Source organism: Paracoccus lutimaris (genome assembly GCF_003337565.1).
GTDB lineage: Bacteria > Pseudomonadota > Alphaproteobacteria > Rhodobacterales > Rhodobacteraceae > Paracoccus > Paracoccus lutimaris.
Genome location: NZ_QPJL01000024.1, coordinates 1 through 55006, shown reverse-complemented (window position 1 = coordinate 55006; position 55006 = coordinate 1). Strand labels below are relative to the sequence as shown.

Annotated in this window: 46 protein-coding genes; 24 read left to right on the top strand and 22 right to left on the bottom strand. The window is 66.0% G+C overall.

The features are described from left to right. Window positions 1–112 precede the first annotated feature (112 nt). A complete protein-coding gene (locus tag DFP89_RS16550; RefSeq protein WP_114350495.1) occupies window positions 113–604 on the top strand; it encodes a YcxB family protein in 492 nt (163 codons plus the stop codon). A gap of 68 nt (window positions 605–672) precedes the next feature. Here DFP89_RS16550 and DFP89_RS16545 read toward each other — a convergent pair whose 3' ends face one another. The 5 genes from DFP89_RS16545 to DFP89_RS16525 form a co-directional block, all read right to left on the bottom strand. Continuing rightward, the gene (locus DFP89_RS16545; RefSeq protein WP_425452671.1) at window positions 673–2616 is read right to left on the bottom strand and encodes a vWA domain-containing protein; all 1944 of its coding nucleotides are present in this window, start codon (window positions 2614–2616) and stop codon (window positions 673–675) included. A gap of 101 nt (window positions 2617–2717) precedes the next feature. Continuing rightward, complete coding sequence (locus DFP89_RS16540) at window positions 2718–3260, bottom strand: RNA polymerase sigma factor (RefSeq protein WP_114350498.1); 543 nt, start codon at window positions 3258–3260, stop codon at window positions 2718–2720. A 123-nt stretch (window positions 3261–3383) separates the two neighbouring features. Then, on the bottom strand, window positions 3384–5585 hold the full coding sequence (locus DFP89_RS16535) for a GumC family protein (RefSeq protein ID WP_114350493.1): 2202 nt from the start codon (window positions 5583–5585) through the stop codon (window positions 3384–3386). A gap of 151 nt (window positions 5586–5736) precedes the next feature. Beyond that, on the bottom strand, window positions 5737–7032 hold the full coding sequence (locus DFP89_RS16530) for an O-antigen ligase family protein (RefSeq protein ID WP_114350492.1): 1296 nt from the start codon (window positions 7030–7032) through the stop codon (window positions 5737–5739). Between the two features lie 143 nt (window positions 7033–7175). Next, a complete protein-coding gene (locus DFP89_RS16525; protein WP_181870371.1) occupies window positions 7176–7847 on the bottom strand; it encodes a PIG-L deacetylase family protein in 672 nt (223 codons plus the stop codon). Between the two features lie 550 nt (window positions 7848–8397). On the opposite strand from DFP89_RS16525, the gene DFP89_RS16520 reads away from it, so the two are divergent. Beyond that, window positions 8398–9117, top strand: coding sequence for a sugar transferase (locus DFP89_RS16520; protein ID WP_114350490.1), 720 nt, complete (start codon window positions 8398–8400; stop codon window positions 9115–9117). A 7-nt stretch (window positions 9118–9124) separates the two neighbouring features. On the opposite strand, the gene DFP89_RS20385 is transcribed toward DFP89_RS16520, so the two are convergent. Continuing rightward, entirely contained in the window at window positions 9125–9289 is a 165-nt protein-coding gene (locus DFP89_RS20385) for a hypothetical protein (protein ID WP_181870370.1), read from the bottom strand. A gap of 74 nt (window positions 9290–9363) precedes the next feature. Here DFP89_RS20385 and DFP89_RS16515 point away from each other — a divergent pair, with 74 nt between their 5' ends. The 9 genes from DFP89_RS16515 (at window position 9364) to DFP89_RS16475 (ending at window position 19647) form a co-directional block, all read left to right on the top strand. Beyond that, window positions 9364–10761: a lipopolysaccharide biosynthesis protein gene (locus DFP89_RS16515; RefSeq protein ID WP_147273334.1), complete on the top strand. Its 1398-nt coding sequence runs from the start codon at window positions 9364–9366 to the stop codon at window positions 10759–10761. Beyond that, window positions 10758–11804: a glycosyltransferase family 2 protein gene (locus DFP89_RS16510; RefSeq protein ID WP_114350488.1), complete on the top strand. Its 1047-nt coding sequence runs from the start codon at window positions 10758–10760 to the stop codon at window positions 11802–11804. Before DFP89_RS16515 ends, DFP89_RS16510 begins: the two co-directional genes overlap by 4 nt. Then, window positions 11801–12715, top strand: a complete 915-nt coding sequence (locus tag DFP89_RS16505; protein WP_114350487.1) for a glycosyltransferase family 2 protein — start codon at window positions 11801–11803, stop codon at window positions 12713–12715. The genes DFP89_RS16510 and DFP89_RS16505 overlap by 4 nt, the downstream gene beginning before the upstream one ends. Beyond that, window positions 12712–13947, top strand: a complete 1236-nt coding sequence (locus DFP89_RS16500) for a glycosyltransferase family protein (RefSeq protein ID WP_181870369.1) — start codon at window positions 12712–12714, stop codon at window positions 13945–13947. Before DFP89_RS16505 ends, DFP89_RS16500 begins: the two co-directional genes overlap by 4 nt. 207 nt (window positions 13948–14154) lie before the next feature. Next, entirely contained in the window at window positions 14155–15906 is a 1752-nt protein-coding gene (locus tag DFP89_RS16495; RefSeq protein WP_114350486.1) for a PHA/PHB synthase family protein, read from the top strand. Between the two features lie 153 nt (window positions 15907–16059). Beyond that, window positions 16060–16695 (top strand): CerR family C-terminal domain-containing protein, encoded by a 636-nt coding sequence (locus DFP89_RS16490; protein ID WP_114350485.1) that lies wholly within the window; start codon window positions 16060–16062, stop codon window positions 16693–16695. Continuing rightward, window positions 16692–17636, top strand: a complete 945-nt coding sequence (locus tag DFP89_RS16485; RefSeq protein WP_114350484.1) for an HlyD family secretion protein — start codon at window positions 16692–16694, stop codon at window positions 17634–17636. Before DFP89_RS16490 ends, DFP89_RS16485 begins: the two co-directional genes overlap by 4 nt. Continuing rightward, on the top strand, window positions 17633–18532 hold the full coding sequence (locus tag DFP89_RS16480; protein WP_114350483.1) for an ABC transporter ATP-binding protein: 900 nt from the start codon (window positions 17633–17635) through the stop codon (window positions 18530–18532). Before DFP89_RS16485 ends, DFP89_RS16480 begins: the two co-directional genes overlap by 4 nt. Continuing rightward, entirely contained in the window at window positions 18529–19647 is a 1119-nt protein-coding gene (locus DFP89_RS16475; RefSeq protein ID WP_114350482.1) for an ABC transporter permease, read from the top strand. Before DFP89_RS16480 ends, DFP89_RS16475 begins: the two co-directional genes overlap by 4 nt. Here DFP89_RS16475 and DFP89_RS16470 read toward each other — a convergent pair. The 12 genes from DFP89_RS16470 to DFP89_RS16415 all read right to left on the bottom strand — a co-directional run bounded on the left by DFP89_RS16470 (window position 19644) and on the right by DFP89_RS16415 (window position 34874). Further along, window positions 19644–20567 (bottom strand): FAD:protein FMN transferase, encoded by a 924-nt coding sequence (locus tag DFP89_RS16470; RefSeq protein ID WP_114350481.1) that lies wholly within the window; start codon window positions 20565–20567, stop codon window positions 19644–19646. The two genes, DFP89_RS16475 and DFP89_RS16470, sit on opposite strands and share 4 nt — an antisense overlap. 2 nt (window positions 20568–20569) lie before the next feature. Beyond that, complete coding sequence (locus tag DFP89_RS16465; RefSeq protein WP_114350480.1) at window positions 20570–21136, bottom strand: nitrous oxide reductase accessory protein NosL; 567 nt, start codon at window positions 21134–21136, stop codon at window positions 20570–20572. Continuing rightward, window positions 21133–21954: an ABC transporter permease gene (locus DFP89_RS16460; protein ID WP_181870372.1), complete on the bottom strand. Its 822-nt coding sequence runs from the start codon at window positions 21952–21954 to the stop codon at window positions 21133–21135. Before DFP89_RS16460 ends, DFP89_RS16465 begins: the two co-directional genes overlap by 4 nt. Beyond that, window positions 21954–22850 carry an ABC transporter ATP-binding protein gene (locus tag DFP89_RS16455; protein ID WP_114350478.1) on the bottom strand — a complete coding sequence of 299 codons (897 nt, stop codon included), beginning with the start codon at window positions 22848–22850 and terminating at the stop codon, window positions 21954–21956. The genes DFP89_RS16460 and DFP89_RS16455 overlap by 1 nt, the downstream gene beginning before the upstream one ends. Next, window positions 22816–24138: a nitrous oxide reductase family maturation protein NosD gene (locus DFP89_RS16450; RefSeq protein ID WP_114350477.1), complete on the bottom strand. Its 1323-nt coding sequence runs from the start codon at window positions 24136–24138 to the stop codon at window positions 22816–22818. The genes DFP89_RS16455 and DFP89_RS16450 overlap by 35 nt, the downstream gene beginning before the upstream one ends. Next, window positions 24138–26087: a TAT-dependent nitrous-oxide reductase gene (nosZ, locus tag DFP89_RS16445; protein WP_114350476.1), complete on the bottom strand. Its 1950-nt coding sequence runs from the start codon at window positions 26085–26087 to the stop codon at window positions 24138–24140. The genes DFP89_RS16450 and nosZ overlap by 1 nt, the downstream gene beginning before the upstream one ends. A gap of 2 nt (window positions 26088–26089) precedes the next feature. Next, window positions 26090–28333, bottom strand: a complete 2244-nt coding sequence (locus DFP89_RS16440; protein WP_114350475.1) for a NosR/NirI family protein — start codon at window positions 28331–28333, stop codon at window positions 26090–26092. Next, window positions 28326–28673, bottom strand: coding sequence for a hypothetical protein (locus DFP89_RS16435; RefSeq protein ID WP_114350474.1), 348 nt, complete (start codon window positions 28671–28673; stop codon window positions 28326–28328). Before DFP89_RS16435 ends, DFP89_RS16440 begins: the two co-directional genes overlap by 8 nt. 221 nt (window positions 28674–28894) lie before the next feature. Beyond that, window positions 28895–29845 (bottom strand): diguanylate cyclase, encoded by a 951-nt coding sequence (locus tag DFP89_RS16430; RefSeq protein WP_114350473.1) that lies wholly within the window; start codon window positions 29843–29845, stop codon window positions 28895–28897. After that, a complete protein-coding gene (locus DFP89_RS16425) occupies window positions 29842–32709 on the bottom strand; it encodes a hybrid sensor histidine kinase/response regulator (protein ID WP_114350472.1) in 2868 nt (955 codons plus the stop codon). Before DFP89_RS16425 ends, DFP89_RS16430 begins: the two co-directional genes overlap by 4 nt. Continuing rightward, on the bottom strand, window positions 32706–33104 hold the full coding sequence (locus tag DFP89_RS16420) for a hypothetical protein (RefSeq protein WP_114350471.1): 399 nt from the start codon (window positions 33102–33104) through the stop codon (window positions 32706–32708). The genes DFP89_RS16425 and DFP89_RS16420 overlap by 4 nt, the downstream gene beginning before the upstream one ends. Window positions 33105–33260: 156 nt before the next feature. After that, a complete protein-coding gene (locus DFP89_RS16415) occupies window positions 33261–34874 on the bottom strand; it encodes a hypothetical protein (protein ID WP_114350470.1) in 1614 nt (537 codons plus the stop codon). A gap of 204 nt (window positions 34875–35078) precedes the next feature. Between DFP89_RS16415 and DFP89_RS16410 the strand changes: the two genes are divergently transcribed. The 7 genes from DFP89_RS16410 (at window position 35079) to DFP89_RS16380 (ending at window position 42218) form a co-directional block, all read left to right on the top strand. After that, window positions 35079–36134, top strand: a complete 1056-nt coding sequence (locus DFP89_RS16410) for an Ldh family oxidoreductase (RefSeq protein ID WP_114350469.1) — start codon at window positions 35079–35081, stop codon at window positions 36132–36134. 170 nt (window positions 36135–36304) lie between these two features. Continuing rightward, window positions 36305–37024, top strand: coding sequence for a FadR/GntR family transcriptional regulator (locus tag DFP89_RS16405; RefSeq protein ID WP_114350468.1), 720 nt, complete (start codon window positions 36305–36307; stop codon window positions 37022–37024). A gap of 25 nt (window positions 37025–37049) precedes the next feature. Next, window positions 37050–38024 carry a sialic acid TRAP transporter substrate-binding protein SiaP gene (locus tag DFP89_RS16400; RefSeq protein WP_114350467.1) on the top strand — a complete coding sequence of 325 codons (975 nt, stop codon included), beginning with the start codon at window positions 37050–37052 and terminating at the stop codon, window positions 38022–38024. Window positions 38025–38107: 83 nt separating this feature from the next. After that, window positions 38108–38680, top strand: a complete 573-nt coding sequence (locus tag DFP89_RS16395) for a TRAP transporter small permease (RefSeq protein ID WP_114350466.1) — start codon at window positions 38108–38110, stop codon at window positions 38678–38680. A 4-nt stretch (window positions 38681–38684) separates the two neighbouring features. Then, window positions 38685–40091 carry a TRAP transporter large permease gene (locus DFP89_RS16390; protein WP_114350465.1) on the top strand — a complete coding sequence of 469 codons (1407 nt, stop codon included), beginning with the start codon at window positions 38685–38687 and terminating at the stop codon, window positions 40089–40091. A 55-nt stretch (window positions 40092–40146) separates the two neighbouring features. Continuing rightward, complete coding sequence (locus DFP89_RS16385) at window positions 40147–41211, top strand: L-idonate 5-dehydrogenase (protein WP_114350464.1); 1065 nt, start codon at window positions 40147–40149, stop codon at window positions 41209–41211. After that, complete coding sequence (locus tag DFP89_RS16380; protein ID WP_114350463.1) at window positions 41208–42218, top strand: zinc-binding alcohol dehydrogenase family protein; 1011 nt, start codon at window positions 41208–41210, stop codon at window positions 42216–42218. Before DFP89_RS16385 ends, DFP89_RS16380 begins: the two co-directional genes overlap by 4 nt. Before the next feature lie 286 nt (window positions 42219–42504). Here the strand turns inward: DFP89_RS16380 and DFP89_RS16375 are convergent, their stop codons facing one another. Next, a complete protein-coding gene (locus DFP89_RS16375; protein ID WP_114350462.1) occupies window positions 42505–44127 on the bottom strand; it encodes a GMC family oxidoreductase in 1623 nt (540 codons plus the stop codon). 52 nt (window positions 44128–44179) lie between these two features. Continuing rightward, window positions 44180–44902 carry an FCD domain-containing protein gene (locus tag DFP89_RS16370; protein ID WP_114350461.1) on the bottom strand — a complete coding sequence of 241 codons (723 nt, stop codon included), beginning with the start codon at window positions 44900–44902 and terminating at the stop codon, window positions 44180–44182. Window positions 44903–45134: 232 nt separating this feature from the next. Between DFP89_RS16370 and DFP89_RS16365 the strand changes: the two genes are divergently transcribed. The 6 genes from DFP89_RS16365 (at window position 45135) to DFP89_RS16340 (ending at window position 52216) form a co-directional block, all read left to right on the top strand. Further along, window positions 45135–46583 carry an aldehyde dehydrogenase family protein gene (locus tag DFP89_RS16365; protein ID WP_220269857.1) on the top strand — a complete coding sequence of 483 codons (1449 nt, stop codon included), beginning with the start codon at window positions 45135–45137 and terminating at the stop codon, window positions 46581–46583. Window positions 46584–46636: 53 nt separating this feature from the next. Next, complete coding sequence (locus tag DFP89_RS16360; RefSeq protein ID WP_114350460.1) at window positions 46637–47611, top strand: ABC transporter substrate-binding protein; 975 nt, start codon at window positions 46637–46639, stop codon at window positions 47609–47611. Window positions 47612–47686: 75 nt separating this feature from the next. Further along, a complete protein-coding gene (locus DFP89_RS16355; protein WP_245948822.1) occupies window positions 47687–49207 on the top strand; it encodes a sugar ABC transporter ATP-binding protein in 1521 nt (506 codons plus the stop codon). Continuing rightward, window positions 49204–50154 (top strand): ABC transporter permease, encoded by a 951-nt coding sequence (locus tag DFP89_RS16350; protein ID WP_114350459.1) that lies wholly within the window; start codon window positions 49204–49206, stop codon window positions 50152–50154. Before DFP89_RS16355 ends, DFP89_RS16350 begins: the two co-directional genes overlap by 4 nt. Continuing rightward, window positions 50154–51113, top strand: a complete 960-nt coding sequence (locus tag DFP89_RS16345; protein WP_114350458.1) for an ABC transporter permease — start codon at window positions 50154–50156, stop codon at window positions 51111–51113. The genes DFP89_RS16350 and DFP89_RS16345 overlap by 1 nt, the downstream gene beginning before the upstream one ends. 8 nt (window positions 51114–51121) lie before the next feature. Then, on the top strand, window positions 51122–52216 hold the full coding sequence (locus DFP89_RS16340) for a mandelate racemase/muconate lactonizing enzyme family protein (protein WP_114350457.1): 1095 nt from the start codon (window positions 51122–51124) through the stop codon (window positions 52214–52216). A 181-nt stretch (window positions 52217–52397) separates the two neighbouring features. Here DFP89_RS16340 and DFP89_RS16335 read toward each other — a convergent pair whose 3' ends face one another. Next, on the bottom strand, window positions 52398–54023 hold the full coding sequence (locus tag DFP89_RS16335) for a Na/Pi cotransporter family protein (protein ID WP_114350456.1): 1626 nt from the start codon (window positions 54021–54023) through the stop codon (window positions 52398–52400). A 41-nt stretch (window positions 54024–54064) separates the two neighbouring features. Then, window positions 54065–54907, bottom strand: a complete 843-nt coding sequence (locus DFP89_RS16330; RefSeq protein ID WP_181870368.1) for an inositol monophosphatase family protein — start codon at window positions 54905–54907, stop codon at window positions 54065–54067. Window positions 54908–55006 lie beyond the last annotated feature (99 nt).

The window sequence follows — 55006 nt, the reverse complement described above, 5'->3', positions numbered from 1 at the left end:
TCATCAAGTAAGCCAAGGCTTGCGAAGCGATCACATCGGATGATCCGGCAACGGATATCACGATGGAAAGGGCCGCCCCAAGGGGCGGCCTTTTTTACACTGAGGGGTGCAGATGGCCGTTGAGTTTCAATTGACCCGCGCGGAGTATTTCGCCGCCCAGAGCCTGCATTCCCGGCGCCGCTTCCGCCGATTCCTGTGGGTGTGGCTGCTGCTTTTTCTGTCTGCTTCCAACTGGTTGCAGCGCGACCGCTTTGGCGATCCGGGTGCCTATTGGGTTCTTGCGGTGCTGATCGGGGTCGGGCTGCTGCTGCTGGCGGTGCTGGACTGGGCCATGCCCCGGATACTCGCCACGATCATGGTCCTGACCGCCTGGAGACAGCAGCCGATGCTGCGCGAGCCGGTCTCGTTCGAAGTCGATGATGCCGGCCTGCGCTATCACAGTGATCGCGGCAACTGGCAGTATCGCTGGGCCGACCTGATCGGCCGGGCCGAAAACAGCCGCATCTGCCTGCTGTATCTGGCGCCCAACCTGATGCTGCCGCTGCCCCGCCGAGTCCTGACCGAAACCGATCTGGCCACGATCCGGCGCCATCTGGGCCGCTGATCGATGCGGCTGATCGACGCCGGCGGACATGGCTGCGGCACCGGGGTGGGCGCCGCAGCCGGCCGGGATTATTGCCCTGCCAGTGCCTTGGCCAGCCGCATCAGGCCGACCGCCTCGCTGCGATAGCCAAAGGCATCCTCGCCCCGGCTGTCGCTGGCCAGCGCGATGGCCTGATCCCAGCCCCAGTCGCCCAGATATTTGTCGCCTGACAGCAGCTGGCCGAAGCCGGCAATGGCGGCGGCAAAGCGGGCGTCGGCATCATTGCCGCCCTGTCCGGCAAGGATCGGGGTCTCGATCAGGGCCGAAGTCGCCTCGCCCGGCAGCTTGTAGCGCAGGCGCAGGTGGCCAAGCTCGTTGCCCGTCCCTGTGACCGCGGCAGGGGCGGCATAGCGCAGCGGCTGATTGCGCAGCGCCGGGCTGCCGGGCGCGGTGATCTCGTAAAGCGCGGTCGCGCTATGGCCAGCGCCGATTTCGCCCGCATCGATCTTGTCATTGCTGAAATCCTCGCGCGCCAGCGCCCGGGTCTCATAACCGATCAGCCGGTATTCGGCGACCTCGGCCGGGTTCCATTCGACCTGGATCTTGACGTCGCCGGCAATCGGGAACAGCGCGCCCGAAAGCTGGTCGACCAGCACCTTGCGGGCCTCTTGCAGGGTGTCGATATAGGCGGCCTGCCCATTGCCGTTCTGGGCCAGCGCCTGCATGGTCGCGTCATCCAGATTGCCGCGCCCGAAGCCCAGCACCGACAGATAGGTGCCCTGGTCGCGCTTGCGGGCGATGTAATCCGTCAGCTCCGCCGGATCGGCGATGCCGACATTGAAATCGCCATCCGTGGCCAGAAGGATGCGCGAGACCTCGCCCTGACCGGCCATGGCGGCGGCGGTGCGATAGGCCAGCTCCAGCCCCTCGGCCCCGGCGGTCGCGCCACCGGCCGCAAGCCGGTCCAGCGCCGCCGAAATCTTGTCCTTGTCGCTGGCCGGGGTGGGGGCCAGCACCTCGCCGGCGGAACCGGCATAGGTGACGATGGCGACCTGATCCTCGGGGCGAAGCTGGTCCAGCGTCAGCCGCAGCGATTGCTTGAGCAGCGGCAGTTTGTCCTGTTCCTCCATCGAGCCGGAAGTGTCGATCAGAAAGACAAGGTTCAGCGGCGGGCGGTCCGCGATCGCGGGCATCCGGCCCTGCAGGCCGATGCGCACCAGCCGCGTGTCCTTGTTCCAGGGCGTCGGCATCACATCGACCGCGGCGCGGAACGGGACCTCATCCGCATCGGGCGCGGGATAGGCATAGGGGAAATAGTTCACCATTTCCTCGATGCGGACGGCCTCGGCCGGGGGCAGGGTGCCGGCCATCAGCGACGAGCGGATGACCGCATATGATGCCGTGTCCACATCGGCCGAGAAGGTCGAGACCGGTGTTTCCGTCGTCACCTTTACCGGGTTCTGATCGGCATTCGCAAAGGCTTCGGTGTCGGGTTGGCGCAGGGGCATCGCCTTGGGCGCGAACTCGGCCCGCAGCTTGGCCTTGCCGGCCTGCGCGGGGGATGCAGCTGCCGATTCCTGTGTCCTGGCGACCCGGGTCTGTGCCGGCGCCACGGCATTGCTGGCCGCATCCGCCGTAATGAACTGCGCCTCGGCCGGCTCGGTCGCCGCGATCTGAGGCGCGGGGGCGGGTTCGGGCGTGGCGGGGACCGGAGTGATTGCTGGCTCCCCCGGATCCAGTTCGACCGATGCCGCGGGGGCTGGGCCGGGGGCGGGGGTCGCAATCGGATCGGGGGCGGGGGTCGCAATCGGATCAAGGGTCGGGCCGGGACGGTTCTGTTCAACCGGCAGGATGACAAACAGGCCAAGGCACAGCGCCGCGACCGAGGTGGTGGCGGCAAGGGCGGGGCGGCTGGTCAGATGGGCAAGCATGGTACGAACTCCACTCAGGAAATCCGCCCGCTGTTTCGGGCGGTCCTGATTGGGACGCGCGGTGGCGGGATTTTCTTGGTGCAGCGCGTCGAAATTTTCCATCGCCCGCGCCAGGGCACGCTCGCGCGCGACCGGATCGGGGGCGGGTGTGCCGTCGCGCAGCGCTTGTGCCAGGCGCTCAAGCGGGTCTTGCGGGTCGCGGGTCATGGCGTGCTCTCCTCCTCTTGCGCCAGCGCGCGGAGGCGTTTGCGGGTCTCGGACATGCGCCATGCCACGGTGCCCTCGGGAATGCCGAGGATGGCGGCGGTCTCGGCCTGGGTCAGGCCCTCGTCCAATGTCAGGGCCAGCGTGTCGCGCAAATCTTCCGGCAGGCGGGACATGGCGGCGGACAGCCAGTCCTGAAGGGCGGCGCCCTCGGCCAGTTCGGCCTGACGGTTGATTTCCCATGCCCCCCAGCCCGAGGCCGCGCGGGCATGGGTGGCGGCGCGGCGGCGGCGGTCATGGGCGGCATTCACGGCGACGCGGTAAAGCCAGGTGGTGAAGCGCGCCTCGGCCCGCCAGCCTTTCAGGCGGGTGGGCAGGCTTGCGCAGATGTCCTGTGTCAGGTCCTCGGCCTCGGCCCGGTCGCCGGTCAGCCGCCAGCACAGCCCGTGCAGGCGGTCGTAATGACGCGCAAGCAGCGCCGCAAAGGCGTTGCGGCTGCCATGCGCGGCCTCATGGGCAAGCGTGTCGTCGGGCGTATCCATCAGCATCACAAGACTGGGACGCATCCGCACGCCCGATCCTTGGCCAGCAGTCCGAATTTTTTCATCCCCCGCAAGAGGGGATGGAAAAAGGGGGGCGACGCGCGCCCCCCTTCGTGTCTCATCTCAGGCGTTGTAGCGGGAAAAGCCGCGGCTGGTCTCGGCGGTGAAGACCGCGCCGAAAAGTCGCGGCGCCAGCGTCGAGGAACTGCCCAGAAGCTCCGTCACCTCGTTGACCGAAGCCTCGCCCCAGCGCAGCACCAGCAGCGAGCAATCGGCGAAGCCTGCGGCGATCTCGACCTCGGGGCGTTCGGCGAGTTCGGGCAGGATCAGCAGGATCAGGTCCAGCTGCGGGCGCAGCGCGCCAAGGCAGGCCTCCAGATTGCGCTGCTGGGTCGCGGCCAGGATATCGGTGCCCTTGGGCAGACCAGCAACAAGCGGCTGGCCGGGGCGGGCCGTGGCTTGCAGGCGCGCAAGTTCATCCAGCGGCGGGGCGCCGATATCCAGATATTGCGGCGCGGTGCCCGCCGGCGTCAGCGCGGCCAGCGCGGCGGCGTCGCCCGTCAGGTCCAGCACCAGCACCCGTTCGCCAGAGCCGGCCACGCTGCTGGCAAGCCAGCCCGACAGCTGCGCCACGCCCGAGCTGCGCGAGGCGGCCGCCAGCCCGCTGATCAGGGCGCCGTTCTCGGGGTGGATGCGCTGCATCTGGGCGATGATGCTGCGCAGGCTGCCCCGGGCGGCGCTGTTGGTCGCAGGCGGCGGCATCAGGAAGCTGCCCGGCTTGGACACGGGCTTGCGCGCCGCCGAAACGCCGGGCACCAAGCCAAAGGCGCGCAGGCCCAGCCCGTCGCGCAGCTCGGTCACGCGACGCAGCCGGTCGTCGGTCATCTCGCGCAGGAAGGCGATGCCAGTGCCCAGAACCAGCCCGGCAAAGACCGTCAGCACCAGCAGGCGCTTGGTCTTGGGCGAGGCGACCTGATCGGGGGGCACGGCGCGGGCAATGACGCGGGCCGGCGCGCGCTGGAAGCTTTCGCGCTGCGCGGCCGAGATCATCTGCTGCAGCATCGAGCCGTATTGGCTGCGCTTGGCCTCGGCGTCGCGCTCAAGCTCGCGCAGGCGGATGGATTTCTCGGCATCCGCGCTGGCGCGGGCGCGCAGCTCCTCGACCTGGGCCTCGGTGGCGGTGATCTCGCGGCGGACGGCCTCGATCTGGGTGTTCATGCGCCCGGCGATCTGACGGGCCTCGTCCAGGATCACCTCGCGCAATTGCTGCTGGTCCTGCTGGTTGCGCGCCACCAGATCGCTGGAGGAGCCCCAGCGCCGCACCAGCTCATGCTGTTCCGAGATCAGCCTCGCATAGCGGGTCTGGAAGTCACGCAGCGCGGGGCTGGCGACCTCGCCGCCCAGCGTGCCGTCCATCAGCGCCCCGGCCGAGCCGGAATCGACGATGCCCTCGATCTTGTCCTGGCGGTTCTCGATCTCGATCAGCTGCGAGCGCAGGCTGATCAGCCGGTCCGTCGCGCTGGAGAGTTCCGCCTCGGAGGGCAGGACCGAATCGCGCATGGTGAACAGGTTGTTCTCGCGCCGGTAATCGGCCACGGCGCGGTCGGCGGCCTGCACCTCGTCGGCCAGTTTCTCGACGCTTTGGTCCAGCCAGCTGGCGATACGCCGGGTGTCCGACAGCGCCGCATCCGACGAGACGTCGAAATAGGCGTCGATCAGCGTGTTCACCGCCTTCATCGCAAAGACCGGGTCGGGCGAGGTAAAGGCGATCGAGATGACATAGGTGCCGCCGTCGCGGGAAATGTCGAAATCTTCCATCATCTTGCGGCGGATGATCTCGCGCCGGCTGGCCTCGGCATCCTCGGCGTCAAGCACCGGCTTTTCGCTGCGTGGCGACAGTGCCGCGCGCAGCATGTCGAGCAGCGCGCTCAGCGGGCCGGGTTCCTCGGCGGCTTCGGTCGAGGGGTCGAACAGACCCATGTCCTCGGCCGAGCGCATCGTCACCTCGCGCGAGGACAGGACCTTCAGCTCGCTGTCCACGACCAGCGCGTCCGACAGCAGAAGCGTCGGCGCCTCGGGCCCCGAGGGCGAGTTCGAGATGCGCGGATCGACCACCACCTCGGCCCGGGCGGTATAGGTCGGCTTTGCGAAATAGGCATAGACCATCGCCAGCGCGGTCAGCGCCAGCGTCAGGCCCGCGATCAGCCGCCATTGCCGTCTGAGGCCCGCGCGGGCGGCGCGGATGGTGCTGGCCAGATCGACCTCGGGCACCGCTTCGCGGGGGGCGTCTTCGCTGCGCCAGTGTTTCTTGCCGGTTTGGATCATGTCGGGGTCTCCGGTCCCGGCAGACCGGCAACCGGCGGGAAAGCCGGCGCCGGAACATTTCCGGGCAGTTCGTGTTCAGACTTGCGGGGCCGGGCGGCAATCATGCGGCGCAGCCATGGCGGTGTCGGGGAAGGGCGGGAAAGGCGGGGCGTCATGCGGTGCCCCCCGGGATGCGCGATGGGCTGCGCCATTCGCCCAGGCTCACGCCCAGCATGATCACCCAGCTGAGCATGAATTCGTGCTGACGATACAGGAACGGCTCGCCCAGTGCGACATTGATCGGCAGGATCGACAGCACCAGCCAGCAGACCGACATGGCCGAGCCGCTGGCCCGCCAGCGGCGAAATGCGCGCCTGAGCGTGGTCAGGACCAGAATCAGGATCGCGGCGATGCCGATCAGCCCGGTGCCGATGCCGACATCGGCCAGGAAATTGTGAAAGGACGGTGCCGAAGAACCGGCACGAAGCACTTCGAAATGCTGCGGGGCAAAGCGTTCATTGACCCAGAATGCGCCAAAGCCATAGCCGCTGATCGGGCTTTGCCCGATCATATGCGCGCCGATGGACCAAAGGTCGGTCCGCCCGGTCAGGGTGGCGTCCTTGCCGGTGGCGGCGAACAGCGCGGCCATCGGGTCGATCCCGGCGATGGTCAGGATCATCGGCGCCAGCGCGATCAGCGCAACCATGGCCATCAGGGTGAAATGCCGCATCGCGGCTGGCAGCCGGTCGCGGTTCAAAAGCAGGATCAGCCCGCAATAGCAGGGCATCAGCACCACGGCGGTCATGGATTTCGACAGGATCACCATGGCGGCGCAAAGCACCAGCGCCGGAACCGCGATCGCCCGCGCAAGGCGCGGCATCTCGCCCGGCGTGCTGAGGATCAGGCTGAGCGCGATCAGCATCGCGACCAGCGAGTAATGTCCCAGCATGTTCTTGTTGGTATAGATGCCCAGCAGCCCGCCGACATCGCTGAAGACGGGCTGAAAGACCCCCGTCGCCAGGTTCAGAGCCGAGGCAGTGGCGCCGCCCAGCGTGGTCGCGAACAGGATCAGCACCAGCTTGCGCGGGGCAAAGCGCCAGCCCAGATAGCTGGCCATCAGCGCGGTCATGATCAGCTGCGCGCCGCCGACCGCGGTCACCGGTCGCGACACCGACCAGACCACCGACATGGCGCAGACGGCCGGATACAGAAGATAGGGCCAGTTGCGGCCCAGAAGCCGGAAATAGGCCGGCCAGACCGCCATGATGCGCAACGCCGTCAGCAGATAGGCCAGCAGCCAGACAAACTTGGCAACGCCCCAGCGATTGGGCAGATCGCCCGCGCCCGCCAGCACCAGAAGCCCCAGCATGAGGTCGATGCCCAGCCAGAAGGCTTTCTGCTGATGCGCGCGCCATTTCGGCAGGTCATGCGCGGCCGGCCCGTGCGGAGAGGCGCCTAGATCGACCATCGGCGAGGCTCCGTACCGGTCATGTTCCGCAAGCGACGCGGCCGCCAGTCCGCGACCGAGCGGCCGAAATCGACCAGAATCGCGGATCGCAGGGCATCGACAGGCGCGGTCTCTTGCGGTGGAAGGAAGGCGGTCATGGGAAATCAGCTTGCATGCTGGACCAGCACAAAGGCTTCCCAGTAGCCTTTCCGGTGCGGATCGTCGGGCGGGTTGGGGAAGTTCAGCGACCACTTCCTTGCCCGGGTCTCAAGATAATCCTCCTGCATGTAGTATTTCTCGCGCTGCGAGGCATGCAGGCGGATGACCGCCATCTTGGTCGCGTGCTCGTCGGTGATGTCGACGAACCAGTTCGGCTGGAAGGTCGAATCATTGTCGATGCCCTCGGCCAGCAGCAGGGTCGGGTACCATCTGGCCCGCCTTGCGGCGATGCGCACGGCCGCGGCGACAGCGACATGGTCCTGATGGGCCGTGCTGGTTTCGCCGGCGAAATGGCTGATGACCAGTTGCGGCCGATATTCGTCAAGCAGTTCCTCCATCCAGCTGACCAGTTCGGCGGAGCGGGTGACATAGCCATCCTGAAAATCGCCGAAGACGATCTCGGCATCGATATGGCGCGCGGCGGCGGTCGCCTCTCCGACCCGGCGCCAGGCGGCGCAGTTTGCGCCGTTCTCACCCCGGGTCACGATGACCAGAATGACCCGCCATCCCTGTCGCCGCAGCTTCGAGAGCAGCCCGAAACAGGACAGTTCGGCGTCGTCGGGATGGGCAAAGACCGTCATGGCAGTCTGTTCCTGAGGCCGGTCAATGAGTGTCATGGCAGTTATCCGTATTGTCGTTGCTGCGAATAACATTCGCTTTCTTCGCGCGCCGGAGAGACCCAAAGACAGATTAAGCATGCCTTGTCCATACCCCGAGTTATTGCTGGGATGGATCATTATACTGAACGGTTTGGTAAATGAACCGATTGGGTCAGATTTGCGCAAATGCCCACGAATTCATTGAATATTTTATGTCTTATGTGTGGTTATTGATGCCTTGGTGACTGATATAAACTTCTACTTTAACGCGAATTGATTCGCTAATATTTAATTGTAAACAACTGTTATTACTGAATAATTAATGAGGCTGCCCTGGTCGAACAGCCTTTTTTACATCTGCATTCATGTTTTGCATTGAAGTGAATTTCGGGCGGTCTTCAAGGGGGGTTAAGCATGAATCCGCTCATATTTAAGCTTGGCGCGTGCCATTGATTGACAGGGTGCGTGTGGAGATTAACAGGGGGCGCGTTGTCCCACCGTCAATTTGCGGGTGAATCACGGGCCGGGATATCGCGTAAAGTGTATCTGTGTTGGAATTGGCGAGATTATGTTCGACGTGTTGAAAAAAGTGCAGGATACCCCGACCTATCGCGATCTTGCCCCGCATGGGCTGGTCGGGCGATCGCAGGATTTCGGGCCGCGCCCGGTCCGCCGCGACTTCTACGCCACGCGCGGCAAAAGGATGCTCGACATTGTCGGGGCGCTGGTCCTGCTGCTGGTGTTTTCGCCGCTGATTCTGGTGATCTCGCTGCTGATGCTGTCGCAGCGCGGGCCGGTCATGTTCGGGCATCAGCGGGTCGGTCAGGGCGGCACGGCCTTCGCCTGCCGCAAGTTCCGCACCATGGTGCCCGATGCCGAGGCGCGTCTGCAGGAGCTGCTTGAGCGCGACCCCGAGGCACGGCGCCAATGGCAGGCCGACCACAAGCTGGACAATGATCCGCGCATCACTCCGGTCGGCCATTTCCTGCGCCGCAGCAGCCTGGACGAGTTGCCGCAACTGGTAAACGTCCTGCGCGGCGAGATGAGCCTGGTGGGACCGCGCCCGGTGACGCGGGCCGAGCTGCAGCGATATGGCGTGGACAGCGCCAGCTATCTGGCCTTGCGTCCGGGCCTGACCGGAAAATGGCAGGTCAGCGGCCGCAATGACATCAGCTATGCCAGCCGCGTCGCCCTTGATTCGACCTATGCGCGCGAGTTCAGCGCCCGGGGAGATCTGGCGATTCTGCTGCAGACGGTCAGGGTCGTGCTGGGCGCCACTGGAAAGTGACCTGGCGCTATTTTCTGAAGCTGCCCCAGAGGCTGCTCAGAAACGCGGTCAGGTTTGCCGTCAGCACGACGACAAGCAGTGTCGGCAGCGCACCGGCACCGAAAAGGAAATACGCGCAAGCGCCGGCAAGAACGCCGACGATCAGGCCCAGAATCAAAGCACCGACTGGCATGGCCGCATATCACTATGATTTTCGCCGAAGTGCCAGTCGGTATTGAAAATTATCAGCATTTATCGGACCTCGCGATGACGATTTCTGACACGACACCTATGCCGCAGGCTGGCGCGGATGGCCGCCGGCCATCGCGGATACGGCGCGCCATGGCGGGCGAGCATGCGGCGGGCCTGATCGATTCGCTGCTGCTGATCGGGGCGCGGGTCGGCACGAACCTTCTGGTGCTGGCCTGGACGGTGCTGATGGTGCGGCTGATGACGCCGGACATGTCGGGCATCGCCTTTGCCGGCATCGCTGTGGCGCAGATCGCCTCGATGTTTTTGACGCTGAATGTCGAGGCGGTCTCGATGCGGGTGCTGGTGCCCGCGATGCGCGATGGCCGCCTTGAGGTGGCGGCGGGCTTCATCCGCTTCAACCGCCGCATCCTGTTGCTGGCCTTGCCGCCGGTCGCGCTGGCGGCCTGGCTCTGGCAGAGCCTTCAGTCCGGTCCCGGTTCGGTCATGCTGACGCTGTCGGTGACCGCCGCCATGGTCATGGCCGCGATGGCGCGCATTACCGGCCGGCACGCGACCGCGCTTGGCGTAATGCGCAAGGGCATCCTTCCGCGCATGCTGACCGGTCCGGTGGTGCTGACCTGCGGGCTTGGGCTGGCGGCCCTGGCCGGGCTGCGCTTGCAACCTTGGCATGTGGTGGCGCTTTACGCACTGTCCGAGGCGCTGACCGTGGTGATCCAGAACCGGCTGCTGCGCGACAGCTTCGCGCCTTTTGCCGGGCTTCGCGGCGACAGTTCGGCCGGGCGGGAATGGATCGTGCTGGGCCTGTGGCTGGCGCCCGGCGCACTGATGATCGAGTTCCGCAAGGCGGTGCTGATCGCGGCGGCGGGTCTTGCGTTGACGCCGGCGGATGTCAGTCTTTTCGCGGTAGCGCTGTCGATCATCAACATCATGAATTTTGGCGTCTCGGCGGTGGATGTCGCCTTCAGCCAGCGGCTGTCACGGGCACTGACCGGTGGCGAGATCCTGGCGCGGGACCGGTTCCTGGCGGTGTCGGGGGCGATCAAGCTGGCGGGGTTCGCGCTGGGCATGGCGCTGGTGGGGTGCTTTGGCTATTGGGCGCTTGGCTGGTTCGGCACCGGCTATCAGGCGGCCTGGCCGGCGCTGCTGATCCTGACCCTGATCCCGGGGCTGACCATCCTGTTCGGGCCCGGCTCGGTGATCCTGTCCACCTGCGGTCTGGGACGCGAGGATTTTGCCGCCAACATGATCGGCGCGGTGGTGACGCTGCTGGCCGTGGCCGGTGGCAGCGCGTTGGGCGGGCTTGCCGGCGCCGCGCTGGGATCGGTCGCCGGCTGCACGGCCGGTCAGGCTTTGATGGCGCTTTACAGCTATAAGCGGCTGGGCATCGATGTCACGCTGACCAGCCTGCGCCACCTGCGCCACGAACCGGGCAAGGCCGGGGTGGCGGCATGACCCTGCATCTGCCCGTGATCGAGGCCCCGGCATCCGTGTCCGGCCATGAGGTTCTGATCGTCGTCCCGGCCCTGAACGAGGCGCGGGGAATCGAGGCCTGCCTGCGTTCATTGCTGGCTGGCGATGCCCGCCTGGCGCAGGCCGAGGTGATCGTCGCCGATGGCGGCAGCCGCGACGCGACGCGAGCGATCGTGGCCGCGCTTGGCGCCGAGTTTCCGCGCCTGCGGCTGATCGACAATCCCGACCGGCTGCAATCGGCCGGCATCAACCGTGCCGTGGCCGAGGCCGCGCGCGGCCATCACCGCGTTCTTGTGCGCGCCGATGCGCATGCGATCTATCCGCCCGGCTATGCGATGGCGCTGGCGGACCGGCTGGTCGGGCTTGAGGTCGCCTCGGTCGTGGTGCCGATGGATTCGCGGGGCGAGGGCTGTTTCCAGCGCGCCGCCGCCTGGATTGTCGATACTCCGCTGGGATCTGGCGGTTCGGCGCATCGCGGCGGGCGCCGCTCGGGCGAGGTCGATCACGGCCATCACGCGGCAATGGATCTGGCATGGTTTCGCCGGATCGGCGGCTATGACCCGCGCTTCAGCCACAATGAGGATGCCGAACTGGACCATCGCCTGCGCGCGGCGGGCGGGCGGATCTGGCTGGCCGCGGATCTGCGGCTTGATTACCACATGCGGCCCTCGGTCAGGTCGCTGGCGCGGCAGTACTGGAATTATGGCCGGGGGCGGGCGCGCACGGTGCGCAAGCATGCGCTGCGGCCCAGGCTGCGCCAGATCGCGCCAGCCGTGAACCTGCTGTTGCTGCTGGCTGGCGGCGGGCTTGCGGCGGTCGGCGGGTTGGCCGGAAGCGCCGGGCTTGTCGCATTGGGCGGGCTTTGGCCGGCCCTGTATCTGGCCGTGCTGGCCGTCGCCTCGATCTGGATGATGGTGCGCCACCGCAGCCCTTGCGGGCTTTGGGCCGGGGCGGCGCTGGCGGCGATGCATCTGCCCTGGGGGGCAGGTTTCCTGAGCGGATTGTGCAAGGACAACGAGACATGACGATGCGGATCGATATTCTGATGTGTACCTTTCGCCGCCCCATGGTGGGCGAGGCGATCGAGGCGATCGGGCGGGTGAACTTGCCCCCCGATGTCGATCTGCGGCTGGTCATCGCCGACAATGACGATACCGACAGCGCCCGCGCGGTGGTGGCCCATGCCGCTGGATCGCTGCCCTTTCCCTGCCATTACATCCACGCGCCGGCGCGCAATATCTCGCTGGCGCGCAATGCCTGCCTGGATGCCGCCTCGGCGCGGCAGGTGGACTGGATCGTCAGTCTGGATGATGACGAAACCGTCGCGCCGGACTGGCTGACCGAGCTGATGGATGCGGTGATCCATGCCGGCGCGGATGGTGGTTTCGGAACGGTTCAGGCGCTCTATCCCGAGGATGCGCCGGCCTGGGTCAGCGCGCTGGATCTGCATTCCAGCCATCCCGAGACGTTCGGCACCGGCTGGCTGCGTACCGGCAACAGCGGCAATGTCGCGCTGCGCTGGCATGGCACCGGCTGGAGCGACCAGCGCTATGACCTGTCGCGTGGCGTGACCGGCGGCGAGGATACCGAGTTCTTCCTGCGTCTGTCGGGCATGGGTGTCCGGCTGATCGCCGCGCCCCGCGCGGTGGTGACAGAGCCGGTGCCGGCAACGCGCCAGACGCTGGAATGGCTGGCCGTGCGCCGCTATCGCATGGGCCAGACCCATGTCGTCACCGCGCAGACCGGGCCGCAGCGGGCTTGGCTGTTCGTCACCGCCGCCGCAAAATTCGGCTATTGCCGGGTCATGCAGGTGCTGCGCGCGGGGAACGAGACGCGGCGCAATTTCTGGCTTTTGCGCGGGCAATTGCACAAGGGCGTCTGCGCAGGTCTGCTGGATCGCCCGGCGCCGCAGCTTTACGGGCGCGACCCGGTATGAGCGGCGGTCAGCCCGAGGTCCCGGTTGACGGGCTGCCGGTGGCGGTCTTTGGCTTCGACATCGCCGAGGCCGCCCAGATCCGCCGCATCCGCTCGCTGATCGCGCTGGGTTGCAAGGTCACGTCCTTCTGCCAGCGGCGCGAGGGCGGCGCGGATTTCACCCCGGAATGGCACAATGTCGATCTGGGGCTGGTGCGCCACAAGGATATTCGCGGCCGCGCGCTGGGGGCGGTGTCGGCGGTCGGCCGGGCCATGCGCGGCTGGCGGCAGCTGGCCGATGCGCAGATGGTGCTGGCGCGCAATCTGGATCTGGCGCTGATCGCGCTGGCAGCGCGGCGGCTGGCCGCCTTGCGCGCGGGACGGTCGGCCGCGCCGCTGGTCTATGAATGTCTGGATATCCACGACCTGATGACCCGCCCGGACCGCGTCGGCGGCGTCATGCGGCGCGCGGAACGGCATGTGCTGTCGCAATCGGCGCTGCTGGTGGTGTCGTCCCCGGGCTTTGTGCAGAACTATTTCGCGCCCGTGCAGGACTATATTGGCCCGACCGCGCTGGTCGAGAACAAGCTGTGGCTGGGTCTGGAGCCGGGGCTGCGGCCGGCGCGTCCGACCCCTGCCGAGCGGCCGGCGGACGCGCCGCTGACCATCGGTCTGGTCGGCTCGATCCGCTGTCAGGCCTCGGTCGAGTTGCTGATGCGCACCGCCGACCTGATGGGCGACCGGCTGCGGGTGCGCATTTCCGGCGCGCTGCACGAACACAGCCTGTCGGGCTTTCACGAGGCGCTGGCGGCGCGCGGCAATGTCGAATGGACCGGCCCCTATGCCTATCCTCAGGGGCTGGCGCAGGCCTATGCCGGCTGCGATCTGGTCTGGGCACAGGACATGTGGCAGCGCGGGACCAATTCCGACTGGCTGCTGCCCAACCGCATCTACGAGGCAAGCTGGTGCGGTTGTCCCTCGGTCGGGCTTGCGGATACGCAGACCGGCGCGCGCATCGCCTCGGATGGCCTCGGCTGGACCATCGCGCGGCCGGCGCCGGATCATCTGGCGGCGCTGCTGGACCGCCTGACCCCCGCGCAGCTGGCACGCCAGCGCGGCGCGCTGCTGGCGCGGCCCGAATGCGATTTCGTTCAGGACGCGCGGGACGTGCTGCCCATTCTTGCACCCGCCTTGTCCCGACTGGCGGGGCGCGGCCCGCTTTTGCCGGGCGAGGCGCGCCAAGTGGCGGGCTGAGCGCCGCTTTTGCAGGGACCGGAGGGGCGTAAAACGCCTCTATCGCGCCCGGCGGCGCGTGGTGCTAGGTTGCGAAAGGTCTGAAGGGCAAATGATTCCATCGTTGCTGGCTGGCGTCCGTCGCCGGGGCGACGGGGCTTAGTCTGACCGGTGCGCTGCGGTCAGGGCTGTCTGCGCGCCCTGGCAGGAAAACAAAAGGGGGACGTGATGGACCAGACAAGGATCGCGGAACAGACGACCGAATTTGTCGATCTGATGAAGCGGGCGCAGAATCTTGCTCAGCGCAGCAGCGCGAATGCGATGGCCAAGGCGACGGGGCAGGAATTCTCGGTTCTGGATGCCGGCACCATCGCGCAGGCCTATGCCCGCGCCGGGATGCAACTGGCGAGCGACCCCTTTGCGCTCGCGCAGTTCCAGATGGGCCTGTGGAGCGACAGCGCCAAGGCCTGGCTGAAGGCGTGGTCGAATGGCGGCGAGGACAGCGGCGACCGGCGTTTCCGCGATGGCCGCTGGAGCGCGGATCCCGTCAGCCGCGGCTTGCGCGACCTGCATCTTGCGGTCGAGAACGCCGCCGAGCGCCTGATCGGCGCGCTGCCCGAGGGCGACAAGGACAGCCTGCGCGTCAGTTTCTACACCCGGCAGTTGCTGAGCGCGCTGGCGCCGGCCAACTATCTGGCGCTGAACCCGGTGGCCCGCGACCGCTTCCTTGAGACCGAGGGCCGCAGCCTGCTGGACGGGTTCCGCAATCTTCTGGACGATCTGGAACGCGGCGACGGCCGGCTGGACATCAACATGACCGACCGCGACGCCTTCGAGGTCGGGCGCGATCTGGCGACCACGCCCGGTGAGGTGGTCTATCAGAACCAGCTGATGCAGCTTATCCATTACCGGCCCCTGACCGAGACCCAGTTCAAGCGGCCGCTGCTCTTCGTGCCGCCATGGATCAACAAATACTATATCTTCGACATGAAGCCCGACAACAGCATGGTCCGCTATATGCTGGAACAGGGCCACAGCGTCTTCCTGATCTCATGGGTGAACCCGACCCAGCAACATGCCGAGCTGAGCTTTCAGGACTATATGCGGCTGGGTCCGCTGGCGGCGCTGGACGCGATGGAGACCGCGACCGGCCAGAACGAATTCGACATCCTTGGCTTCTGCATCGGCGGCATCCTCGTGACCGCGACGCTGGCCTATATGGCGGTGAAAAAGGACAAGCGAATCAAGACCGCGACCACACTGGCGACGATGGTCGATTTCACCGATGTGGGCGAGATCGGCGTCTTCATCGACCGCGACCGGCTTGAGGTGCTGCGCAACCACATGGCCGAAAAGGGCTATCTGGAAAACCACCACCTGCAGGACATGTTCTCGATGATCCGTGAGAACGACCTGATCTGGTCTTTCCACGTCATGAACTACCTGATGGGCCGCAAGCCGCCGGCCTTCGATCTGCTTTACTGGAACGGCGACAGCACCCGGCTGCCCGCCGCCATGCTGCTGTGGTATCTGGAAAAGATCTATATCGAGAACGGCTTGCGCAAGCCCGGCCACCTGACCATGGACGGCGTGCCCATCGATATCAGCAAGATCGACATTCCCTTCTATGTGCTGGCCACCAAGGAGGATCACATCGCGCCGTGGCGCTCGATCTATCCGACCACGGGGCTTCTGGGCGGCAAGACGACTTTTGTTCTGGGCGGCTCGGGCCATATCGCCGGGGTCATCAACCCGCCGGGCAAGCGGCAGAAATACGGCTTCTGGACCGGCGACACCTATCCTGCCGATCCGAATGGCTGGCTGGCCGAGGCCGAAAAGCACGAAGGTTCATGGTGGCCGCATTGGGCGGGCTGGATCGAAAGCAACAGCCCGGCGAAAAAAGTGCCCGCCTATGATCCCGACAAGGGCGGTCTGACCCCGATCGAGCCTGCCCCCGGCAGCTATGTAAAGGCTGACTAGGCCCTTGATCCAAGCCGGGCAGGGGCGCACGCCGCCGCCTGCCCGGGATAATCAGCTTCATTCTCAAAGGCTTCCGGCCCCTCTGCGGGCTGGGAGGGATAGGTTATTCATTCCTGGCTTGAAATTCAATCAATCGTTTGATTGAATTAGGTCATGCTAGATGATTCCTCCCCCTCCGGCACCCGTGCCGACCTGATCGCCGCCGGCCTTCATCTGTTCGGCCATGACGGCTTTGCCGCGACCTCGACCCGCGCGCTGGCGGCGCGGGCCGGCACCAATGTCGCCTCGATCGCCTATCACTTCGGCGGCAAGGACGGGCTGCGTATGGCCTGCGCCGAGGAGGTCCTGCGCCGCATCACCGCCGTGGCCGGCGCCCCGGCCGAGCCGCCGCAGATGCCCCCGGACGAGGCGCTCGGTTGGCTGGACACCATGCTGCGCGCGCTGGTCGGCTTTCTGACGCAGGCGCCGCAGGCCGCCGACATCGTCGGCTTCATGCTGCGCGAAATGGCCGAGGACGGGCCGGGACTGGCGCTGATCTACGAGAGCTTCTTTCGCCACAAGCACCGCGAACTGTGCCGCCTGATCGCCATGGTGACCGGGGGCGACCCGGACAGCCAGAGCATCCGGCTGCTGGCATTTTCCCTGATGGGGCAGGCGATCTATTTCCGCATCGGCCAGCCCATCGTCTGCCGCCGGATGGAATGGCCACAATATGGCGAGGCCGAAAGCCGCGCCATCGCCGACCGCCTTTCGGCCAATCTTCACGCCATATTGCGAGCTGAAAAATGATCGGCCTTGTCTGTGCCATCCCGCTGATCTCGGCGCTGTTTTCGGGTTGCGCGGCGCCGCCGCCCTTTGCCACCGGCTATGTCGAGGGCGAATATGTGCTGATCGCGCCTCTGGCCTCGGCGCAGTTGCTGGAGGTTCCGGTCGGGCGCGGCGACCGCGTGGCGGCGGGGCAGGTCGTCGCGATCATGGAAACGCAGGACGCGCAGATCGCCCTGGCGCAATCCGAGGCCGGTCTGGCCGAGGCCGAAAACCAGCTTGCCAACCTGCAGGAAGGCCGCCGCCCCGAGGAAATCAACGTGCTTGAGGCGACGCTTGCCTCGGCCCGCGCGCAAGCGGATGAGGCGGCCAAGGAAGTCGCGCGTCAGGAAAGCCTGCGGGCGCGCAATGTCAGCTCGCAGACGCAGCTGGATCAGGCCCGCACCTCGGATGAAATCGCCCGGGCCCGCGTGGCCGAGGCAGAGGCGCAGCTTTCCGTGGCCCGCCTGCCGGCCCGCGCGCAGGAAATCGAGGCCGCCCGCGCCGGCGTGGCTCAGGCCCGCGCCGCCCGCGACGGCGCCGCATGGCAACTGACCCAGCGCCGCCTGACCGTGCCTGCGCCGGGCGCGATCTTTGACGTGATCCGCCGTCCGGGCGAGTTGGCCGGTCCTTCGGCCCCGGTCCTGTCCTATCTGCCCGATGGGGCGGTCAAGCTGCGCCTTTACGTCCCCGAGGCAGAGGTGGCCTTGATCGCGCCCGGCTCGGTCCTGCATGTCAATTGCGACGGCTGCGCGCAGGCGACGGCGACCGTCACCTATGTCTCGGACGCGCCCGAGTTCACCCCGCCAGTCATCTATTCGCTGCAAAACCGCCAGAAGCTTGTCTATCTGATCGAAGCCCGGCCCGACGCCGGGGCCACAAGGCTGAAGCCGGGCCAGATCGTCGATGTGGATCTGGCGCGATGAACGTGATCGAGGTCCAGGGCCTGACCAAAAGCTTTGGCACCCGCAAGGTCGTCGATGACGTCTCGCTGACGGTCGAAAAGGGCGAGATCGCGGGCTTTCTGGGACCGAACGGTTCGGGCAAGACCACCTGCATCCGCATGATGTGCGGGCTTTTGACCCCCGATGCCGGCCATGGCCGCGTCCTTGGCCATGACATCCTGCGCGAGCAGCGCCAGATCAAGCTGCAGGTCGGCTACATGACGCAGAAATTCTCGTTCTACGAGGACCTGTCGATCCGCGAGAACCTGAACTTCGTCGCCGGGCTTTACGGGCTGCCGCCCGATGCGGTGCGCGACACGCTGGAGGATCTGGGCCTGACCTCGCGCCGCGACCAGCTTGCGGGCAGCCTGTCGGGCGGCTGGAAACAGCGGCTGGCGCTGGCGGCCTGCATCATGCACAAGCCCCAGCTTCTGATGCTGGATGAGCCGACGGCGGGCGTGGACCCCAAGGCGCGCCGCGAATTCTGGGACGAGATCCATGAGCTTTCCGCCCGTGGCCTGACGGTTCTGGTCAGCACCCATTACATGGACGAGGCCGAGCGCTGCCACCGCATCAACTATATCGCCTATGGCCGGCTGGTCGCGCATGGCACGGTCGGGCAGGTGATCCGGGACGCGGGGCTTGCGACCTATACGGTCGAAACCGACCGCCCCGGACTGGTTGCGCGCCAGCTTGCCGGTGCGCCGGGCGTCGATCAGGTCGCGCCCTTCGGCACCACGCTGCATGTGACCGGCACCGACCCCGCCGCGCTTGAGGCGGCGCTGCGCGAGGCGGGTGTGGCATGGCAACCCTCGGAGACCAGCCTTGAGGATGTCTTCATCCGCCTGATGGAGCAAAGTCAGGATAATATGACATGAGCTGGTTTTCCCTGCGCCGGTTGCGGGCGCTGCTGTCCAAGGAAATCATCCAGATGCGGCGCGACCGCGTCACCTTCGCGATGATGCTGGGCGTGCCCCTGATGCAGCTTTTGCTGTTCGGCTATGCGATCAACAACTACCCCAAGCATCTGCCCGCCGCGCTGGTCGCACCGACGCAGGACCGCTTCACCCGGGCCATGGTCTCGGCGCTGGAGTTGACGGGATATTACGATTTCACCCATACCACCGCCTCGGCGGCCGAGGCCGACAGCCTGATCGCCCGGGGTGAGGTGGCCTTTGTCGTCACCATCCCGTCGGATTTCGGCCAGCGGGTCGAGCGGGGCGACAATCCCCAGATCCTGATCGAGGCCGACGCCACCGATCCCTCGGTGGCCTCTGGGGCGATCTCGACCTTGGGCAAGGTGGCCGAGGGCGCACTGAGCCGCGAGATCGGCCGCGATGCCATCCCCGCGCCGGTCAATATCGTCGTCCACCGCCGCTATAACCCCGAGGGGATCACCCAATACAACATCATCCCCGGCCTGATGGGCGTCATCTTGCAGATGATCCTGGTGATGATGACCTCGATGGCGCTGACCCGTGAAAGCGAACGCGGGACGATGGAGAACCTGCTGGCCATGCCCGCCACGCCGCTTGAGATCATGCTGGGCAAGATCATCCCCTATATGTGCGTGGGCGCGGTGCAGGTGGCGGTGGTGCTCTTGGTGGCGCGGGGATTGTTCGGGGTGCCCTTTGTCGGCAGTTTCGGGCTGCTGGCCGGCGGGATCTTTGCCTTTGTGCTGTCGATGGTCATCCTTGGCTATCTGATCTCGACGATGGCGCGCACGCAGATGCAGGCGATGCAGCTGGCATTTTTCTTTTTCCTGCCGTCGCTGATGCTGTCGGGCTTCATGTTCCCGTTCCGGGGCATGCCCGGCTGGGCGCAGATGCTGGGCGAATGTTTCCCGCTGACGCATTTCCTGCGCCTGATCCGGGGCGTCATGCTGAAGGGGGCCAACCATGCCGATGTCGCCCAGCCCATCGCGGCGCTGGCCGTGTTCGTGCTGATCTTTGGTGCGCTGGCGCTAAGCCGCTTCCGGCAGACGCTGGACTAGGCGGCCGCGAGCGCCTGTTCCAGCCGCGCGTCCCCGGCGGCCTGACAGGCGGCCTCGATGGCGGCGCGGTCGGGCATCAGGCAGGCGGCGGTCGACAGCGCATCCGCCACCGCCGCCGATCGCGCCGAGACCGAAATCTGCCGCCATTGCCCGCCAGCCGGGCGGCCGCTTGCCGGGTCAAAGATATGGCCCACGGTCCCCGCCGCATCCAGCACCGTGCCCAAGGGGGCCGAGGTCGCCAGCGCCCGGTCGCGCAGCGCCAGTTCCCTGCCGTCGCGGATCGTCACCGGCCATGCCTTGCCGTCAGGGCCCTGGCCCAGGGCGGCGATCTCGCCCGTGTCGATCAGCACGTTTTCGACGCCATGGCCGCGCAGCAGCGCCGCCACCCGGTCGGCGATAAAGCCCTGCGCGACGCCGTTCAGCGTCAGCGCCATGCCGGGGCGCATCTCGATCCGCGCGCTGTCAAGGCGCAGCCCCTGCCAGCCGATGCGCGCCCGCGCCGTGGCGATTTCCCCGGGTTGGGGCAGGCGGCCTTCGCTTGCGGCGCGGGCATGCAGGTCCCAAAGCGGCTGCACGCTGGGATCGAATGCGCCCTTTGTCGCCTGATGCATGCGGTCGCATAGGCCAAGACAGGTGACCAGATCCAGCGAGGGCGCCTCAAGCCGCCCGCTCGCGTTCAGCCGCATCAACTCGCTATCGGCGCGATAAAGGCTGAAGACCCGCTCAAGCCGCACGATTTCGGCGCGCGCGGCGTCGATCAGGCGGGCGGCATCGGGATGGGCCAGCGCGATCCGGGCCGAGGCCCCCAGCGCAATCCCCCGCCATTCCTGCATCGGCGCGGCAGAGATCGCGGCGGAAATCCCGGTGGCGGAGGCGGCCAAAAGCCCGGCGGTGATGGTCAGGAAGCGGCGGCGTTTCATGGTCAACTTCCTTTCGTGGCGGCTTTCAGCCGCTCCAGATAGTCGGCATCGGCGTCGTCCGGGGCGGCGATGGGGGCGGGGCCGCTGGCGGGGGCCAGCACGGCCGTGTCGGGAATGTCGCCCATGCGCAGCACCTTGCCGCCATGCGCGCTGGCGAATGCCTGCGCGCCAGCCTCGGTCGCAAAGGGCACCATTTCATCGGCGCCCATGCCGCCCGCCTGCTTTGATCCCATCACGAACCACGCCTCGGGCGCGAGGGTCCAGTTATCCGCGCCCGGCTCGGCCCAGCTTTTGGCGCGGTCCATGTCGCTGACATAGATCGCGGTGATGACGTCGTTCTGTTCGGGCATGCGTTCAAACGCCAGCGCATCGCGCACCTGCGCGAAGAAGATCGGCGCCGAGACATCCTTCAGATGGATCTGCGCCTTGGGGCCGGGATGTTCCAGCAGGTCCATCTGGCAGTAATAGCCGACGGCGGCGGCGGTCATCTCGACCGGAGCCGGGATTTCGGCGGTCTCCTCGCGGCAGGCGGTCAGGGCCAGCAGCGCGATCAGGGCAAGCTTTTTCATGGCGTGATCCTTCGGAAGGCCAGAACGGCGGCGGCCAGCCCGCCCAGTGGCCACAGCAGGACCGAGGCCAGCGCGGCAAAGGGCGGGATCGCATTGGCCGCGCCCGCCAGCCCGGCGGCGGCGGCGGTGGCCTGACTGGCCGAGAGGTTGTAAAGGCGGAACGCATCCGCCGGGTTGGTCAGCAGCGCGGCGGGCAGGAACGAGGTGGTGAAGCGGCCGCCATCATCGGCGACCACCGCCGCCAGCAGCGCCAGATCCCACAGCACCACTGCGACCAGCCACAGCCCGATGGCCAGCCCCGCCGCGCCCGAGGGCCGCCGCGCCAGCGCCGACAGCGTATATCCCGCGCCCAGAAAGGCCGCGCCCAAGGGAAGCGAGCTCCAGAACAGCCGCCACAGCGACGGCAGGCCATTGAGTGCGCTGGCATCGCTGGCAATGGCGGCAATCGCGGCGACGCCGTAACCCGCCGCCAGCGCCATGGCGAGCACCGCCAGATGCGCAAGCGCCTTGCCCAGCACGATTTGCGTGCGCGACACCGGATAGGTCAGAAGCAGGGGCAATGTGCCGCGCTCGACCTCGCCGGCGATGGCGTCAAAGGACATCAGCAGTGCCACCAGCGGCACCAGATAGACGGCAAGGCTGGTCAGGCTGGCAACGATGACCGACAGCCGGTCGGTTCCCAGGGCGCCCGTGGGCGCGGACCCCGCCGCCGACAGCACCAGCGAAAACAGCACCATCATGGCGACGGCGATGGCGACCCAGCGGTTGCGCAGCGCGATGCGCATCTCGATGGCGGCAATGGCGAAAATGCGGCTCATCATGCGGCGTCCCTGCGGCTGATCTGGGTATAGATATCCTCAAGGCTGGGCGGGAACAGATCGACATCGGCGACATGGCTGCCCAGTTCGGCGATCCGGCCCAGCATGGCCAGCTTGTCGGTCTGCGGCACCCATATCTGCGCGCCACGCCCGGCGAATTCGGCGCCGGGAAAGGCCGCGCGGACCGCCGGCTCACCGCCCTCGGCGACGGTGATCTGGATGGTCAGCGGCAGGTCGGCGCGGGCGCGCAGGTCGGTGATGCTGCCCTGCGCCACCAGCTTGCCCCGTGACAGGATGGCGATCAGGTCGGTGCGGGCCTCGACCTCGGTCAGCGCGTGCGAGGACAGCAGGATCGCCGCGCCCCGCGCCGCCAGCTCATCGAGCAGCGTATAGAAATCGCGGCGCGAGACCGGATCAAGGCCGCTTGTCGGCTCGTCCAGAACCAGCAGGCGCGGGTCGCCGATCAGCGCCTGCGCCAGCCCGACGCGCTGGCGCATGCCCTTGGAATAGGTGCCGATGCGGCGGTCCAGCGCATCGGCCAGCCCGACCCGCGCCAGAATATCCGCCGCACCCGAGGCGGGCCGCCCGCGCAGCCGCAGGTAATGCGCGATCTGTTCGCGCCCGGTCAGGGCCGGGTGGAAGGCCACGCTTTCGGGCAGATAGGCGGTCGCGTCGCGCGCGAGCGCACTGCCGGGAGGGGCGCCCATGACCCGCACCTCGCCGCCGTCATGGGGGATCAGCCCCAGCACGATCTTCATCAGCGTGGATTTGCCGGCGCCATTATGGCCCAGCAGCGCGACGCGCTGGCCGGGTTCGACGGTCAGCGTGACCTCGGAAAGCGCGGTCACCTGAGCGTAGCGCTTAGTGAGCTGCGAGAGGGTCAGTGGTGTCGTCATGCGCGTCATCTTTCAGCCAGGATGGGTCGGCCTCGGCCTCGTATCCGGCAATCTTGGGGGGCACCGCGATTTCGGTGGCGGTGATCTGGGGGAAACTGTCCACGACGCCGCCGGGCAGGGTGGCGGGAAAGCTGGATTGCGACCAGCGGATCAACTGCACGGCGGGCGCGCCGGTCAAAAGTGCGGCGGCGGGCTGCGACCACAGGATATGGTCCATCAGGTCATTGGGGCGGTAAGGGCTGTCGGCGACCCCGTCGCCATTCAGATCGAAGGCGGGATTGTCCGACCAGAAGTTGCCGGTGCCGTCCAGGCTCCATTCCACGTCGCGGGTGCCGACATATTTCACCTGATTGCGGTTGCCGATGAAGGCATTGCCGGTGATGGCGTTGCGTTCCGACCCGGCGGTGAAATGGATGCCGATATCGCAGCCCTCAAAGCGGTTGCCGGCGATCAGGTTCTTGTGGGCGTTATAGATGAATGTGCATTTCTCGGCCCCGCCACGCACCAGATTGCCGATGACATCGGCATTGTTGGCATAGTTCAGCATGACGCCATGGCTGCGGTCGCGCAGGGACAGGTTGTTGGTGACCTTGATGCGGTCGGAAAACATCAGCGCATAGCCCAGATGGTTGCCGATCGAGACATTGCCCGAAACCTCGCTGTCATTGGTATACATGTAATGGACGGCAAAGCGCAGGTCGCGGAACAGGTTGTTGCGAAAGATGTTCTTGCGCGAGGTGTTGGTGAAGATGCCGTCGCGGCCATAGCGGATGTCGTTTTCCTCGACCACCGAGCCGGGGGCGTTCCAGACATAGACGCCATTGCCGCGCTGGTTCATGCGGTGGCCCTGACGGCCGATGATGGTATTGCCGCGCACGATGCTGTCTTTCGCGCCATGGATATCGACGCCATATAGATTGCCCTCGATGCGGTTCCCCTCAACCAGCACGCGGCTGGCTTCGCGCGTCATCTGCACGCCCGAGTCGATATCCTGATGTGAGTCGCCCGAGCCGGTCAGCACCAGCCCGCGAATGACCACATCCGGGCCGGTGACCCTGACGACCGAGCCATGCCCGCCCGCGTCGATCTGCGCCTTGCCCTGACCGTCCAGCGTCAGCGGCTTGTCGATCGCCACCGGCCCGCGATGCAGGCCGGGGGCAAGGATCAGCACATCGCCGGGTTTGGCCCCGGCAATGGCGGCCGCCAGACCGTCGCCCGCAGGCACGCCCCGCTCGGCCGCGAAAAGCGGCGAGGCAAGGCACAGGCACAGGGCGACGGCGCGGATCATCAGGCGGACTTCGGACGAACGAACATGCGGCCGCGCATCTCCATGTGGAGCGCGTGGCAGAACCATTGGCAATAATACCAGTAGACGCCCGGCTTGGCCGCCACAAAGGTGACCGAGGCCGTGGCCTGTGGGCCGATCTCCATCGCCACACCATGGTTGCCCATGGTAAAGCCGTGGGTCAGGTCGTCGATATCGTCCAGATTGGTGACGATCACCGTGACCTCGTCGTCCTGATTGACCTCAAAGGTCTCCAGCGCAAAGTTCGGCGCCTGCGAGGACATGTAGACGCGCACCTTTTTCGGGTCGTCCTTGTCGCGGATGACCATGTCCTGCCATTCGTCCAGATTGACGCCGTCCGCCTCGGCCTGTTTGCGGGTATCGGCCCACATCGGGTCCTGACGGTCCCAGACCGACTTGATATTGCCCATCTTGGAGGCATGGACGGCAATCGCGTCATGGGGCTCGGCAAAGTTCGGGCCGTCATGGACGACAACCATCTGGTCGCTGGAAATGTCGATCAGCTGATCGTTTTCCGGCTTCAGCGGGCCGACGTTCAGGAACCGGTCCTTGGAGAACTTGGACAGGCAGACCAGCCATTTGCCGTCGGCCTCCAGCGTCTCGCCCATGGTGGTTTTCAGGTGGCCGGGCTGATACTGCACATCCACCTTGGAGATGATCGGATCGACCTTTTCGCCGTTATGGGCGGCGATGGCCTTTTCGATGTTCCATTTGACCACCTGGCTGTCGAGGAAGAGCGAGGTGAAGGCATTGCCCGAACCGTCAAAGGCGGTGTGCAGCGGGCCAAGACCCAGTTCCGGCTGCGCCACGATCACCGAGTCCGCCGCCGCGCCATCGTTGAAGACCGCGTCGAGCTTGGTCACGTCGATCACCGTCACCGTGGGCGACAGCTTGCCGGCGACGCAAAGGTGCTTCTTGTCCGGGGCCATGTTGCAGCCATGCGGGTTGTTCGGCACCGGGATATAGGTGGTGTATTTCTTGGCGGCGTTTTCCTTGCGCCCGTCAAGGATCTTGGCGCCGTTCAGCTCCTGAAAGTCTCCGGCGGCGATGCCCGCCTCGATGGCGGCAAGGTTGAAGACGACGACATGGTCCAGCTCGGCCGAGGTCATGTCGGCCTGCGTCATGCCCATTTCCGAGTTGTAGCTGGTCGAAAAGGCGTATTTGCCGTCGTAATCGGCATCGGTATTGTCGAGGTTGCCCGAGACGATGATCTGCCACGCCACGGTCATGCTTTCGCTGTCGACGGCGGTGAACAGGTTCACATAGCTTGCCGCATCCTCCATGGTCTTGCCGTCATTGACCAAGGGGGCCTCGTCCTCGCCATTGCAGAAGATGTATTTCGAGGACGGCACCTTTTGCGGGCGCATGCCGTGCATGGCCTTCGCATTGGGGATTTCCAGGATCTTGTCGCATTTCATCACGTCGCAGCGGACGCGGGCGATGCGGGTATTGGCCTTGTCCTGCATGAACAGGTATTTGCCGTCATACTTGCCGTCCGTATAGGACATGTGGACGTGGTGCAGGTCGCCGTTGTCATGGACCTTTTTGCCATTCGCCTCAAGGAAGGCCTTGGTCTGCGGCAGCATGGTCTCGGTCAGCACCTTCAGCGATTCATTGGTCTGACCCCAGCCCGTGGCCGAGCAGCGGTTGAAGACCGGAACCCGCATCAGCTCGCGCATCGAGGGGATGCCAAGGATGCGCATCTCGCCCGTTTGCCCCGAGGACCAGAAGCCGTAATATTCGTCCAGATCGCCGGGCTTGAGATGCCAGCTTGCGCCCTCGGTCGCGGCTTGCGCGGCTGCAGGAACGATCGCGCCACCACCTGCCAGCAGGGCGGCAGTGCCACCCAGACCGATGCCGCCGATGGCGACGCCGCCCGCCGTCGCGCCCAGCAGGCCGCGTCGGCTGATCTGTGATTTTTGCTCGGTCATGTTCAGACTCCTTTGCTTTTGACGTTGGGATGGTTGGCTAGCCCGGCGCGCGGGACAGCCATGGACGGAGGTGTGCTGGCGGCAAGATTCTCGCGCCGTTTCAGCTGTTTGATCACCACCGGGCATTTGGTTTTCGAGTGATAGAGGACCTGGCAATGCATGCAGTTCAGGCATTCGTTGGGATTGATCTCGCCCGTAGGGTGGATCGCCTGAACGAAGCACTCATTGCCGCAGGTCTGGCAGGGATTGCCGCATTCCTTGTAGCGCTTGAGCCAGTCGAACATGCGGATCCGGGCGGGGATGGCGAGCCCCGCGCCAAGCGGGCAAAGATAGCGGCAATAGAAGCGTTCCACGAACAGCCCCGCCATCAGAAGCCCGAGAGTATACACCACAAAGGGCCATGCGCGGACGAATTTCAGCACGATGGCGGTCTTGAAGGGCTCGACCTCGGCCAGCCGCTCGGCCTGGTCCAGACTGGCCAGCGAGACCCCGAACAGGCCCAGAAAGATCATGTATTTGACCGGCCAAAGCCGTTCATGCAGGCCCCAGGGCAGACGGTATTGCGGGATGCCCAGCTTGCGCCCGATCTGGTTCAAAAGCTCCTGCAATGCGCCAAAGGGGCAGAGCCAGCCGCAATAGGCCCCGCGCCCCCAGAAGATCAGCGCCGCCGCGACCGAGAACCACAGGATGAAGGTCAGCGGGTCCAGCAAGAACGCCTGCCAGCTGAAGCCGGTGGCAAGGCTGTTGGCCAGCGCCATGATGTTGACGACGGAAAGCTGCGCGTTCCACATCCAGCCCAGCACCACCAGCGTGACGGTCAGGAAGGACATGCGGAACCAATAGACCGCGCGTTCGGACCGGCTGAGATATTCCTGAAAGAAGAACGCTGCCGTCAGCACGCCCAGCATCGTGAGCAGTACCGCGACCTGCGGCTTCTTGCCCTCCCAGATGCGCTTCCACAGCGCGGCCTGCGCGCTGGCCTCGTCGGTTGAGGCGACCTGCTCGGCGGCGGCGACATCTTGCGGGGCGGGTTCAGGCGCGGGGGCGGGCAGGGCGCGCAGATAGGATTGCGGCAGCTGGTAATCCAGATCGCGGGTGATGAACAGTTTCTCGATCGGCCCGACTTCGCGATGGATCAGCAATTGCACGCGAAAGGGCTTGGTCGGGTCAAAGCCGCTATCGGCGGGGATCTTGAACAGGTCGACCTCGGTAAAGCCGGGGGCGTCCTGCGCCGCAATGGCGCCGCGCCGGTGCTGGCGGTCGCGGAAGCGGACGGAAATATCGTCCTGAATCAGCTGGATGCGGTCAAATATGCCACCGCGCACATAGCCCGACCCCTTGAAGGAATATTGCCCCAGCCCGGCGACCAGAATGGCGCTGTCGCCCGGCGCCATCCATTGTTCCAGATTGCCGTATCCGGCCTCGCCCAGCACGGCCTTGCCAAGGGCCGGCACGCTGACCAGCGCCATCTGCATGTCGATGAAGACATCCTCGGGCGCGGCGGTGATCGGGCGCTCGGCGGCGCGCGGGTCCTCATGCGCGGCAAAGGCCTCGTTCACGTCCTTGACCGCCAGCGACAGCCGCCGGATCGAGCCATCGCCCAGCAGGGTTTCCCAATCACCCGGGGCGGTCGCGTCGGGATTGATCTCGAAACGCGGGCCGGTATCGGCGGCGGGCGCAGCCAGTCCGCCCAGCCCCAAGGCGCGCGCGACCTGCAGGCCGGAACGGACGATGGAATCGTCGATGACCATCACCGTCACCGTCGCCCCCGAGACGATATGCAACTCGTGCCCCGAGCCGCCGGCCTGCGCCTCGGCCACCAGATCAAGGCCGACATAGGTGTCGGCCATGGCCTGGATCTTGGCCTCGGGGATGCCGATCAGGACGATGGGTTCGGAATGCTTGACCAGCTTGACGCCCAGAACCTTGGCGTCCGGGTCGATGGCGATCATCGTATGGATGGGTTTGCCGGAATAGCCGGTGGTGCCGACGAAATCGCTGGCGATAAAGGCCCAGCCGATGGTCTCGCCGCCCTTGAGGACGGGCGCCACCGGCACGTCGTCGCGGATCGGGCCAAAGCCCTCGGCCCCGGGGGCCAGTTCTGCGGCGTCGACCTCGTTCAGGAACTTCTCAAGGACCGGGGCAGCCCATGCCGCCTGTCCTGCCAGTCCCGCCACCAGCAGAATAAGGGCGAGGCTGAAAATGCGAATGGCGCGCAGCAGCGCGGAAAAACGGGTCTCAGACATTGCATCTGCCCTTTTCTGCTGGGGGTCCGCGGGCGATGGGCCTTGTGTAACCGGGTTGCGGGCAGGTCTGGGCGATGCCGGGCCGGGTCTCGGCGCGGCGCGATCCGGGGGGCGCGGCAAGCCATGTCCCCACGGGCGGCGGCGGCGCGCTATACGAGGCGCAGCCGATGCAGCTGGGACAGTCGCAGCGATCCGCCGGGTCGACGGGGTCGCCTTGGGCGTTCAGCAGGATGGTTTCGACGCCCTCGGTGCCGCAGATCACCTGCATGGTGGCGGCGCCACTCGATAGCGGTGCCAGCGCCATCGACAGGATCGACAGCAGCACGACGAATGAGAGCATGGCATATCTTCGGCCCATGCGCGTGCTCTAGCGCCACAAAACGGAATCGCAATTGACCTCGGTCAATGCAGACCAGCGATTTCATATGGCAAAGTGCGACCCTATGCCGCAGTCGGAATTCCGGCCGCGCCGCAAGCGGCGCAGTTGGCCGGACAAGTGTCTGGCCGCCCGTGCGGCAAAGGCCGGATATCGCATCGACGCGGCGGCGCGATCCGCTGCGGCTATTCGGCTGCCGCGTGCATGGCCGCAAGATCCGGCGGCGACGGGCCGATGATCTGACCGGTGACGCGATTGCGACCGGCGCGCTTGCTTTGATAGAGCAGGCGGTCGGCATTCGACAGCCAGATCTCGGCCGGAAGACCGGCCTCGCACCGGCCGGTGGCGACGCCAAGACTGACCGTGACGCCCGACGCCGCGCCGGCGCCGCTGTTCGGCAACCCCAGCCGTTCGACCTGCCGGCGCATGTCTTCGGCGACCGACATCGCACCGCCGAAATCCGTTTCAGGCAAGATGCAGGCGAATTCCTCGCCGCCATAGCGGGCGCAGAAATCGCCCTCGCGATGCAGCGACCGGCACAGGGCCGCGGCGACCTTGCGAATACAGCCGTCGCCCTCAAGATGGCCGTAGGTGTCGTTGAACTGCTTGAAGAAATCGATGTCGAGCATGATCACCGACAACCATTCGCCACTTCGCGCCAGCCGTCGCAGTTCCGCCCGCAGCAGTTTTTCCAGCCTTCGCCGGTTTCCCAGCCCGGTCAGCGCATCCGTCATCGCCAGATCGGCAAGCTGGTCGCGCATCCGCTTCATTTCCAGATGGTTGGCGACGCGGCGGCGCAGGATCTCGGGCTGAACGGGCTTGGTGACATAGTCGATCGCGCCCGAGGATAGCCCGCGCGCCTCGTCATCAAGCCCGTCTAGCCCGGTGGTGAAGATCACCGGCACATCGGCCAGTGCCTCGTCCTGCTTGAGACGGCGGCAGAGCTCATAGCCGTCCATGCCCGGCATCACGATATCCAGCAGGATCAGGTCGGGCCCGATCTGGCCGGCGATCTCAAGCGCATGGCTGCCGGATTTCGCAAAGCAGATGTCGTATTCAGGCTCCAGAAGGCAGCTCATGATCTCGATGTTGATGATCTCGTCATCGACGATCAGGATGACCGGCCTCGCATTCATGCCGAACGCCCCCTGAGGGCGGCCTCGGATCGGTCCTGCTCCTGTTCCAGCAGCAGCAGGGCTTCGGGATAGTCGAGCTGCTGCAAGGCCAGAAAGACGGGATGGCCGGGCCGTGCGGCGGCAGAAAGCCCCAGCGCCTCGGCATAGGCGTCAAAGCAACGCCGCGCCGACAGGCTGCCGCGCCGGATCTGTTCGCGCAGCATCGCGCGGGCTTCCGCCAGTTGCAGCTCGTTCGCAACCGGTTCCGTGCGCGGCGTGGCGGCGCCGTGCCGGACCGCCAGTTGCCGCGCCGCGTCGATCGCGGGGGCAAGCTTGTCCTCAAGCGCGGCGATCATCCCGTCGAGGTCTTCGAGCTGCTCGTTGCGGCAGCGGATCTCGAGATTCTCGGCGATCTCGGGCACCTCTGGCAGTTCGAGTGAGCGAGCGACCCCCTTGAGGCTATGGGCGAGGCGGCAAGCATCCTCGCCGCGATTCGCGGCAATCATGGTGCGAAGGTCATGCCCGGTCGCGGCATAGGTGTCGCCAAAATTGGCGATCAGCCGCCGCAGAAGTGCGGCATTGCCGTTGACCCGGTGCAGTGCTGCCGGAATGTCAAAGGGGGGCAGCGATGCCGGCAGGGTTGCGGCAATGGCGGATGCCGGGGCAGCATTAGGGACGGCATCCGACGTGGCCACCCGATCGGCGATCACATGCGGAATGGTGCGCAGCCAGTGGTTCAATGTCCGCACCAGATGGGCGGGGTCCACAGGTTTCGACAGGTGGTCATTCATGCCGGCGGCCAGACAGCGCTGCCGCTCTGCCTCATAGGCATGGGCGGTCATGGCGATGATCGGCAGCCGGTCGGCCGGCCAGGTCCGGCGAATTTCCCGTGTCGCGGCAATGCCGTCCAGCCTTGGCATCTGCACATCCATCAGGATCGCGGCATATTCGGTGCCATGATCCGATATCATGGCGCAGGCAATCTCGCCGTCCTCGGCACAATCGACCACCAGCCCGGCGTCGTTCAGCAACTCGACCGCGATCTCGCGGTTGATCTCGTTATCCTCGACCAGAAGCACCCGCAAGCCATGCAGGTCAGGCTGCAGCCGCGGCAAGGCCGCCGATATCGTCAGCGGCGCGTCTGCCTTCAGGGGCGCATCGTCGGTCCGGTCCGCCAACAGCTGCCGCAGCGCATCGAGCAGGGTTTCGGCGTCGACCGGCTTGCCGATCACCGCGCCGATATCGTCGCCCTGCGCCGTGACGAGGAGATCACCCATGTCATAGGCGGTCATCACCAGCGTGGCCGGCTGAACCGCGATGCGGGGATTGGCGCGGATGGCGCGGATCGTGGTCAGCCCGTCCATGCCCGGCATCTTCCAGTCGAGGATCAGCAGCTCGACGGGCCGCTCACCCGGCGATTCCGCTTCCAGCCGGCCGATCGCCTCGGCACCCGAAGCGGCAGTGCTGACCTGCATGCCCCAGCCGGCCAGCAGATCGGCAGTGATCTGGCGCGCCGCCGGGTTGTCGTCGACCACCAGCACCCGCAATTGCTGCAGCGATTCACCAAGCTGCGCCGTCGCTGCCGTCCTGCTCGCGCCGATCCCGAGCCGCAGCATGAAGGAGAAGGTGCTGCCTTCGCCCGGCTTGCTTTCGACCCGGATCCAGCCGCCCATCTGTTCGATGATCTGCCGGCAGATCGCCAGTCCCAGACCGGTGCCGCCAAAACGCCGGGTGGTAGAGTTGTCGGCCTGTGTGAACGAGGTGAACAGGCGCGATTGCTGTTCGGGCGTCATGCCGATGCCGGTGTCGCGGACCGAACAGCGAATGCTGGCCATGTCGCCGTCGATGCCGAGCAGTTCGGCAGATACGGTGATCGTGCCGGCTTCGGTGAACTTGATCGCGTTGCTGAGCAGGTTCAGCAGCACCTGACTGATGCGCATGTCGTCGCAGATCAGCGTCGGCGGGATATCGTCGGCGATGTGCATTGCGATGTGCAGGTCGCGCGCATGCAATGATTCCGACACCATATGGACCTGACTTTCGATCGTCGCGCGCAGGTCGAAGGCGCCGATGTCCAGCGTCAGCTTGCCGGCCTCGTTCTTCGAGAAATCCAGCAGGTCGCTGATCAGCCGCAAGAGCGAAACCCCGGCGCCATTGATCTTGGTGACATAATCCTGCTGGCGGGGCTCCAGCGCGGTTCGCTGAAGCAGGTGGCAAAAACCCAGGACTGCGTTGATCGGGGTGCGGATCTCATGGCTGATATTGGCCAGGAACATGCTTTTGGCGCGGCTGGCCTCTTCGGCTTCGCGGGTGCGCTCCTGCAGCGCGACGCTTTTGCTGACCAGCTCGTCGCTCATCTTGCCGATCCGGTTCAGGGCGCTGCGGACGGTGCGGCTGACCCAGGCGAGAATGGCGGCCTGAAGCGCGACAATCGTCGCGTGGAGCGCGACGCGGGCCAGATCCCCCTCGCGCGGAAAGACCGCATAGGGCAGCAGATACAGCAGCAGCAGGTGATGCAGCGCCGTCGCGGCCGAGGCAATGATCAGCGCGGTGCGGTCGAACCAGGCGATGTTCAGTGCGATCATGGCAAAGAAATACATGTGCATGTCCATCTGCCAGGGATGGCCGGCAAATAGCACCAGAAGCAGCGCCGGTTCGCCGACCAGCGCGATGGCGGAAAGATTGCGCGTCGCCGGCGCCGTTCCGCGGCGCAGCCAGGTGATGTGATAGACCGCCGCCAGCACGCTGCCCGCCAGAACGGCCGCCGGTACCGACATCGCCTGGTTCCAGTATGCGGCCAGAGCCAGCACCGGGACATGCGCCCAGAGCAGCCAGACCAGAAGCGCGCCGAAGCGTTCGCGCATATGTTGGAGTTCGTGGCTCATTTGCCGCTTGCCCCCGTTCCGGTGAAGCAGCCGAAAATCCGGGGCGAGGGCATCACCAGCCAAGCCCCCTCGGCCCGCAGGGCCTGGGTGAAATCGGGCCGGTCGGCCGCCGCGATGGCAATATTGGGCAGGCCGCCGACATCGACCACCGCGCCCTGGGCACGAAAGACGATCCCGATGACCCCGTCACGACCCAAAGCAGGCGGGCCGACGACCAGAAACTGTCCGCTGGTGCCCGGCCCCAACAGCGTCATGGCGGCAATTCCGATCAGCCCCGCCACGCCCAGAATCGCGGCAAGAAAGAAGTCGCGCAGTCGCGCCGGCGGTTCGGATATGTCCGCATTCGCCCCCGGGACCCAGCCATCGGCCTGCCGGCCCCTCAGAATCGCTACCATCGCTGTTCGCTCCGCATCTTGCGGACAGAGTAGAGCAATGCCTTTGGCTTGGGGTTAATCCGCCCAAAGGAAAAGCCAGCAATTTTAACTGCTGGTCCGCGCCCGGCGGTGCGGGGCGGCCAGGCTGCGGCCGCCCCCCGGTATCATTTTCCGGCGCTAGAGGTCGGCGCCTGCGGCAAACCGGGTTGCCAGCGCAAATCCGGTCCAGTCCGACAGGGCCAGATCGGCGGCCTCGTCGCGGGCCTTGATCCAGTCGGGTTCGGCCCCGAAGCGCGCGTCAAGCCGGGCCATCAGCGCGCGCGCCGCGCCATCTCCGGCGGCTGCGGCCGAGCTGGCCAGCCGCCAAGCCATCGCATAGCTGCGCGGTGCGCCCTTGCCCTGTTCATGGGCCAGCGCCGCATCCCGCAGCGCCGGAACCGAGGCAAATGCCGTGTCCACCAGCGGCGAATCCGCAGGAAGCTGCGCAGCGAGCAGCTCTGATGTCGTCATCCGGGCCTCGATCCGGTCCAGCGCGGCCTGGGCGCCGGTCGCGGCCAGTGCGGCCGCCTGCTGTGCATGGGCGTAAGCGGCGGCGGGGTCGGTCGGGGCGATCAGCTCGGCCAGCGCCAGCGCCACCTCGGGATCCTCGGCCAGCGGTTTCAGCAGTTTGATGGCGCGCGGGGTGTTTTGCGGCACGCCGCGCCCCTCGGCCAGCGCCAGACCCATGGCACGGTCGTCCTTGGCCGTCCCGGGATCGGCGATCAGTGTCACGGGCGGGGTCGGCAGCGCGTTCGAGAGGCTCAGCGGGAAAAGCGTCAGCACATCCTCGGGCGAGGTCCAGCCGGTAGTGTCGAAATCGATCGGCGCGCCGGGACGGATTTCGGCGGTGATGCGGCCGGGCCGGGCAATGAAGCCTTCAAGCACGGTGGCCAGCGCGCGCTGGACCTCGTTCAGCTTGCTGTCCGGGGGGGCGGTGACCAGCGCTTGCAGGGATTGCGGGCTGGTCGTGTCGGGCGGCAAAAGCGGCTTGACGCGCCCCCAGACCCCCAGATCCTCGACCGAGACATGACCGGCGCGTAGCGTGCCGCGCAGGCCGAATGTCGGCTCGGAGCTGGCAGGCGGCGGGGCAAAGGGGTCGCTTTCGGGCTCCACCAGATTGCCGTCCTGATCGAAGGTCAGCGGCGGGCGGTCATATGTGTCATCGCCTTGATCTTGTGCCAGTTTCTCAAGCAGATCCGGCGAGAAGAGCGAGACATAGTCGAAATCCACGCTGCCCTCGATGCGGGCGATGCCGGGGCTGATCGCCTCGATATCGGCATTCAGCGCGCCGCTGCCCGAGCTTTGCGCGACATTGATCGAAACCGCGTCGAAGGGGATGGTATTGCCGCCGGTGATCATGCCGATCATCGCGGCATTGGGGCCAAAGCAATTGGTGGCAATCGTCAGATCGGCCAGATCGAAATGCATCTGGGCATTTTCCGCGCCCCAGAGGCTGATGCCCGAGGCATGCAGCCGGCCAAGCGAGATGTGGCAGTTCTCATGCTTGCCGACACCGGTGATCTGCAGGTCGCGCATGGTCAGCCCGCCGCGCAGCCCGTCCACCTCAAGCGCGCCATAGCGGATATCGGCGATCATGCGGGCATAGGACACCGCACCGCGCATCAGCCCGCCTGCGATACTGGCCGGAGAGAAAAGGCTGCTCAGGGCCGGCGTGGTATCGGCCAGCGCGGTGCCCGCCATCAGGATAGAAAGAACCGAGCCGGCGGCAAGGCGTCGGGAAAAGGGAAACATCACCTACCTCATCTTGCAAATTCCGGCGGAGGGTGACGGGCAGGGCGGGTATTTGCAAGCAGGTCGGACGCGGCACGTGATCGCGCGGGCCCGGTCATCTGCCACGAGCGGCGGCGGCGGTGCCGCGAAGCCAAAGGCGGCCCCGGCGTTGCGGGACCTGTCCGGCTGTGCCTAATCTGGGGCCGACCCCAAGCCGAGGATGCCATGGCCGCCGATCAATATATCTCGTTGCCGCAGCTTGAGGATTTCTGCCACGCGGCCTTTGCGGCCATCGGTGCGGATGTCGCGACCACTGAGGCCGCGACGCGGGCCATGCTGCACGGGACGCGCTTTGGCGTCGACAGTCATGGCGTGCGCCTGCTGCCGCATTACCTGAAAGCACTTGAGGGCGGGCGGCTGAACCGCAACCCGGAACTGAAGCGCGTCGGCGGCTTTGGCGCGGTCGAGGTCTGGGATGCCGATCACGCGCAGGGCGCCTTGGGCAGCTATCACGGCATGGCGCGGGCGATCGAGCTGGCGCGGCAATTCGGCCTTGGCGCGGCGGCGATCCGCAACAGCTCGCATTTCGGGCCGGCCGGGGCCTATGCGCTGGCGGCGGCGCAGACGGGTTTCATCGGCATCGCCTTTTGCAATTCGGACAGTTTCGTGCGGCTGCATGACGGTGCCATGCGCTTTCACGGCACCAACCCGATTTCGGTCGCGGTTCCGGTTCAGGGCGACAACCCGTGGTTTCTGGACATGGCGACCAGCGCCATCCCCTATAACCGCGTCCAGCTTTACCGCAGCCTTGGGGTCGAACTGCCGCAGGGCACCGCCTCGGACGTGCAGGGCCTCGATACCCGCGATGCCGAGGCGGCCGACATGCTGGCGCCTCTGGGCGGCGAGTTCGGGTTCAAGGGCGCGGCGCTTGCGGGCGTGGCCGAGATCTTCAGCGCCGTGCTGACCGGGATGAAGCTCAGCTTTGACATCCTGCCGATGGGCGGGCCGGATTTCTCGACGCCGCGCGGCATGGGGGCCTTCATGCTGGCGCTGAACCCGGATGCGTTTCTGGACCGCGCCGCATTCGATGCCGGAATGCGGCGCTATGTCGGGAGGCTGCGCGCCTCGCCCGCGCGGGCGGATTGCCGGGTGATGGCGCCGGGCGACCGCGAATGGGACGTGGCGCGAGGGCGCGATCACAGTGGCGTGATTCTGGATCCGACCACGGCCGCGGCCTTTGACGAGATCGCCGCACGGCTGGGAATCGCCCCTGTATCCTGAGGGTGCATTAATAAAAATTCATTTACATCATGTGATTGGGATTTATTCCTAGATTTTTCCGAATGGCGGAAGAATTTTCTTGACCGCTTGCGCTAACGCCCGCAGTCTCGAAATTGGTCAAACCAGTTTGACCGCGCGCCGCAGGGAGGCGGCGCAGATCGGGGGAAAACGTGTTCACCGAGGGCAGGCCGCGCCGGCAATACCGGCAGGTGGCCGACCAGATTTTGCTGCTTGCGGCGGCGCGCGGGCTGGGCTCTGGCCAGCGCCTGCCGTCCGAGCGCGATCTGGCCGAGATGCTCAGCGTCTCGCGGCCATCGCTGCGCGAGGCGCTGATCGCGCTGGAGGTCGAGGGGCAGGTCGAGATCCGCATGGGCTCGGGCATCTATCTGGCCTCGGGGGCGGAACGCGGCATGCTGCGCGCCGATGCCGAGGGGCCGCTGGAACTGCTCGAGGCGCGCTGCATCATCGAAAGCGCCATCGCCGAAGAGGTGGCGAGCCATGTGACGCCCGCGCTGCTGGCGCGGATCGACGACAACCTGCGCCAGATGCGGGCGGCCATGGACGACACGCCGCTGGCCATCCGCATCGACGGCACGTTTCATGAAATCGTCGCCTCGGGCCTGGGCAATCAGGTGCTGGTGGGGCTGACGGCGCAGATGTTTCAAAAGCGGCTCACGCCGTTTTTCGCCCGCTTTTCGAGCTATTTCGAGGGGCCGCATACCTGGGGCGACGCGCTGGCCGAACATGGCCGGATCCGCGATGCGCTGGCCGCCCGCGACCCCGCCGCCGCGCGCGAGGCGATGCGCCATCACCTGACGCAATCGCAGCGCCGTTTCACCGAAAGCGTCCTTGTCGAGCGGGCCGAGGGGGCCGCCCTGCAGGGCATCTGAAGGATAACAAGGGAGGAGAGGAAACATGAAACTCAAACTGACCGGCCTGACCCTGGCCGCCGCCATGGTCATGGCCAGCGCCATCGCCGCGCAGGCACAGACGGCGCTGAAATGGGCGCATGTCTATGAAACATCCGAGCCGTTCCACACGGAATCGGTCTGGGCGGCCGAGGAAATCGGCAAGCGCACCGAGGGCCGCTACAAGATCGACGTCTTTCCGGCCTCGCAGCTGGGCAAGGAGGCCGACATCAACCAGGGCCTGAAACTGGGCACGGTCGATATCATCATCTCGGGCTCCAGCTTTGCCGCGCGCGACTACAAACCGATCGGCGTGACCTATTTCCCCTATATCTTCCGCGATTCCGCGCATCTGCTGGCCTATGCCAAAAGCGATGTCTTCAAGCGGCTGGCGCAGGGCTATGAGGACGCGACCGGCAACCATATCGCCGCCGTGACCTATTACGGCACCCGTCAAACCACCTCGAACAAGGAAATCAAGGCCTGTGCCGACATGCAGGGCTTGAAGATCCGCGTGCCGGACGTGCCCGCCTATCTGGCCATGCCGCGCGCCTGCGGCGCCAACACCACGCCCATCGCCTTTGCCGAGGTCTATCTGGCGCTGCAGAACGGCACCGTCGAGGCGCAGGAAAACCCGCTGACCACCATCGAGGCGAAAAAGTTCTACGAGGTGCAGAAGAATATCGCCCTGACCGGCCATATCGTCGACCACCTGAATACGCTGGTCTCGAAGCAGCTTTGGACCAGCCTCTCGGACGCGGACAAGCAGATCTTCTCGGAAGTGATGCTTGAGGCCGCCGCCCGTGCCACCGCCATCGTTACCGAACGCGAGGCGGCGCTGGTCGAGAAGTTCCGCGCCGACGGCATCGGCGTCAACGAGGTGGACAAGGCCGATTTCGAGAAGAACGTGAATGAAAAGGTCGCCCCCGAGGACTTTGGCTACGTCAAGGAAGACCTCGAGGCCATTCGCGCCCTTCAGTAAGACCAAGACCCCGGTGGCGGCCGATGCGTCCGCATGGCCGCCCCGGGCACAGCGAGATCCGACCCAACGCGCGGAGGTCCGGCATGAATGAGCAACATCACCCCCCGATCAGCATCGACGAGATGGCCCATGCCTTCGAGGACGAAGGTGGTCCCGTCGATCTGTCGCACCATACCATCGAGGACTGGCTGACGCTGGCGGTGTTCTGGGCCATGGCGGTCTGCGTCTTTTTGCAGTTCTTCACCCGCTATGCGCTGAACAACAGCCTCGCCTGGACCGAAGAGATCGCCGCGAACTGTCTGGTGATCGTGGTCTTTCTGGGCTCGGCTATGTGCGTGCGCATGGGCCGCCACATCGCCGTGGACCTGATCTACAATTTCCTGCCGCGCCGTCTGGGTCGCGGGCTTGAGGTCGCGGTCGATGTCATCTGCATCGGCTTTTACGGCTATATGGCATGGCTGATGTGGCGCTATATCGACATTGTCGGCAGCGAGCGCATGGTCACCGTCGATCTGCCGCGCGGCTTTGTCTTCTATACCGTCTTTGCAGCCTTCGCGCTGATGCTGCTGCGCTCGGTTCAGAATTTCATCAAGGACCTGACCGGCGCAAGGACGGTCCGCGAAGAGGCGGCCGAATCCGGCCCGCCGGGGGTATGACGCCATGCTGCTGCTGATCGGATCCTTTCTGCTGCTGATGATCATCGGGGTGCCGGTGGCGGTCGCCATGGCCGTGGCCTCGCTGGCCTATATCGGCATCTATAATGTCGCCCCCGACATCATCGCCGCGCAGCGCATGATCGCGGGCGTCGAAAGCTTTCCGCTGATCGCGGTGCCGTTCTTCATCCTTGCGGGCAATCTGATGAACATCGCCGGCGTCACCGGCCGCATCTATCACTTTGCCCTGTCGCTGGTCGGCTGGATGAAGGGCGGTCTGGCGCAGGTCAATATCATCGGCTCGGTGGTGTTTTCGGGCATGTCGGGCACGGCCCTGGCCGATGCGGCCGGGATCGGCACCATCGAGATCAAGGCGATGAAGGATCACGGCTATCCGGTCGAGGCCGCGGTGGGCGTGACCGCCGCCTCGGCGACGCTGGGGCCGATCTTTCCGCCCTCGCTGCCCTTTGTCATCTACGGGATGATGGCCAATGCCTCGATCGGGGCGCTGTTCATGGCGGGCATCCTGCCGGGGATCGTGATGACCTCGCTGATGATGCTGACGGTCTATATCTTTGCCCGCCGCTTTGGCTGGGGCTCGGACACGCCCTTCGACATTCGCCAACTCATGGGCGCCGGGCTTGAGATCGTGGTGGTCATGTGCTTTCCGCTGGCGGTCTGGCTGCTGGTCATGGCCGGGCTTTCGATCAATATCGCGGTGCTGATCGCGCTGGTGGTGCTGGTGGCGCTGGACTGGTATTTCGACTGGCACGCGGTGATGGCGCTGATGGCGCCGGTGCTGCTGATCGGCGGCATGACCATGGGCTGGTTCACGCCCACCGAGGCCGCCGTCGCCGCCGTCATCTGGACGCTGTTTCTGGGCCTCGTGCGCTATCGCACCATGACATGGCGGACGCTGGCCAAGGCCTCCTTCGACACCATCGAGACCACGGCCTCGGTCCTGTTCATCGTCACTGCCGCCTCGATCTTTGCGTGGCTTTTGACGGTCTCTCAGGCGGCGCAGCTGTTCTCGGACGCGATGTTCGGGCTGACCGACAACTGGTGGACCTTCCTGATCATCGTGAACGTGATCCTGCTGGTGGTGGGGGCGTTTCTGGACACCATCGCCGCGATCTCGATTCTGGTGCCGATCCTGATGCCGGTGGCGGCGCGCTATGGCATCGACCCGGTGCATCTGGGCGTGATCCTGACGCTGAACCTGATGATCGGCCTGCTGACGCCGCCGGTGGGGATGGTGCTGTTCGTCCTGTCCCGCATCGCCAAGATGTCGGTTGAAAAGACGGCGCTGGCGATCCTGCCATGGATGATCCCGCTGTTCGTCGCGCTGCTGCTGATTACCTTCATCCCCGCGCTCACGCTATGGCTGCCGACGCAGCTTGGCCTGATCCGCTAGCCCCATCTCCGCGCGGCCCGTCCGCGCGGCCTGACACGAATACAAGGATTGCCCCATGCGCACCCGCGTCGCCCGGCTTTACGGCGCCCATGACCTGAGGGTCGAAGAGCAAGAGGTCGGCCCGCCCGGCAAGGGCGAGGTGCTGCTGCGCATGGCGGCGGGTGGCATCTGCGGCTCGGACCTGCATTACTATCAGGATGGCGGCTTTGGTCCGGTCCGGGTGCGCGAGCCGATCATCTGCGGGCACGAGGCCGCCGGGCATGTGATCGCGGCGGGCGAGGGGGTCGATATCGCCCCTGGCACGCTGGTCGCGGTGAACCCCTCGCAGCCCTGCGGGGCCTGCGAATACTGCCTGCGTGACATGCTGGTGCATTGTCTGGACATGCATTTCATCGGCTCGGCCATGCGGATGCCGCATGAACAAGGGATGTTTCGCGACCTGTTCGTGGTGCCCGCCATTCAGGCCCATCCCCTGCCCGAAGGCGTGACCGAGGCCGAGGCCGCCTGCGCCGAGCCCCTGGCCGTCTGCCTGCATGCGGTGGCGCAGGCGCGCGATCTGCTGGGCGATCTGACTGGGCTCAGGGTGCTGATCAGCGGCGCCGGGCCGATCGGGCTGCTGGTGCTGGCCGCCGCCCGCCATGCCGGCGCACGGGACATCATCGTCACCGACCTGACCGATGCGGCGCTCGCTCGCGCGCGCGTCATGGGCGCAGGCCAGACCATCAACGTCGCCACGGATCCCGAGGCATTGGCGCCGCTGCAAAGGGACAAGGGCCAGATCGACCTGATCTTTGACTGCTCGGCCGCCGGCCCCGCCCTGCGCGCAGCCTTTGCCGCCATCCGCCCGCGCGGCACCATCATTCAGGTCGGCGTCACCGGCGATATCGCCATTCCCCTGAACGCGCTGGTCGGCAAGGAAATCACCTGGCGCGGCAGCCAGCGCTTTCACGCCGAGTTTGCCGAGGCCGTGGACCTGATCGGCAGCCGCCAGATCGACCTGCGCCCGATCATCAGCCACCGTCTGCCGCTGGAGCGCGCGCGCGAGGCTTTTGATCTGGCCTCGGACCGCAGCTTGGCCTGCAAGGTGCAACTGACCTTCGCCACGGAGGACGCGTCATGAAAGCCCTGATCTGCGAGGAACCCGGCCGGCTGGCGCTGATCTCGCGCCCCGAACCCGTGCCCGGCCCGGACGAGGTATTGGTGCGCATCCGCCATGTCGGCATCTGCGGCACCGATTTCCACATCTTTGGCGGCAAGCACCCCTATCTGGAATATCCCCGCGTCATGGGCCACGAGCTGTCCGGCACCGTCGAGACCGCGCCCGAGGGCAGTGGCCTGAACCCCGGCGATCCGGTCTATATCGTGCCTTACCTGTCCTGCGGGACCTGTCAGGCCTGCCGGATCGGGCTGACCAATGCCTGCGTCAATATCCGGGTGCTGGGCGTTCATTGCGACGGCGGCATGGCCGAGCTGATCGCGGTCCCGGTCCAGAACGTGGTGCCGACGGGGGATATCCCGCTGCCGGATGCGGCGATGATCGAGTTTCTGGCCATCGGTGCCCATGGCGTGAAGCGCGGCGCCATTACCGCCCGCGACCGGGTGCTGGTCACCGGGACCGGCCCCATCGGCATGTCGGCGATCATCTTCGCCAAGGCGCGCGGTGCCCATGTGACGGTGATGGACATGCGCCCCGACCGGCTGGCCTTTGCGCGCGAGGGGCTGGGCGCGGATGCCGCACTGACCGCCGACGCCGGGGCCGAGGCGCAGGCCGCGCGGCTGACCGGCGGCGACTGGTTCGACGTGGTGATCGACGCCACCGGCGCCGCGCCGCCCATCGAGCGCGGTTTCGGTTTCCTTGCCCATGGCGCGCGCTATGTGCTGCTGTCGGTGGTGCGGCAGGACATCACCTTCTCGGACCCGGAATTCCACAAGCGTGAGGCGACGCTGATCGCCAGCCGCAACGCCCAGCCCGACGATTTCGCCGAGGTGGTGGCGCAGATGCGCGCCGGCCGGGTGCCGACACGGGCGCTGAACACCCATCGCGGCAGCCTGTCGGACGGGGTGGCGCTGTTCCAGGACTGGTCCCGCCCCGAGGCCGGCGTCATCAAGGCCATTCTGGACCTGTGATCAAGGTGCTGATGAGTTCCGGTTGCCGGCCCCTTGGCGGGCACTGTTTCGACCGGGAAACATGCTGCTGAATGGGACGTTTACCCCCTCATGTCCGGGCCTTTTTCAGCAGCTGGCGGCACATCCATGCTCACGACCGGCAGGGATCATGGCGGTTGGCTTGGCGCCCCGTGCGTCTGGGTCAGGAATCTGACGGAAAGCCAGATATCTGATGACCGACAACCTGCCAGTGCAATGTCGATCTCGTGATGCAAGCCGAAGATATCGTTCAGATACCGTCTGGCTCTTACGCCCCACGCACGAAGGCCGCGCAGCGATCCCCCAGCATCATCGCCGGAGCGTTCGTGTTGCCGGCATTGATGTCGGGCACGGCGGACATGTCGGCGACGCGCAGCCCCTCGATCCCGCGCACGCGCATCCGCGCATCCAGCACCGCCATCGGATCGCCATCCGCCCCCATCCGCGCGGTCGAGGCCGGATGATAGTTGGTCTTGACGAAACGGCGGCAGTGATCGGCCAGTGCCGCGTCATCCAGCCGGGCCGGATCGGGAATGGCAAGGCGCTTGATGCGGCTGGCCAGCGGCCCGGTCTGAAAGGCGCGGACGAAAAACCGCTGGCCGGCGACCATGGCCGCCATGTCGTCGGGATGCAGCAGCAGGTTCGGGCTGACCAGCGGCTTGTCGGCCGGATTGGCCGAGCGCAGCCGCACCTCGCCGCGCGACCTGGGCTTGACCACCACCGTGGTCACGGTCAGGCCATAGGTATTCTCGACCAGGCTCAGCGTGTCACGGTCCAGATAGACGATGGGCACGCAAAAGGCCTGGATCGTCGGCTCGGCACCCGGGTCATCGGGATTGACGAAGGCGCCTGCCTCGACCCCCGCCGACAGGATCGGACCGGATCCGAACAGCTTGAACTGCAAGCCGTTGCGGATCATCCGCCAGCCGACCCCCTGCTTGAAATAGCCATAGGGGCCGTTGGCGTTGGCGATGATCGGCACCTCGGGATGGTCGATCAGGTTCTGGCCCACGCCTGGCAGGTCGGCCGCGACCGCAATCCCGTGCTCGCGCAGGTGATCGGCGGGGCCGATCCCTGACAGCATCAGCAGCTTGGGCGTGATCAGCGCGCCGGCGGTCACGATCACCTCGCCGCGGGCATGGCTTTGGTGCAGGGTGCCGGCCTTGTCGCGCCACTGGACGCCGACGGCACGGCCGTTTTCGATCAGGATACGCTCGGCCCGGGCCTCAAGGCGCAGGGTCAGGCGCGGGTCGCCCTCAAGCGGGGACAGAAAAGCGTAGGCGGCGGATGAGCGCCGGCCATGCCGGTTCATGAACTGGTAAAACCCCACGCCGCGCTGCGAGACGCCGTTGAAGTCGGGGTTGAAGGGCTCGCCCAGAGCCTGCACCGACTGCACGAACCAGCGCGACATCTGGTCGATATGCCCGGGATCCGAGACCTTCATCTGGCCGCCGCTGCCGTGATAGTCGTTCAGCAGGCGGTTGTTGTCCTCCATGCCGCGAAAATGCGGCAAGACCGCCTTCCAGGACCAGTCCGCGCCGTCATTGTTGCCGCGCAGTGCCGCGTCCCAGGCATCGTAGTCCGAGGGGCGGCCGCGCATATAGACCTGCGCATTGACCGAGGATCCGCCGCCCAGCACGTTCCCCTGGGGAATGTCATGCGCGCGGCCATTCAAATGCGGCTGCGGCACGGTCGTGTGGTATTCCATGAATTTCGAGCCGTTGATCATCTTGAAGATGCCCGGCGGCATGTCCAGCAGCGGGTGACGGTTGGAATGCCCCCCCTCCAGCAGCAGGACGCGGCAGCCGCCCTGCGCCACAAGCTGGCCCGCCGCCACGCAGCCGGCCGAGCCGCCACCGACGACGATATGGTCGAATTCCTCGCGCGCCATGGGGTCGTCCTTTCCTTCGATATGCGGATGGGCTGCCGCTATGCGCGCGGCGTCAGATGTCGTCGAACGTGCCCCGCACATATTCCCACGCGGCATTCAGATGCGCGTTCAGCGCCGCCTCGGCGCCATCGGGGTCGCGGTCACGGATCGCCCGATAGATGTCGGAATGGCGCAGGAAATTCACCCGGTTGCGCTCGGGCGAGCGTTCCATCTTGACCCAATGCGGCTCAAGCCAGCTGGTGAATGCCTTGTGGATCGACGGAAAGACCGGGTTTTTCGGGATGTCGTAAAGCACGGCGTGAAAGGCCACGTCGGTGCGGTAAAAACGCTGGCTGTCCGGGATCGCCGCCTCATTGGCGTCAAGCGCCTGTTTCAGGGCCTCGATATCCTCTTTGCGGGCGTGTTTGGCGGCATGGCGTACCAGCGCCGCCTCAAGAAAGATGCGGATGTCATAAAGGCTTTTGACGCCGTCCGACTGCGCCAGCAGAAAGCCGACGACACCGCTGGCAGCGGCCAGCGCCGCATCATAGCCGGGACGGCGCACCACGGGACGAAAGCGCGGCCGGCTTTCGACAAGACCGCGGCTGGCCAGCGTCGCCACCGCCTCGCGCACCACGGTGCGGCTGACGCCAAAGGTCTCGATCAGGTCGCGCTCGGGCGGCAGGGGGGCGCCGTCGGGCAGATCGCCTGCTGCGATCCGGGTCTCGATGGCCTTGACCACAGCATCTGCGGCGCGGCTGCCGACGGGTCTTGCTGGGGCTGTCTGAAGGGTCATGCGCAGCTCGGATCAAGAGTTTGGTCGGATCATAATGACGCATCAAGATTGTGCAACGGATATGTTTTGGCTGGGCCAAAATAGGCGGGTATTGCGTAGGTCAGCGTCAAACAACGTAATTCTGTTTGAATGCACAGTGAAATCCGATGGGTGAAAATAGAATCATCTTGACCGATTTGCGAATTCCGCCCTTAATCATTGCTTGTTTTGTCATACCAAAATAGGGCTGTCCGTGCTGTACGAACTCACCCAGCTTGTGACCGAGGGGCGGCCCGTCGCCGCGCGGATGCTGATCGGCGGACGTTGGGGCAGTCCCGCCGCCGCAGGGCACGAGATCGAAAACCCCGCCGATGAAACCATCATCGCCACCACCCCCGCCGAGGCGCTGCAGGCCGCGCGGCGGGCCCAGCCCGGCTGGGCGGCGCTGCCGGCGGTCGAACGCGGCCGGGCGGTCCACGCGCTGGCCGATGCGGTGCGCGACCATGCCGACCTGCTGGCCAGGGTCGTGGTTCTGGAACAGGGAAAGCCCTTGGTTCAGGCCCGGGGCGAGGTCGGCGCGACCGAGACATTCCTGCGCTATGCCGCCGAACAGGCGCGCCGGATCGAGGGTGAAATCCTGCCCGCCGACGCCCCTGACGAGGAAATCCAGATCCGCCGCCTGCCGCATGGCGTGGTGGTCGGGCTGACCGCCTGGAACTATCCGCTGGCCTTGGCCGCGCGCAAGCTGGGACCGGCGCTGGTGGCAGGCAACGCCTTTATCCTCAAGGCGCATGAATTCACCCCGCTTTCGGGTCTGGCGCTGGCGGCGCTGGCCGAAAAGGCAGGCCTGCCGCCGGGGCTTTTCAATGTCGTGACCGGCGACGGGCGCACGCTGGGTCGGGCGCTGGTCGAGGGCGCGGATATGGTGACCATGACCGGCTCGACCCGCGCGGGGCGCGAGATCTATGCCGCCGGGGCCGATCAGATCAAGATCCTGCGGCTGGAACTGGGCGGCAAGGCGCCCTTCATCGTGATGGAGGATGCCGATATCGACCGCGCGGTCGAGGCGGCGGTGATCGCGCGTTTCACCAATTGCGGCCAGATCTGCACCTGCAACGAACGCATGTATCTGCATCGCGCCATCGCCGATGAATTTCTAGACAAGTTCACCGCCCGCGCCGCCGCGCTGACCATCGGCATGCCGCTGACCGATCCTGATATTGGTCCCAAGGTCAGCCGCGCCGAGGTCGAGAAGGTCGAGGCGATGACAGCAGCCTCGATCGCGTCGGGGGCCGAGGTGCTGCTGCGCGGCGGCCCGCTGCGCGAGGGGGCCTTTGCCAAGGGCCACTGGATAGCGCCGACCGTGCTGCGCGCCTTTGACAATGACCTGCCGGTGATGCGCGACGAGGTCTTTGGCCCGGTGGTGGCCGCGCTGGCGGTCGATGATTTCGATCAGGCGCTGAGCCTCGCCAATGCCAGCGCCTATGGTCTGTCGGCCTATGTCTGGACGCGCGACCAGCGCCGGCTGATGGCCGCCGCCGCGCGGCTGAATTTCGGCGAGATCTACTGCAACCGCGCCAATGGCGAATTGGTGCAGGGCTTCCATTCCGGCTGGGGCCAATCGGGCCTGGGCGGAGAGGACGGGAAACACGGCTTCGACGGCTATCTGCGCAAGAAGACGATGTATCTCAACTGGTCGTGACGGACCAACACAGCATGCGGCCGGAGGAGGCCGCACCCATGGGAGGGGAAACAATGAAAAGACGGATTCTGATGGGCGCCGCCGCGCTGTCGCTGATCCTGCCGGCCGGCATGGCGCTGGCGCAGGACCTGCCGCCGCTGGAAGCCAAGGACAGCTACAAGGTCGGCTTTGCCCAGACCGAAAGCAACAATCCCTGGCGCATCGCGCAGACCAAAAGCTTTCAGGACACCGCCGCGACCTGCGGCTGGGAGCTGGTGCTGACCGATGCCGGCGGCTCGGCTGCCAAGCAGGTGGCCGATGTGGACAGCATGATCGCCCAGGGCATCGACGTGCTGTTCCTGCCCCCGCGCGAGGAAAGCCCGCTGATCCCCGCCGTGATGCGCGCCAAGGGCGCCGGCATCCCGACATTCCTGGTCGACCGCTCGGTCGATCCGAACGTGGCACAGGCCGGGCGCGATTATGTGTCCTTCCTCGGCTCCGACTTCATTGATCAGGGCGGCCGTGCGGCCGGTTGGCTGACCGAGAACTTCAAGGGAGACAAGGGCGTCATCATCGAGCTGGAGGGCACCACCGGCTCGTCGCCCGCCAATGACCGCAAGAAAGGCTTTGACGATGCCATTGCCGGCGACAGCCGCTTTTCCATCGTCGCCAGCCGCTCGGGCGATTTCGCCCGCGACGAGGGCCGCAAGGTGATGGAGACGCTGCTGCAGGCCCATCCCGACGTGAACGTGGTCTATGCCCATAACGACGAGATGGCGATCGGCGCCATTCAGGCGCTTGAGGCCGCCGGCCGCAAACCCGGCGAGGATGTGACCATCGTCTCGGTCGATGGCACCCGCGACGCGTTGCAGGCGATCATCGACGGCAAGATGGGGGTAACGGTCGAAAGCTCGCCCTTCTTCGGGCCGCTGGCCTGCGACACGATGAAGAAATACGCGGCCGGCGAAACCATCACCCCCTGGGTCAAGGTCGAGGACCGCATCTTCACCAAGGAAAACGCGGCCGAGCATATTGGCGAGGCCTATTGATCACCCGCCCATCATCATCGGGGCCGCGTTCCGGCGCGGCCCCGCCCTGACCACCAGACCCTTCATGGCGGTGACATGACCGAACCTCTTTTGCAGATGACCGGGATCACCAAGGCCTTTGGCGGCGTTCCCGCGCTGTCGGATGCGGCGCTGACGATCCACGCGGGCGAGGTGCATTCGCTGGTCGGCCAGAACGGCGCCGGCAAGTCGACGCTGATCAAGATCCTGACCGGCGTCTATCGCCGCGATGCCGGCACCGTGCGCTGGCAGGGGCGCGAGATCGACCTGAAATCCCCGCGCGAGGCGCAAGAGGCCGGCATCGCCACCATCTATCAGGAACTGACGCTGGTGCCGCAGCGCACCGTCATCGAGAATATCGTTCTGGGATATGAGCCCAAGACCCGCTTCGGCATGATCGACTGGCGCGTGGCCGAGGCGCGGACCCGCGACGTTCTGTCCCGCTTTGGCATCGATCTGGACCCGCATCGCGCGCTTGGCAGCTATCCGACCGCGATCCAGCAACTGGTCGCCATCGGGCGTGCGGCCTCGATGGATGCACGGCTCTTGATCATGGACGAGCCGACATCCTCGCTGGACGAACGCGAGGTCGAGGTGCTGTTCGGCGTCATCCGCCAGCTGAAATCGCAGGGCACGGCGGTCATCTATGTCAGCCATTTTCTGGACGAGCTGTTCGAGATCTGCGACGGCGTCACCATCCTGCGTGACGGGCGCACGGTTGGGGCGGCGCGCATCGCGGATCTGACCAAGCTCGACCTGATCGCCGCCATGCTGGGCCGCAGCGCCGAGGATATCCGCCGCGCCGGCATGACCGAACTGGCCGCCAGCACCACCCCCGCAGGCGGCAGCCCGGTGATCGAGGCCGAGGGGCTGGCCACCGACCGCCGCCTGCGCCGGCTGGACCTGAGCGTGCGCGCGGGCCAGATCGTGGGTCTTGCGGGCCTTTTGGAATCGGGCCGGACCGAGGCGGCGCGGGCGCTGTTTGGCATGGATGCGCTGACCGCGGGCCAGATCCTGCTGGACGGCCAGCCCGCCGCCATCGCCTCGCCCCGCGCGGCCATCGCAGCGGGGATCGGCTTTCTCAGCGAGGATCGCAAGACCGAAGGCATCATTCCCGACCTGTCGGTGCGCGAGAACCTGACCTTGGCCCTGCTGCCGCGCCTGTCGCGCATGGGAGTGATCGACGAGGCACGCGAGCGGTCCATCGTCGAGCATTTCATCCGCGCGCTTGGCATCAAGACCGCGCATATGGACCAGCCGATCCGCGAATTGTCGGGTGGCAACCAGCAAAAGGTGCTGCTGGGCCGCTGGCTGGCGATTGAGCCGCGCTTCCTGATCCTCGATGAGCCGACGCGGGGCGTCGATGTCGGCGCGAAGCGCGAAATTCAGGCGATCATCCGCGAAAGGGTCGAGCAGGGCTGCGCCGTCCTGCTGATCTCGTCCGAATTCGAGGAACTGATCGAGGGCGCCCATGACATCGTGGTCATGCAGGAAGGCCGCAGCGTGACGCGCCTGTCCAATCCCGGCGTGACCGAGGATCAGTTGATCCATGCCATGGCGGCGGGGGGTGCGGCATGAGCCTGCGACCGGACCGGCAATTGTCGGGGCTGCTGGTCGCGCTGGCGGCCTTGACCCTGCTGAACGTGATCATCACCCCGAATTTCCTGAACATGCAGACGCTGGCGGTGAATGTCAGTCAGGTCGCAACCATCGCCATCGTGGCGCTTGGCATGACGCTGGTCATCGCCTCGGGCGGGATCGACCTGTCGGTTGGCTCGACCATGGCCGTCGCGGGGGCCCTGGCGCCCATCGTGTTTCTGTCAGACTGGGCGCTGGCCAATCCGGGGCTGGGGCTGACGGCCTCGATCCTGCTGCCGCTGATCGTCGCGGGGTTGTGCGGGCTGTTCAACGGGGTGCTGATCAGCATGTTCGGCGTGCAGCCGATCATCGCCACGCTGATCCTGTTCATCTCGGGCCGCGGCATTGCGCAGGTGTTGACCAATGGCAATCTGCAGACCTTTACCAACCCGTCCTTTACCTGGCTGGGCACCGGACGCGTGTTTGGCCTGCCGGTGCAGGGCTGGATCGCACTGGTCTTGACGCTGATATTGGGCTGGGTCGTCCGGCGCACCATCTATGGCCGCTACCTGCTGTCGGCGGGCGGGAACGAACGCGCGGCGGTCATGGCCGGCGTGCCGGTGGCGCGGGTCAAGATCGCGACCTATGTCATCGCCGCCGTGCTGGCGGGTCTTGCCGGGCTGATCGTGGTGGCGATCAACTCGGCCTCGGATGCCGCGCGCATCGGCCAGTTGATGGAGCTTGACGCCATCGCCGCCGCCGTGGTCGGCGGGGCCGCACTGGCCGGTGGGCGGGCGCCGATCCTGGGGACGCTGCTGGGCGCCGTCTTCATCCAGTTGATGGGCTATACGCTGATCGCCAACGGCATCTCGGACGAGATGACGCTGATCGTGACGGCGGCGATCATCGCCGTGGCCGTCTGGTTGCAGCGCGGGCGGAGGGCGTGATGAAAAGGCTTTTCGGTCAGGGCCATGTCGCTGTCTGGGTCGCGCTTCTGGCGCTGATCGTCTTTGGCGCACTGCGCTATGACAACTTTGTCTCGGCCTATAACCTGTCGTCCTTTCTGGGCTATAATTCTATGTTCGTGCTGATCTCGGTCGGCATGTGTCTGGTGATCATGACCGGCGGCATCGACCTGTCGGTGGGCACGGTCGCGGCACTGGCCAGCGTGGTGGCGGCGCAACTATCGCCGCATGGATTGGCCGTCGCGCTGCCTGCGGGCGTCGCGGCCGGGCTGGCGGCGGGGGCGCTGAATGCGGGCATGATCGCCGGGCTGCGCCTGCCGCCCTTCATGGCGACGCTGGCCACCATGCTGGCCGCCAAGGGCGCGGCCTTGCGGCTGTCGGAAAACCGGGCCGTGCCGGTGGATTGGGCCAGCGACTTTACCAAGCTGGGCATGAACAAGATCGCCAATATCCTGCCCTGGACCATGCTGATCGCGCTGATCGTGGTTGTCGCCGCCTGGCTGATCGTTCAGCGCAGCTCGCTGGGACGCACCGTCCTGGCCATCGGCGGAAATGCCGAAGCCGCGCATCTGATGGGCCTGAAAACCCACCGGGCCGAGATCTTTGTCTATGTCTTTTCGGGCGGCTGCGCAGGGTTGGCCGGGGTCTATCTGGCCTCGGGCTATGGCGCGGGCCAGCCGCTTGAGGGGGCGGGCTGGGAACTGGCAGCCATCGCGGCGGTGGTCGTGGGGGGGACGCTTTTGACCGGCGGCATGGGCTCGGTTCCCGCGACCGTGGCGGGGGCGCTGCTCTTCGGGGTCGTCTTCAATTTGCTGAATTTTGAAAACGGGCGCGGCACCATCAGCCTGTCGGCGCATTGGCAGTCGGTCATCCGCGGGTTTTTCCTGCTTGTCGTCATCCTGTTGCAGGTCCGTCTGGCGCGACCTGCGGCCAAGAAATGAGGTAATCCATGCCCCGCATCACCGACCTGCAAGCCCGACTGTTCCGCGTGCCGCTGCCCGAGGTGATGTCGGATGCCAAGCATGGGGATCACACGCATTTCGAACTGGTCACCGTGACCATCACCACCGAGGACGGGCTAAGCGGCACCGGCTATACCTATACCGGCGGCTTTGGCGGTCGTGCCATCCTGGCAATGGTGAACCACGATCTGCGCCCGTTCCTGCTGGGCCAGGACGCGACCGGGATCGAGGCGCTGTACGATGCCATGCAATGGCGCGTACATTACGTCGCGCGGGGCGGCATCGCCTCATTCGCGATCTCGGCCATCGACATCGCGCTGTGGGATCTGCGCGGGCGGCGCGACGGCCAGCCCTTGTGGCGCATGGCCGGGGGCGCGTCGAACCGCAGCCGCGCCTATCGCGGGGCGATCGACCTGAACTTCTCGCTGGATCGGCTGCTGGCCAACATCCGGGACTTCATCGACGAGGGCTATCAGGCCGTGAAGATCAAGGTCGGCCAGCCCGACATGCGCGACGATTTCCGCCGCGCCGAGGCGGTGCGCGATCTGCTTGGCCCGGACCGCGCCTTCATGGTGGATGCGAATTACGGCTGGTCGGTCGATCAGGCCATCACGGCGGCGCGCGGCTTTGCGCCCCTGGACCTTTTGTGGTTCGAGGAGCCGACCATCCCCGACGACTATCAGGGCTATGCCCGCATTCACGATGCGACGGGCATGCCGCTGGCGATGGGTGAAAACCTGCATACGATCCATGAATTCGAATATGCCGTGGCGCAGTCGCACTGCGCCTATCTGCAACCCGATGCCTCGAATTGCGGCGGCATCACCGGCTGGCTGCGCGCGGCCCGGCTATGCGCCGCGCATGGTATCCCGGTCTGTTCGCACGGCATGCAAGAGCTGCATGTCAGTCTGGTCGGCGCCCAGCCCAATGCCGGTTGGGTCGAGGTGCATTCCTTTCCCATCGACCGCTATACGACCCGCCCGCTGGTGCTGGAGGGTCTGCATTGCGTCGCCCCCGAGACGCCCGGCACCGGGGTCGAATTCGACTGGCCGCGCCTGAGCGTCTTTGCCGTCCATTCCTGAAGGGATCCGGTCCGTGACATGCGCCCCGCAAGGCCATGCTGCTTGCGGGAATTCACGCCTGTTTCCACGTCGATCGGCAAAGAGACCGCCCTCGCGCGGCAGGCATCCGCTCCCGCGACGTGATACCGCGAGCCATGCTTGGCCGAGCAGGGGCATTTCGGGATCAGGTGCCTTGACCGCGCTACAGGCCCTGACCCAAAGCCTTCGCCTTCAGCCGGGACTTGGCCAGTTCGCCGTTTTTGTCGAGAACGGCATAGCCGATGGTCGCAAGCTTGCTGTTGATCGATTTCAGCGCAGCGACCAGTTCAAGATGCCCGTCGCTGGAGCCGAGGCTCAGAAGATTGCCGCTGCGGACGCGCAGAAGATGCTGGCGTTTGCTCTCGGCTTCCAGATTGGTCACATATTGCTTGTGCAGGACCAGATCGCGGGCGGCGGTCGTGTCATCGCTCCAGAAGACATGCCGGGCCAGAACGATGCCCCGGCGGACCTGATCGGCCAGCGTCGCGATCTCGCTCTTGCCGGCATCGGTGAATACGAAATCGCCCCGCTCGGCCTCGCGCCGGATCGCGGCGTATTTGCCGCTCAGAAGATCGCCCGAAGCCTCGATGCGAATGGCGAAATCCATGATCTGGCGGATATCGTGGCTGTCCTCGTCCGCGATCTCGGGCAATTGGGCAAAGGCTTCCCGCAATCGTGACAGGGCACGGTTCAGCCGCGTCTCGAGCGCATCGATCTCGGCCAGATTGGCGGCATCACCGGTGGCCAGCTCGAACATCTGGATCAGCAGTTCCAGCATGCGGTTCACCTGCCCCTTGAGCGCGGCGGCGAGAAAGCGTGGGTCCTGTTCGTTCCCGGGCAGTAGCACGCGCTCTTCCTCGGCATCCGCTGCGGCCACGGGAAACAGCCGCAGGATGGCGGGCAGCGCCGGTGTCAGCAGCAGCAAAAGGAAATTGAACCCGAGATGCGCGACCAGCATGACGCGATGGACGGGCTGCGCCGAAAGCAGGTCGGCATTCCAATAGGGCAGCGACAGGGCCGCGAGGCAGAGAACGGCCAGCGCGATGCGCAGCGCGGCGACCGATTTCGCCACCGTCGCCGCCTCGGACTGATCCGAGCGCAGCAGCCAGACCGGCAGCAGCGCGCTGCCGATATTGCAGCCGATGATGAAGCCCAGTCCGCCGATCAGGCCCAGATCGCCGTGGCTGGCAAAGGCCAGCGCGGTCAGGATCGCAGCGAGGCTGGAATGCATGGCAAGCGCCAGCACCACGCCCAGAAGCGCGGCCGTCACCGGATCCTCGTTCAGATAGGCCAGCACCGCCCCGGCGCCCGAGAATTGCTGCAACGGGATCACCGCCTGACGGATCAGCGAGAGCGACAGGAAGACCAACCCAAGACCAAGGACGACGCGGCCGAAATTGCGCCGGTCCGGCTCACTGGAATTGAGATAGAGCCAGCCCCCGACGAGGATCGCCAGCGGCCCGATCGCGCCCACGGGCAGGGTCAGGAACTGGACGACCAGCGCCGAGCCGAAATCCGCGCCCACCGCCAGCAGCGCCGCCGACAGCAGCGGAATGGTGCGGCTGCCGGCAAGACCCGCCGCCATCAGCATGACGACGGTCGCGCCCTGCATCAGAAAGCCAAGCCCGGCGCCCTTGGCCATCAGCGACAGGGCCGTGGTCTCGCCGCTCAGGCTCTTGCGGATGCGGGCGTTCCACAGCCGCTCGATGCCGATGCGCATGAAGCGGACGGCAAACAGCAGCAGCGTGGCGCCGCTCATCAGATGGGCAAGAAAGCTGAGAACGTCCAAGCGGATCCTCGTTCAGTCTGGGGCGCTGCGCTGCGGGCCGATCAGGCTGCTTGTGGCATCAGAAACTTGTCGCGCAGCGCGTCCCACAACCGGGGGCTTCTGGCGCAAAGCAACGGGCCGTCGCGCCTTGCCACCAAATAAGGCGCACCATCCGATAGCATGGCGCCATAGCCTCCGGCCTCGGAATAAAGCAGAACGCCCGCCGCGTGATCCCAGGGCCTCACCTGGTCGGCGAACATGAAATCGACGGCGCCTTCGGCCAGAAGCCAATAGTCATGGCAGGAACAGCCAAGCGCGCCGATCCGCTCGTAATCCGCGACAAGGCTGGCCCACCGCGCGCGGCCGGCCCGGCGCGGCAGCGCAGTGGGAATGAGGCCGGCCGAGGTCGTCACCTCGGCGTCGATGAGCAGTCTCTGGCGATAGCCGGCCGCATCCCGGCGATGGGTTCCCGCCCCCAGTCGCGCCTCGATCCAGCTATCGGTCACCGGATCATGGTGAAGCCCAAAGATCGTTTTACCGTCCTCGACGACGGCCAGGTTGACCCCGAAAAGCGGCAGGCCACGGGCATAGTTCCAGGTGCCGTCGATCGGGTCGATGATGATCGCAAGCTCGGCGTCGGCAAGGCGCGCGGCCAGATCGGGATCGTCGCTGACCGCCTCTTCTCCGACGATCAGTGCGGTCGGGAACAGCGCGCCTGCGGCATCGGCGATGCGCCGTTCGGCGGCGCGGTCGGCAATGGTGACAAGATCGTTCTGGCTGGTCTTGGTCGTCAGGCCGGACGCGTCGAGACTGCGAAAATGCGGCAAAATCTCGTGCCGCGCTGTCTCGCGGACGATCTGGACAAGCTGCCCGGCGATGTCGGTGGTGATGCGGCTGGGCGTCACGGCGTGTTGATTGCCACTGAGATTTGACCCGGCAACAGCGGAAATTGTCATTGAGAATTGACCCATGTGCAACCTTGCCCCGGCTTGAACCAGCTGGGG

Bases quoted from the DNA above. Each gene is read 5' to 3' on its own strand.
- DFP89_RS16550 (WP_114350495.1), top strand. From the start codon at position 113: ATGGCCGTTGAGTTTCAATTGACCCGCGCGGAGTATTTCGCCGCCCAG.
- DFP89_RS16545 (WP_425452671.1), bottom strand. From the start codon at position 2,616: ATGGAAAATTTCGACGCGCTGCACCAAGAAAATCCCGCCACCGCGCGT.
- DFP89_RS16540 (WP_114350498.1), bottom strand. From the start codon at position 3,260: ATGGATACGCCCGACGACACGCTTGCCCATGAGGCCGCGCATGGCAGC.
- DFP89_RS16535 (WP_114350493.1), bottom strand. From the start codon at position 5,585: ATGATCCAAACCGGCAAGAAACACTGGCGCAGCGAAGACGCCCCCCGC.
- DFP89_RS16530 (WP_114350492.1), bottom strand. From the start codon at position 7,032: ATGGTCGATCTAGGCGCCTCTCCGCACGGGCCGGCCGCGCATGACCTG.
- DFP89_RS16525 (WP_181870371.1), bottom strand. From the start codon at position 7,847: ATGACACTCATTGACCGGCCTCAGGAACAGACTGCCATGACGGTCTTT.
- DFP89_RS16520 (WP_114350490.1), top strand. From the start codon at position 8,398: ATGTTCGACGTGTTGAAAAAAGTGCAGGATACCCCGACCTATCGCGAT.
- DFP89_RS20385 (WP_181870370.1), bottom strand. From the start codon at position 9,289: ATGCCAGTCGGTGCTTTGATTCTGGGCCTGATCGTCGGCGTTCTTGCC.
- DFP89_RS16515 (WP_147273334.1), top strand. From the start codon at position 9,364: ATGACGATTTCTGACACGACACCTATGCCGCAGGCTGGCGCGGATGGC.
- DFP89_RS16510 (WP_114350488.1), top strand. From the start codon at position 10,758: ATGACCCTGCATCTGCCCGTGATCGAGGCCCCGGCATCCGTGTCCGGC.
- DFP89_RS16505 (WP_114350487.1), top strand. From the start codon at position 11,801: ATGACGATGCGGATCGATATTCTGATGTGTACCTTTCGCCGCCCCATG.
- DFP89_RS16500 (WP_181870369.1), top strand. From the start codon at position 12,712: ATGAGCGGCGGTCAGCCCGAGGTCCCGGTTGACGGGCTGCCGGTGGCG.
- DFP89_RS16495 (WP_114350486.1), top strand. From the start codon at position 14,155: ATGGACCAGACAAGGATCGCGGAACAGACGACCGAATTTGTCGATCTG.
- DFP89_RS16490 (WP_114350485.1), top strand. From the start codon at position 16,060: ATGCTAGATGATTCCTCCCCCTCCGGCACCCGTGCCGACCTGATCGCC.
- DFP89_RS16485 (WP_114350484.1), top strand. From the start codon at position 16,692: ATGATCGGCCTTGTCTGTGCCATCCCGCTGATCTCGGCGCTGTTTTCG.
- DFP89_RS16480 (WP_114350483.1), top strand. From the start codon at position 17,633: ATGAACGTGATCGAGGTCCAGGGCCTGACCAAAAGCTTTGGCACCCGC.
- DFP89_RS16475 (WP_114350482.1), top strand. From the start codon at position 18,529: ATGAGCTGGTTTTCCCTGCGCCGGTTGCGGGCGCTGCTGTCCAAGGAA.
- DFP89_RS16470 (WP_114350481.1), bottom strand. From the start codon at position 20,567: ATGAAACGCCGCCGCTTCCTGACCATCACCGCCGGGCTTTTGGCCGCC.
- DFP89_RS16465 (WP_114350480.1), bottom strand. From the start codon at position 21,136: ATGAAAAAGCTTGCCCTGATCGCGCTGCTGGCCCTGACCGCCTGCCGC.
- DFP89_RS16460 (WP_181870372.1), bottom strand. From the start codon at position 21,954: ATGAGCCGCATTTTCGCCATTGCCGCCATCGAGATGCGCATCGCGCTG.
- DFP89_RS16455 (WP_114350478.1), bottom strand. From the start codon at position 22,850: ATGACGACACCACTGACCCTCTCGCAGCTCACTAAGCGCTACGCTCAG.
- DFP89_RS16450 (WP_114350477.1), bottom strand. From the start codon at position 24,138: ATGATCCGCGCCGTCGCCCTGTGCCTGTGCCTTGCCTCGCCGCTTTTC.
- nosZ (WP_114350476.1), bottom strand. From the start codon at position 26,087: ATGACCGAGCAAAAATCACAGATCAGCCGACGCGGCCTGCTGGGCGCG.
- DFP89_RS16440 (WP_114350475.1), bottom strand. From the start codon at position 28,333: ATGTCTGAGACCCGTTTTTCCGCGCTGCTGCGCGCCATTCGCATTTTC.
- DFP89_RS16435 (WP_114350474.1), bottom strand. From the start codon at position 28,673: ATGCTCTCATTCGTCGTGCTGCTGTCGATCCTGTCGATGGCGCTGGCA.
- DFP89_RS16430 (WP_114350473.1), bottom strand. From the start codon at position 29,845: ATGAATGCGAGGCCGGTCATCCTGATCGTCGATGACGAGATCATCAAC.
- DFP89_RS16425 (WP_114350472.1), bottom strand. From the start codon at position 32,709: ATGAGCCACGAACTCCAACATATGCGCGAACGCTTCGGCGCGCTTCTG.
- DFP89_RS16420 (WP_114350471.1), bottom strand. From the start codon at position 33,104: ATGGTAGCGATTCTGAGGGGCCGGCAGGCCGATGGCTGGGTCCCGGGG.
- DFP89_RS16415 (WP_114350470.1), bottom strand. From the start codon at position 34,874: ATGTTTCCCTTTTCCCGACGCCTTGCCGCCGGCTCGGTTCTTTCTATC.
- DFP89_RS16410 (WP_114350469.1), top strand. From the start codon at position 35,079: ATGGCCGCCGATCAATATATCTCGTTGCCGCAGCTTGAGGATTTCTGC.
- DFP89_RS16400 (WP_114350467.1), top strand. From the start codon at position 37,050: ATGAAACTCAAACTGACCGGCCTGACCCTGGCCGCCGCCATGGTCATG.
- DFP89_RS16395 (WP_114350466.1), top strand. From the start codon at position 38,108: ATGAATGAGCAACATCACCCCCCGATCAGCATCGACGAGATGGCCCAT.
- DFP89_RS16390 (WP_114350465.1), top strand. From the start codon at position 38,685: ATGCTGCTGCTGATCGGATCCTTTCTGCTGCTGATGATCATCGGGGTG.
- DFP89_RS16385 (WP_114350464.1), top strand. From the start codon at position 40,147: ATGCGCACCCGCGTCGCCCGGCTTTACGGCGCCCATGACCTGAGGGTC.
- DFP89_RS16380 (WP_114350463.1), top strand. From the start codon at position 41,208: ATGAAAGCCCTGATCTGCGAGGAACCCGGCCGGCTGGCGCTGATCTCG.
- DFP89_RS16375 (WP_114350462.1), bottom strand. From the start codon at position 44,127: ATGGCGCGCGAGGAATTCGACCATATCGTCGTCGGTGGCGGCTCGGCC.
- DFP89_RS16370 (WP_114350461.1), bottom strand. From the start codon at position 44,902: ATGACCCTTCAGACAGCCCCAGCAAGACCCGTCGGCAGCCGCGCCGCA.
- DFP89_RS16360 (WP_114350460.1), top strand. From the start codon at position 46,637: ATGAAAAGACGGATTCTGATGGGCGCCGCCGCGCTGTCGCTGATCCTG.
- DFP89_RS16355 (WP_245948822.1), top strand. From the start codon at position 47,687: ATGACCGAACCTCTTTTGCAGATGACCGGGATCACCAAGGCCTTTGGC.
- DFP89_RS16350 (WP_114350459.1), top strand. From the start codon at position 49,204: ATGAGCCTGCGACCGGACCGGCAATTGTCGGGGCTGCTGGTCGCGCTG.
- DFP89_RS16345 (WP_114350458.1), top strand. From the start codon at position 50,154: ATGAAAAGGCTTTTCGGTCAGGGCCATGTCGCTGTCTGGGTCGCGCTT.
- DFP89_RS16340 (WP_114350457.1), top strand. From the start codon at position 51,122: ATGCCCCGCATCACCGACCTGCAAGCCCGACTGTTCCGCGTGCCGCTG.